Below are 57,671 nucleotides of genomic sequence, written 5' to 3' on the forward strand. Positions count from 1 at the left end.
AACCGACCGCCTCGCTGGACGAAACGAACCGCAAAATTGTCATAAATCTCATCGATGATGCGCGGCAGCGTGGGACAGCCATTGTCGCCATCGTGCATGATGCCGACACCCGCGCGGCGATCACCACGCGTCTGTTGCCGTTGGAAAGTCAGGGAGTTGCGGCATGAGTGCCGATCTGGTCATTACCAATGCCCGCATCATCGGGCGCAAGGATGAAATCGCCGGCGGCAGCCTGGCGGTGCGCGACGGCGTGATCGCCGATATCGGCGCCGGGCCGTCCGCCGTCGGCTCGGCCGAGGATTTCGGCGGCGACTATCTGCTGCCCGGCCTGGTCGAGCTGCACACCGACAATCTGGAAAAGCATTTCGCGCCGCGTCCCGGCGTGCGCTGGCCGGCGAAACTGGCCGTGATCAACCACGACGCCCAGGTGGCGGCGGCCGGCATCACCACGGTGATGGATGCCGTGGCGGTGGGCGATGTGCGCGAAGGTTCGGTGCGGCTGGCGATCCTGCGCGACATGATCGCGGCCATCGAGGAGGCCCAGAAGGGCGGCATGCTGCGCGCCGAACATCTGCTGCATCTGCGCTGCGAAATCTCGTTCAGGGATTTGATGCAGCTGATCGAGCCGATGTCGGATCTGAGCTGGCTCAAGCTGGTCTCGATCATGGATCACACGCCGGGCCAGCGGCAGTTCGTCAATCCGGAGAAGTATCGCCAGTATTACCAGGGCAAGTTCGGCCTCACCGACGAGGAAATGGACAGGTTCATGGCCGAGCAGATCGCCAATGCGCAGGCCTGGGGCGCCGAGAACCGCCGCAAGGTGGTGGCACTGTGCCATGCCAAGGGACTGCCGCTGGCCAGCCATGACGATGCGACTGCCGAGCATGTGGCTGAGGCCGCCGCCGACCGCATGGTGGTGGCGGAATTCCCCACCACGCACGAAGCGGCCAAACTGTCGCGCCAGCATGGCATGAAGGTGATGATGGGCGGGCCCAACGTGGTGCGCGGCGGGTCGCATTCCGGCAACATTTCCGCCAAATCGCTCGCGGAAAAGGGCGAGCTCGACATCATCTCGTCGGATTATGTGCCCAGCAGCATGCTGCAGTCGGTGTTCCTGCTGCCCGAACAGCTGCCCGGGATCAGCCTGCCGCAGGCCGTGGCGATGGCCTCCAGCAATCCGGCCGATGCCGTGGGTCTGACCGATCGCGGCGCCATCGAAACCGGCAAGCGCGCCGACCTGCTGCGCATCAGCCTGATCGACGATACGCCGGTGGTGCGCGCCGTGTGGCGCAGCGGCAAGCGTGTGATGTAGGGAGAGACATCATGACTGTTCTCGACCAGATCATCACCGTGCTGGAAAAAGCCGGCGCCGAGCGCTACGGCATGGAAGCGGTCAGCCAGCTGGAGCATGCGCTGCAATGCGCCATGCATGCCGAGCGCACCGGCTCCTCGCCCGAACTGATCACCGCCTGCCTGCTGCATGACATCGGCCATCTGGTCGGCGAGGGCGACGAAGGCCAGGCCGAGCAGGGCGTCGATGCCGGGCATGAACATCTCGCCGCCGACTGGCTGGAGCACTATTTCCCGCAGGCCGTCACCGAGCCGGTACGCTTGCATGTCGAGGCCAAACGCTATCTCTGCCAGGCCGAGCCGCATTACTGGGCCGGGTTGTCGCAGGCGTCGAAAACCAGCCTGGAAGTCCAGGGCGGCATCTACACTGCGGACGAGGCCGCGGGCTTCATCGCGCAGCCCTATGCGCGCGATGCCGTGCTGCTGCGCCGCTGGGACGACGCGGCCAAGACGCCGGAGCTGAAGACACCTGATCTGGCGCATTATCGCCCGATCATCGCGACGGCAATGAAGGCTGCCAGCTGAGATGACCATGCCAAAAGGCCGCCTCGTCCTGGTGACGGGGCCGAGCGGGGTGGGCAAGGACAGCCTGCTGGATGGCGCGCGCGTGGCGCTGGCCGGCCGCAGCGATATCGTCTTCCCGCGCCGTGTGATCACCCGCGCGGCCGGGCTGGGCGGCGAGGAGTATCAGGCCGTCAGCGAGGCGGAGTTCGCCGCTATGGTGGCGCGCGGTGCCTTCGCACTGTTCTGGACGGCGCATGGCCTGCACTACGGTATTCCGGCAAGTATAGAGTCCGATCTCGCTGCCGGCCGGCAGGTGGTGGTGAATGTCTCGCGCGGCGTGATCGAGGAAGCGCGGGCGAAGTATCCCGGCCTTCTGGTGCTCGCGATCAATGCTTCGCCGGATATGCTGCGCCGCCGGCTGCAGGCGCGCGGGCGTGAATCGGCCGTCGAGATCGAAGAACGGTTACAGCGCGCCGCGGCTTTCCGGCTGGACGGCGACGATGTCGCGGCGCTGAACAATGACGGCCCGCTGGCCGAGGGTGTGGCGGCACTCTCGCTGCTGCTGCAAAAACGCGGCTGATCGGCCATACTGCGCTCCTGGCTTAAGGGAGTCGTCGCCATGGAACATCTGCTTCCGCTCTTCAGCATCGTCGTCGCCATCGCGCTGGGCGCGATCAGCCCCGGCCCGAGTTTCGTGCTGGTGGCGCGCACCGCCATTGCCGGGTCGCGCGGCGCAGGGCTTGGCACTGCGCTTGGCATGGGGCTGGGCGGACTCACCTTCGCGACGCTGGCCCTGCTCGGGCTGATTGCCTTGCTGGCGCAGGTGGCCTGGCTTTATCTCGGGCTCAAGATTCTGGGTGGGCTGTATCTGCTGTATCTTGGCTGGCGGCTGTGGCGCGGCGCGCGCGAACCGTTGGCGGTGGATACCTCCGGCCAGGCTGGCCAAGGGGCGGGGCAGGGTTTCTGGCGTGCGGCGCTGCTCGGGCTGGTCACGCAGCTCAGCAATCCGAAAACCGCCGTGGTCTATGCCGGCATCTTCGCGGCCCTGCTGCCGGCGCAGCCGCTGCCGCTCTGGCTGGCGGTCACGCTGCCGGCGGCGATCTTCACGGTCGAATTCGTCTGGTATGCGCTGGTCGCCACGGCCTTCTCGGCCGGCGGTCCGCGTCGCCTGTATCTCGGTGGCAAGACCTGGATCGACCGGCTGGCTGGCGGCGTGATGGCGGCGCTCGGCCTGCGTCTGGTTTTCGAGGGCGCGCGGGGCTAGCCGCCCAGCCTGTAGCGCCCGGCGATGCGGAAATTCGCCGACGGTTCCCCCTGCACGAACAGGCAGACCTCATCCAGCATGAAATCCTTGCGCAGGGCTGGCGCGGTCAGTTCGGTCAGGTGATCCAGCAGCAGGCCGCGCTCGGTCGCATCCTTGATTCTGCCGGTCAGGGTGAAATGCATGCGGAATTCTTCGAAGATGTAAGGATAGCCCCAGTCGCGCAGGTACTGCTCCTGCCGCGCGCTTAAACCGGCGGCGCGGCGGCGCGCCAGTTCCTGCTCCGATGGCGGCGCGCGGAACCGGTCGAAGGTGCGGATGCAATCGGCGGCCAGCGCATCCAGTTCTGCCGAAGGCACGGCCGGCCGCAGGGCGAGGAAGCTGCCCAGTGCGGCGGGCGTCAGCGTCAGGCGCAGGGGCCGGCGCGTGGCGGCGAATGTCTCCAGCGCCATGATCAGCTGGCCCTCGTCGCAGCCTTCGGCCAGATGGAACGGCGGCTTCAGCGTGCCGTGGAAACCGTATCTGCGTGGATCGGCGGTCAGGCTGGCGATCCGGCCAGCGTCAAGGCCTGCTGCCGGCACGGCCAGATACTGCGCGCCGGTCTCGGGATCCCAGCCGAGCCAGCGGGCTGCAATATCATGCAGCGGGTGGTCGGTGGCCGGAGCGACATAAAGGGCAAAACGCGGCGCCATGGTCTAGACCTGTGTGCAGATGGTCTTGTGGGTAACCCTGACGGCCCGGAGTCGGTCGGGGATTTCACCCTGCCGTCGCCGAACCGCAATCGAACTGTCACACCGCATTGCTATCAGCGTCCCCTACACGGAAACAGCGGGGAATCGCATGCGCGCGGCCATCGAGATCGCCCATCTATCGAAAACTTTCAAGACGGGCAAGCGCGCGCTCGACAATGTCAGCCTTGCGATCCAGCCCGGCGAGATGGTCGCGCTGATCGGGGCCTCGGGGTCGGGCAAATCCACCCTGCTGCGCCATGTCGCCGGCCTGATGCCGGGCGATCGCGACGCCGCGTCGCAGATTTCGGTCGATGGCCGCATGGTGCAGGCGGGTGGCCGCATCGGCAAGGGCATCCGTGAAACCCGCGCCGGCATCGGCTTCATCTTCCAGCAGTTCAACCTGGTCGGCCGCATGCAGGTGCTGACCAACGTGCTCGCCGGCAATCTCGGCCGCATGCCGCTGTGGCGCACGATGTTCAAGCTGTTCACCGACGACCAGCGGCGCATCGCCGTGGCAGCCCTCGACCGCGTCGGTATCGCGTCCTGCGCCTTCCAGCGCGCCTCGACTCTCTCGGGTGGCCAGCAGCAGCGCGCCGCCATTGCCCGCGCCTTGGTGCAGCAGGCCCGCGTCATTCTCGCCGACGAGCCGATTGCCTCGCTCGATCCGGAATCCTCGCGCCGCGTGATGGCGGCGCTGGCCGATATCAACCGCTCGGATCGCGTCACCGTCGTGGTGTCGCTGCATCAGGTGGATTTCGCGCTGAAATACTGCCGCCGCGTCGTGGCATTGCGCGACGGCCGCGTGATGTATGACGGGCCGTCGGCGGCCGTCACCGCTGCCTTGCTGCGCGGCATCTACGGCGAGCAGACCGATCTCGATTTCGGATCTCTGGGCGAACCGGCCGATGTCGATCACGAGGTCGACCAGCCGGTCGACAGCGCGCGCCTCGTGCCGCGCATGCAGGCGCTGCCGGCCTGAATTTCACGCTTACCTCAAGACCACGTCCTTCAGTCAAACCACCGGGAGAAAACCATGCTTCGTCGCACATTCCTCACCACCGCTGCCGTGCTGCTCGCCGGCACTGTCCTGTCGGGCACTGCCCATGCGCAGCTGAAGGAAATCAACTTCGGCATCATCTCGACCGAGTCGAGCTCCAACCTGAAGACCATCTGGGAGCCATTCCTGGCCGATATGGAGAAGCAGACCGGCAAGAAGATCAACGCCTTCTTCGCCCCTGATTATGCCGGCGTGATCGAAGGCATGCGCTTCAACAAGGTGCAGATCGCCTGGTACGGCAACGCTTCGGCCATCCAGGCCGTCGACCGTGCCGAGGGCGAGGTCTTCGTGCAGACCACCGCCAAGGACGGTTCGCCGGGCTACTGGTCGCTGCTGCTGGTCCATAAGGACAGCCCGATCAATTCACTGCAGGACGTGCTGGCCGCTCCGGGCAAGTACACCTTCGGCAATGGCGATCCGAATTCCACTTCGGGCTTCCTGGTGCCGAGCTTCTACGTCTTCGGCCAGAACAATATCGACCCGCGCAAGCATTTCAGCCGCATGGTGACGGGCAGCCATGAAGTGAATGCGCTGGCCGTCGCCAACAAGCAGGTTGATGTCGCCACCAACAATACCGAGAACCTGGAGCGCTTGCAGAAGACCCAGCCGGCCAAGGCCGCCGAGCTCAAGTCGATCTGGAAGTCACCGCTGATCCCGTCGGACCCGATTGTCTGGCGCAAGGACCTGTCGGATGCCGACAAGAAGACGCTCAAGACCTTCTTCATGACCTACGGCACCCAGACGTCGGGCAAGAGCGCCGACCAGCTGGGCAAGGAAACCAAGGTGCTGACCGACCTGCAGTGGGGCGCTTTCAAGGAGTCGAGCAACAGGCAGCTGATCCCGATCCGCCAGCTCGCGCTGTTCCGCGACAAGATCAAGCTGGAAGGCGACGCCAACATGGCCGCCGACGAGAAGGCGAAGAAGATCGCCGAGATCGACGCCAAGCTGGCCGATCTCAACAAGCAGATGGGGTCGTAATCAACCACGCACGGGGCGGCTCCGGCAGAGAAAGCTGGGCCGTCCCGTCTCTGTTTCTTCTGCCTTGAGGTCTGTCATGTCCGCCACTGCCGCCACCGCCATTCGCGAACTGCCGATCCATCCGCCCCGGCCCGGCGCGAAACATTCGCTGGGCAAGCTGGTGCTCTACGGCCTGCTCGCCGCCATCCTGGTCTGGTCGTGGCAGGGCGCGGAAGTCGCGCCGCTCAAGCTGATCGCCGATGCCGGCAATATGGCGACTTTCCTCAGCGATTTTTTCCCGCCGGATTTCAACGACTGGCGTTCCTATCTCTCCGAGCTGATCATCACGCTGCACATCGCCATCTGGGGCACCGTGCTGGCGGTGGTCTGCGCCGTGCCGCTCAGCCTGCTGGCGGCCGCGAATATTGCACCGGCCTGGGTCTACCAGCCGGTGCGCCGCGTGCTCGATGCCATGCGCTCGATCAACGAGATGGTCTTTGCCATGCTGTTCGTCGTCGCGGTCGGCCTCGGGCCTTTCGCCGGCGCGCTGGCGCTCTGGCTGCATACCACGGGCGTACTGGCCAAGCTGTTTTCCGAGGCGGTCGAGGCGATCGATCCGCAGCCGGTCGAAGGCATCCGTGCCACCGGCGCCACTGCGCTGGAAGAAATCGTCTATGGCGTGATCCCGCAGGTGATGCCGCTCTGGGTGTCGTATTCGCTCTACCGCTTCGAATCCAACGTCCGCTCGGCCTCGGTGGTCGGCATGGTTGGCGCCGGCGGCATCGGCGTGGTGCTGTGGGAGGTGATCCGCAGCTTCCGTTTCGATCAGACCTGCGCCGTGATGATCATGATCATTCTGCTGGTCAGCCTGGTCGACCTGATCTCGGCCCGCATCCGCAAGCTGCTGGTCTAGGCGGCAACAAAAACGGCCCGCCGGTCAGGCGAGCCGTTTGTCTTGCATCCTGAAATCAACGATCAGTGGCGCAGCGGTATGCGCAGCTTGGGCGAATTGCGGTTGGCCGCCTGCCAGATCGGTTGCTCGGACACGGCATGCACCTCATCCTTGGCTGCGGCGTCGCCTTTGCGCGCAGTCAGCTTGGCGCGCGCCTTGGCGATGGCTTCCTGGGTCATATACAGCAGCAGGGTATTGGTCAGCATACGTCGCCTCCATAATCTTGGCGAAAACAGTGTTGCATTGGATATTCACGTGCCGCGGCCGGCAATCCTGCGCAGCCCGGTCTGTAGTTGGCTTCAGCCAGCGACCCGCCAGACCCCGTCGGTCATGCGGCAGGCCGTGCCGTAAATCTGCTCATCCTGTCCGCCGACCGTGGCAATCGCCTGGTAGTCGCGGCAGAACTGCCCGTCGCGTTCAAACGTGCGCAGCGGCGTGATGGCAAATGCCGCCCCGCCGTAATCCATCTTGGGTGCGCCATACCAGCGCACCGGCGCCCGATCCGGCGCGAATTCCAGTACGCGCGCCACGCAGGCCTGATCGATCTGGTCCATGCTCGTGCCGACTCTTGCGCCGACGAGGACACTGGAGCCGGGCGTGATGCGGCGGGCGAGCGAGCCGCGGTCACAGGTGCCGCGTTCGATGCCATAGGGGGCCGCGTAGGTGGCGTAGGGCATTGCTGCCAAAGCCGGGGCACTGGCATGCCAGGTGCCGGGAGAAGTCTTTAGCGGATCAGCCATCGTCGCCCCGGATAACACCGAGGCGACGATGGCAGCGGCCAGGCCGAGGGTGGGTCGGCGACCGGGCCGCGGCGCGGCAGTGGAGGGGGTGCTCCACCACGGGGTTGAGGCAGGCATGACGCGCCGCTCCGCTAAACTCAAAACTTACTGGCGACCGTTGCTCTTCTCGTTCGAGTCAACGATCAGGCCGCCGGCCGTACCCGCGGCAGCACCGATCAGTGCGCCTGCGACCGTATGGCCGGTCAATAAACCAATGGCGGCACCGCCCGCGGCACCCATGGCGCCACCGGACACTGCACGCTGCTGCGTGTTGTTCATGTTGCTGCAGCCCATCGCAACGAAACCCGTCAATGCCAGGGCGACGATCGTCGACTTTTTCATCGGATCCTCCGTCTCTAGCTCAGCAGGTGTCCGCGCCGCGCCGGTGAATCCGGCAATTGGTCTGGGGAGGCGGGAGACCTTGCTTCGCTGTTGAGAATTGGGGATATAACGATGTTCGGCAACGAGTATTTGCCCGCGTCCCCGTTTTATTGCGGCCATCACAAGTATACCCCGTTTACATCACATGATTATCACAGGAATTACTTTCCCCTTTACTTCGTTAGTAGTTCTGGTTGTTTTGCAAACACTCAAATATTGAGATTTCGAGATTCGCTGCGTCTTTTCCACGGTCACGGCCTTGCGTATCGTCACGGACATGCCGAATCGCGTTCGTCGACTTACTGCTCTGGCTGTCCTGTTCCTGCCGGTCATGCTGGCGGGCTGCGAGTTGCTGCACCTGCCGCCAGAGCCGGCGCCGCCGCCTGTACAGGCAGCGCCGCCGCCGGCAGCACCTGCTGTCGAGCCGCCGCCCGTGCGCGCTGCGCCGCTGCCGGCGCGCAAACCGCCGCAGCCTGCAGCACCCAGCGCAGCACAGCCGGCGCCAGTCGCGCCGGTGGAAGAAGCTTTGCCGCGCCCGCCTGTGGTGGTCGGCCTCACCCGCGATGGCCTGGTGCAGCAGTTCGGGCCGCCGGTCGCCGAACGCGAAGCCGCACCCGCGCGCGTGCTCGAATTCGGCGGTGCCGACTGCCGCCTCGCGGCGTATCTGTATTTCGATACGACGCGCAATGATTTTTACGCCCTGCAATACGAGGTCAACGGCCTTCCTGCACCGCATGATGCCGTTGATCGCTGCCTCTCAAGGATTGCCCGCGATGCCAGCCGCCGCTGACGCCCTCCTGATTGCCGTCGTCGATGACGACAATCTGTTCCGCGACACCATCTCCGCAAATCTGCGCGAGGCCGGCTATCGCGCCATCACCTTCGACAACGGCCCGGCCCTCGTTGACTGGTTCGCCAAGGGCAATCGTTCGGCCGCGCTCCTGCTGGACTGGCAGATGCCGCTCCAGGATGGTCCGACCACGCTGGAGCAGCTGCGCAGCGCCGGCCATGGCCTGCCGGTGATCTTCCTGACCGGCCTGAACCAGCCGATCTTCGAGGAAAAGGGGCTGAAGCTCGGCGCCGTCGATTTCGTCGACAAGAGCAAGAGCTTTGCCATCATCCTGCAGCGCCTGCGCATCGCACTGGCGGCCAAGGCGCCGGTGGCCGGTGAAGCCAACGCCGTGTCGGTCGAAGGCGGCCTGGTGCTGGATGTCGCCAGCGCGCGCGCCTCCTGGAACAACGCCCAGGTCGATCTCACGCATGGCGAATTCAAGGTGGTGCAGCTGCTGGCGCAGCGCGCCGGCCGCGATGTCGGTTATCGCGAGATCTACGACGCGGTGCGCGGCGTCGGTTTCGAGGCCGGGCAGGGACCGGAAGGCTATCGCGCCAATGTGCGCGCCATGGTGAAACGCATCCGCCAGAAATTCCGCGACCTCGACACCGAATTCGACGCCATCGAGACCTATCCGGGCTTCGGCTATCGCTGGCGTCATGGCTGAAGGCTCCACCCAGCTGCATCGGCTCTGGCGTTCGTTGACGGTGCGCGCGCTGGTCGTGCTCGCGCTGTTCATCGCGCTGCCGGTGGTGCTGTATCTCACGTTTCGCCAAGCGGATATCGACCGCCAGCGCCTGTTGCTGGAAAGCATCCGCGTGAAAGGTCTCACGGTGGGCCGCGTGCTGGAGGAACGGCTGCAGCGCGCCGACATGATTCCGCTGTTCCGGCTGGGCGAGGAACTGGCGCGTTTCCAGACCGAAGGCGTCAGCCTGCGCCTGCTGTTCCGTCCGCATGAAAGCGCGCCCGGCGCCGGCTTCCTCTATGTCGCCTCGGCGCCGCCGGTGCAGCCGGCCGATCTGGAAGACGAGCGCATGCGGCTGGAGGCCAGCGGCGTGCTGGCGCAGCTGGGCGAATCCTGCGCCGGCGACCTGCCGCTGGCGCTGCGTGTCGAACGCGCCGACCGCGTCGCCGAACTGATCACCTCGCTGACCCCTGTGCGCACCGCCCGCGGCTGCTGGGTGCTGGTGATTTCCAGCAACCTGACCGACGAGGCCGAGCAGCGGCTGGGCCAGCCCTACTGGCATGCACCGGAAGTGCAGGTCGCGGCGGCGATCTACCTGATCTTTGCCGCCATCGTGCTGGTGATCGGCTTCGATCTCGCGCATGGCCTGCGTCGTTTCGCCGCCACGGCGCGTGCGGTGGCCGAACGCCGCATCGAGGGGCGGTTCGCGCAGCGCAACCAGATTCCCGAACTCGAACCGGTGGCGAATGCCTTCGACCGCATGGAAGACAGTCTGCGCTCGACCGCCAGCGAGCTGCGCGCGGCAGCGGAAGAAAGCGCGCATGCCTTCAAGACGCCGCTGGGCACGATCCGGCAGGCCATGGTGCCGCTGCGCACGCGCGTCGCCGGCGACGACAAGCGCAGCCAGCAGGCGCTGATGGCCGTGGATGGCGCGCTCGACAAGCTGGATATTCTGGTGCGTGCGTCGCGCAACCTGGATGACTCGGTGGCCGACCGGCTTGATCCGCCGCGCGAGAAGGTCGATCTCGGCGCGCTGGTCGAAGACGTGGTCGATACCTTCGCGGCCGATGCCGCCGCCCGCAATATCAGCCTGCGGCCCTCCATCGAATCCGAGGCCACCGCCCCGCTCGGCGGCCGCCTGATCGCCGATGCGCTCGGCCAGGTGATCGAGAATGCGCTGAGCTATGCGCCGGGCGGCAGCACGGTGACGGTGACCTTGCACCGTGGCACGCGCCGCGTGCTGATCGTGGTGGCCGACAATGGCCCCGGCGTCGAGGCGGCGCTGATGCCGCATATCTTCGACCGCCATGTCTCCTTCCGCGACCGCAGCCGCAGCGATGCAGCCGGTGGCGGCACGTCGGGCAATTTCGGCCTCGGCCTGTGGGTGGCCAAGCGCAACATGGAATCGGTCGGCGGCACGATTGAAGCCGCGAACCGGCGCGGCGGCGGCTTCATCGTGACTCTGGGCCTGCCGCTCGCCTGACTACAACACCATCTTGTCGCGCTGCTGGCGGCGCCAGGCAAAGGCCAGCAATCCGCCGCCGATCAGCAGCGCCAGGATGCCCAGCACCCAGGTGGCGGCCAGCGCCACCGCATCGGGAAACAGCGCGAGCAGAAGCCCGATCACCAGCAGCAGGAGGCCACCGCGGCTCAGCGGCCAGTCGGCGACCTGCTTGCGCATCTGCAGGCTGTGCGTAATCGCGATCAGGCCGAACAGCACCAGCCAGCTGGCGAGCACGTAGATCAGCAGCGTAACAGTGGCCTGCGGCCACAACACGCTGACCAGGCCGACCGCCAGGCCGGCAATGCCGGTGGCCACCAGGATGCCGCGGCCGGGCGCGCCCTGCGGCACCCGCGATGACAGGACGAGTGTGACACCGCCATCCAGCAGCGCATAGACGCCGAACAGCATCACCAATGCTGCCAGGCTGATGCCGGGCCAGAAGATCGCCACCAGGCCGAAGCCCACTGCGGCCATGCCGCGCAGCACGACCAGCCACCAGCTCCGGCGCGGCATCGGCGCGGCGGCGCCGGGCGGCATGCGTTCAATGATCGGTTCCCGGTCCTGAGTCATCCTGTCCTCGTTCATGCCGGGCAGTATAACGGCTGAGTTGCCGATTGTCGCGCCGGGAGCAGCGCGCTACCCTTGGCGCATGACAGACCTCTCCGCTTTCATCGCCGGCCTGCCCAAGGCCGAGCTGCATATGCATATCGAGGGCAGTTTCGAGCCCGAACTGATGTATGCGCTGGCGCAGCGTAACAATGTTGCCTTCGCCTATGACTCGGTCGACGCCCTGCGCGCGGCGTATAAGTTCGGCAACCTGCAGGACTTCCTCGACCTCTATTACCAGGGCATGGGCGTGCTGCTGACCGAGCAGGACTTTTACGACCTCGCCATGGCCTATTTCCGTCGCGCCGCATCGCAGACTGTGCGCCATGCCGAGATCATGTTCGATCCTCAGGGCCATACCGATCGCGGCGTGAAGTTCCAGACCATGATCGACGGGCTGTGGCGCGCCAAGGCAGACGCCGAGCAGCAGTTCGGCATGACCATCGGCATGATCCTGTGCTTCCTGCGGCATCTGGATGAAGCCAGTGCGCTGCGCACGCTGGAAGAGGCGTTGCCGTGGCGCGACCGCTTCATCGCCGTCGGACTCGACTCATCGGAAAAAGGCCATCCGCCGTCGAAATTCAAAAACGTCTTTGCCCGGGCGCGGGCGCTGGGCCTGAAGGCCGTGGCACATGCCGGCGAGGAAGGCCCGCCGGACTACGTGTGGGAAGCGCTCGATCTGCTCAAGGTGCATCGCATCGACCATGGCAATCGCTCATTGGAAGACGACGCGCTGGTGGCGCGGCTGGTGCGCGACAAGATGCCGCTCACCGTCTGCCCGCTGTCCAACCTGCGGCTCTGCGTGGTGGACGACATGACCCAGCATCCGCTGCGCCGCATGCTGCGGGCCGGACTGGTGGCGACGGTGAATTCCGACGATCCGGCCTATTTCGGCGGCTATGTGAACGAGAATTACAATGCCGTGCAGCAGGCGCTGGATTTAAGCCGCGACGAGATTGTGGCGCTGGCCGAAAACGGCTTCCGCGCCGCGTTCATCGATGCGGCGGCGCAGCAGCGACACATCGCGGCGCTGCGGGAATACGCCGTCAGCGACTGATCTCACAGGTTCCTCGGCCGATAGCCGCATCCCAGATTGTCGGGTGAGCGTGTCGACATCGGCGCCCAGTCGTAAGCCAGCAGCCGCTTCGGATCCTCGCGCGCCCAGCGCAGCGCGTCATGCCCGATCCAGAGCCCGAAGGATGGCGGCCCCGGCGGCTCCGGCACCACCTCATAATGCGGATAGCGCACAAGAATCTGCCGTTCGTTTGTGGTGAATCGCGCCAGCAGCCGGTAGATCTGCCGCGCGAAACGGGCATGGCCTTTGTGATGCGGGGCCGTATGAATCTCTATTAATCCCTCTTTGAAACGCTCGGGCCCCTTGTCGTCGGCCGGTGTTGGCTCGGCGCCTTTCCCCAAACCGATCTGCGGCCACGACTGCCCTTCGATGCTGACTGACCAGCGAACACCTTTATGTATGGTGAGCTTTGTCGCCGGATCGAAGTGCATTTCAATCGGATATATGAGATCTGGATCCCAGAGGCTTCGCACAAGATGAAGCTCCGGTTGCTCGGCTCCGATCTCTTCGGCAATGGTCAGATGCCGGTTGTACAGCGCATCCGGGAAAGCTTCTTCCAGGGCTGTCGCGAACAGTTTCCAGTCCAGCGGGCTCCAGCAGACATACCGGCTAAACACGCTGGGCCGCGTCAAACGCTGGATTTTCACAATCTCTGGCTGGTCGATTTTCGCTTTCCGCATGGCCACTCACCGGGCTGGCAGCAGGCCGTCGCGCCGCAGCTTGCTATCCAGATCATCCCACATCGCCCGACAGCGCGAGGCAACATACTTCGCATAGTCCGATTCGCTTTCGCCCGGCTTCATCTTGCGCGCCCAGCCGGCGACGCCGACTTTAATATTACTTTCCAGCTTGTCGAAGCGTCGTCCTTCGTTGGCGGTCAGGCTCAACCGGTCATGTCCGTCGCCGGCCTTCTTGATGTCGACAGTGTTCATGCGTGCGGTATAGGGCGAAGCTTGGTCAACTTTCTTATCTTGATCATCAAGCCTGCCGAAGCTGGCATCCGGACGGCTGAACGTTTTACTTCCATCGGGCCGGATGACTTCTTCCCGCAGGTATTTATCGCTCTCATCGCCATCCTTATATGCACCTGCAACATGCTTCAGTTCGCCCGCGAGGTCCGGATAGGCCTGAAGTTCCTCCAGGCAGGTGCGCACCATGATACGGTTGGCCTTCTCGGTTTCCGGCTTGCCGCGACTGCCATATGGATTGAGTTCCACGATGATGCCGGCCAGCCCTTCGGCGACAGGCTGCTGGGCCGGCGGCAGGCCCGAGATCCACTCCTTCGTCTCGGGCGGGATCAATCGCTCGTCGTCGGGCTGTTTGTCCGCGGCCGGTCGGCCCTGCTGTGGCGGCTTGCTCTCAGATGGTTGCAGCGGCGGCACAGTTGCGCCGGCTTTCTCCGTCTCGCCCATCGGACGTGAGGGCGGTGCATCCGGCATGGTCGGCGGATGGGTGAATGTCTCGCCACGGTTCTTCAGGTACTGCTGCCGCAGGTATTCGCTTGCGCCGATCGCCAGCGGCGCCCCCATGAGCAGCAGAGGCAGCGCCACAGGCAGCATGGTTTCCTGCTGCCCGGGTGCGGGCGGCGAAGCCGGTGCCTCATCTGTCATGCTGGTATTCAGCAATTGAATCTGCGGCTTCTGTTCCGGCCCGCGCCATTCCATGGTCTGTAAGGTTGGCTCCGGATCACCGTCACGCTTCTCCATCGTGCGGTAAGGTGGCAGCGCGTCGGGATCGCGCGCGTAAGACTCGAAGAATCTGTCGACCTGCTGTGGTGTCGGGATCGGCTGGCCGCGCAGGCGTCCGCCCAGCAGGCCCTGCAGGCTCATCAGCGTTTCGCCTTCGCCATTCTCCCCCGCCATGCCGTTGCGCAGCGGCAGCAGCAGTCCGTCGACCGGCAGCCCATTGGCCTTCTGCACCCTTCCGATGGCGCGGAACAGCGGTTCGCCGGCCCAGCCCGTCGGCACGCCCGGTGCCGGCAGTTCGTATTCGCCCAATGAGGACAGCAGCGTCTGCGCCTTGATCACATCGGCGCGATCGTTGTCGCCATTGCGGCCGACCGAGCCGGCGAAGCTGAAGGGATCGGTGTCTTCAGGGAAGGGCAGCAGGCTCATGTTTCGCTCCGGAATATGGAGGACTGAGAATATCTGGACTTTGATCCTATTATAATGTACTATTTATGTTCTTAATGTCAACTGGAGATATATGACCTGGACGAGTGGGGACTTGAATGCGGGTGTATGCATCATCGCCAGGATTTCGGGCGGCGGGTGCGGATGGTTGGCTTGGACAATGACAAGGCGAACGAACCGCTACGAACGCCAACGAAGCGCTACGAACACGCGCGAACACGCGCGAACACCAACGAGCATCAAACGAACCGCTACGAACACCAGCGAAGCGAAACGAACGTAAACGAAGCGCTATGAACCCAAATGAGATCATTTGATACCAATGATATTACTGCCGGTATTCCCGCCTCTCATCCGCAACCCTCGGCCTTGTGTCGAGGGTCCATCTGCACGTTCCGATGCGCGGAGGGTTGGGATGGATCCTCGGCCAAGAAAATGTCCTGGGCCCGAGGATGACGGTTTTGGTCTACCGCTTGCTCGCCTGCTTCACCGCATCGAGCAGCCAATCGCGGAAGGCGCGCAAGGCCGGATCGTTGCGGCGCGCCTCGGGATAAAACAGGCAGTAGGCCTGCTTGCTGCCGATGCTCTGCGTAAACGGCATCACCAGGCTGCCGTCGGCCAGTTCGGGCTCCACCAGGAAGCGTGGCACGATGGCAGCGCCCAGGCCAACGACGGCGGCCTGCACCACCATGGCGAACTGGCCATAGCGCGGGCCCAGCGTCACCTGCGGGGCCGCCATGCCGGCGGCAGTGAACCAGTCGGCCCAGGCCGAAGGCCGTGTCGATTGCTGCAGCAGCGGCAGCTTGAACAGGTCTTCCGGCTTCTTCACGCGGTGTTTCGTCAGCAGCTTTTTCGACGCCACCGGCACCAGCTCTTCCTCGATCAGGCGGTCGACTACTGCGCCAGGCCAGACCGGATCGCCGAACGAGATCGCGGCATCCAGAGGCTCGGCGGCGAAATCGAACGTCTCGATCCTTGTGGGCAGGTTCACCGTGATCTGCGGATGCTTTGCGGCAAACTCAGGCAGGCGCGGGATCAGCCAGCGCGTGCCGAAGGTAGGCAAGGTGGCGACCGTGAGGATGGCATTGCCGCTGCGCGCTGCCATGGTGTTGACGGTGGCGGCGCCGATGCGGCCCAGCGCGTCCTGGAGTTCTCTTGCGTAGCCTGCACCGGCCGGTGTCAGCACCACGCGCTGGCGGATGCGCTCGAACAGCGTGAGGCCGAGCAGTTCTTCCAGCAGCTGCACGCGGCGGCTGACGGCGGCCTGGCTGACATTGAGTTCCGCCGCAGCCGCCGTGAAGCTCTCATGCCGCGCTGCCGCTTCAAAAGCGGTCAGCGCCGAGAGTGGCGGCAGGAAACGGCGGGGCAGGGCCAAGATATGCTCCGGAAAGTTGATAACCGTCAGTCATTAACCAATAGCAAATCATCGTTTGCGCGCCAAGCGCCGCTCGGGCAGCTTGCCGCACCAGTCGAGGGGTATAGTCTCCTCTTAAAAATCGCCACCTGAGGAAATCGCCATGAACGCGCAGCAGCCTGCCACCAAAGCCGCCTTCAAGTGGGAAGACCCCTTCAACCTGGACGCCGAACTGACCGAGGACGAGCGCCTGATCCGCGACACGGCGCGCGACTACTGCCAGAGCAAGCTGCTGCCGCGCGTGAAGGAAGCCTTCCGCGAGGAAAAGACCGATCCGGCGATCTTCCGCGAAATGGGCGAACTCGGCCTGCTCGGCTCGATGATCGACGGCTATGGCTGCGCCGGCGCGTCCTATGTGGCCTATGGCCTGGTGGCGCGCGAGGTCGAGGGCGTCGATTCCGGCTATCGCTCGATGATGAGCGTGCAGTCGAGCCTGGTGATGTATCCGATCTATGCCTATGGCTCGGAAGCCCAGCGCCAGAAGTATCTGCCCAAGCTGGCGACCGGCGAGTGGATCGGCTGCTTCGGCCTGACCGAGCCCGATCACGGCTCGGATCCGGGCGGCATGAAGACGCGCGCCAGGCAGGTGCCCGGCGGCTATGAGCTGACCGGCGCAAAGATGTGGATTTCCAATTCGCCGCTCGCCCAGGTCTTTGTCGTCTGGGCCAAGACCGAGGATGGCATCATCCGCGGCTTCATCCTGGAAAAGGGCATGAAGGGGCTGTCGGCGCCGAAGATCAACGGCAAGCTCTCGCTGCGTGCGTCGATCACCGGCGAAATCGTCATGGACAGCGTGTTCGTGCCGGAAGAAAACATGCTGCCGAATGTGCAGGGCCTGAAGGGTCCGTTCGGCTGCCTGAACAGCGCGCGCTACGGCATCGCCTGGGGCGCCATGGGCGCGGCCGAAGCCTGCTGGCACCAGGCGCGCCAGTATGTGCTGGACCGCAAGCAGTTCAATCGTCCTCTGGCCGCCAACCAGATCATCCAGCTCAAGCTGGCCAATATGCAGACCGAGATCGCGCTGGGGCTGACTGCCGCGTTGCGCGTCGGCCGCCTGCGCGATGCCGGCCAGGAAACCCCGGAGATGATCTCGCTGATCAAGCGCAACAACTGCGGCAAGGCGCTGGATATCGCCCGCATGGCGCGCGACATGCACGGCGGTAACGGCATCCACGAGGATTATCACGTGATGCGCCATCTGGTGAATCTGGAGACGGTGAACACCTACGAGGGCACGCATGACGTTCATGCGCTGATCCTCGGCCGCGCCATGACCGGCATCCAGGCCTTCTACTAAGCCCTCACCTCAAGCAGGCGGAGCTGCCGGCATGCGTGCGCTGGATGATATCGTTGTGCTGGATCTCAGCCGCGTGCTGGCCGGTCCGTGGTGCACCCAGAACCTGGCCGATCTCGGCGCCACCGTGATCAAGGTGGAAAAGCCGGGCGAGGGCGACGATACGCGCAAATGGGGTCCGATCTATCTCAAGGATCCTGCAACAGGCGCGCGCGCCGACTCCGCCTATTACCTTGCTGCCAATCGTGGCAAACGCTCGATCACCGTCGACATGGCCACGCCGGAAGGCCAGCAGATCCTGCGCGACCTCGCTGCAAAAGCAGACGTGGTGGTGGAGAATTACAAGCTCGGCGGGCTGAAGAAATACGGCCTGGATTACGACAGCCTGTCCAAGCTCAATCCGCGACTGGTCTACTGCTCGATCACCGGCTTCGGCCAGACCGGACCTTATGCGCCGCGCGCCGGCTACGACTTCATCATCCAGGGCATGGGCGGGCTGATGAGCGTGACCGGTGAGCGCGACGGCCTGCCGGGCGGCGGTCCGCAGAAGGCCGGCGTCGCACTGGCCGATGTGATGACCGGGCTTTACTCAACGATTGCCATCCTTGGCGCGCTGAACCAGCGCCATCGCTCAGGTCGCGGGCAGTATATCGACATGGCGCTGCTGGATGTGCAGGTGGCCGCGCTCGCCAACCAGGCGACGTACTATCTGGTCGGCAATGAAGTGCCCGAGCGCATGGGCAACGGCCATGCCGCCATCGTGCCCTACCAGAGTTTTCCGACCTCGGACGGCCATGTGATCATCGCGGTCGGCAACGATGGCCAGTTTGCCAAGCTGGCGGATGAACTCGGCCATCCGGAATGGAAGAGCGATCCACGCTTCGCCACCAATATCGAACGGCTGCATCACCGCGCCGAGATTGTGGCCGCGATTTCGGAAGAGACGAAGACGCGCACCATCGACGATCTGATCGCCGCGCTGGAAAAGCGCCAGGTGCCCTGCGGGCCGATTAACACGGTGGATCGCGTGTTCGCCGATCCGCATGTGCAGGCGCGCGGCCTGCAGAAAACCGTGCCGCATACCGGGCAGGGCACGCTGCCCAGCGTCGCCAGCCCGCTGCGTCTGTCGGAGTCTCCGGTCTCGTACGACCGCGGCCCGCCGCTGCTGGGCGAGCATACCGACAAGGTGCTGGCCGAACAGCTCGGCTTCGATGCGGCGAAACTGGCGGAACTCCACAACAAGGGAGTGATCTGACGGCAGGCGGCGAAAAATTCAGTTCGCCGGGAACAGTTGCTGTCGAGCCCGGTTTGACTCGCCAAGCAGACCAGAACCGACCGGAGGACCGCGCCATGCAGAACCAGTCCACCAATTCCGCGTCACCGAAAACAGTTCCGGCCCCGCAGTCGCTGTATCCCGATCTGGCGCCACGCCCCCAGCAGGGCGTCAATCCGAATGCCCAGCGCCAGCAGGAGCAGGCACAACAGCAGGTTCAGCAGTAACGCTGCGCTGGAAGCTTAAGCAGCCGGGAAACGGACCCAGAAGCGGCTGCCGGCGCTTTCGCGGCTCTCGAAGCCGATCTCGCCCTTCATCGCCTGCGCCAGGCGGCTGGCAATCGCCAGGCCCAGGCCCAGGCCGGCCACGGTGCTGCCTTCGCGGCCGAGCCGGTTGAAGCTCTGGAAAGCCTCGCGCTGGCGGTCGGCGGCAATGCCACAGCCGGTGTCCTCCACAAAGAATGTGACGCGGCCGTCTTCGGTGGCGCAACCGAGCGTCACTTCGCCACCCAGCGCAGTGAACTTGAAGGCATTGCTGATGAAGTTGCCCAGGATGCGCAGCAGATGGCTGTGGTCGGCTTTCAGGGTCGCGGCCGAAATGCAGGCGCGACGCATGAAAGCGATGCCGTTCAGCGCCGCGGCAGGCCGGTGCAGCGCATAGACTTCCTCGATCAGGGACTGCGCGCTTACCGTCTCGGTGCCGAACGGCACCACCTCGGCTTCAAGCTGCGCCATGGTCATCATGCTGTCGCTGATCCGCAGCAGGTTTTCGCCGGCGGTCTTCATGGCCGCGACATATTCCAGCTCTTCACGGCCGAGCCGCTTGCCCATGTTCAGTTCGAGAATCTGCGAGAAGCCGAGGATCGCATTCAGTGGCGTGCGGAATTCATGGTTCATCGAGCTCAGCAACTTGCTCTTGAGCAGGTTGGCGGCATTCTGCGCGTTCACGCTGGCTTCGGCCTCCATACGGGCGCGATGCAGTTCAAGCTCGTCCGAGGCAATCGCCGCCAGGCGGCGCAGTCGTGTCACGTCGTCGTCCGAGAAATTGCGCGGCTTGTTGTCGCCGACACATAGCGTGCCGATCCGCTGGCCGTCATCGGCGGTCAGCGCCACGCCGGCATAGAAACGCAGGCCCGGGCCGGCCAGGACCAGAGGGCTGTTGCGGAACTGCGGATGCTCGGTGGCATTCTCGACGATCAGAGGTTCGTCATCCAGGATGGTATGGGCGCAGAAGGAAATGCTGCGCGGGCTTTCGCTGACCGGCAGGCCATAATGCGACTTGAACCACTGCCGATCGGCATCGATCAGGCTGATCAGCGCGACCGGCACATCGAACAGGTCGGCGGCGAAGGCGGTCAGGCGGTCGAAACGCTCGTCCGGCGCGGTGTCCATGATGCGGTAGTCGCGCAGCGTGGCGAGACGCTGGTCTTCGTTGGCGGGCAGGGGAGCTGTGAAGGTCATCTGGGGGTTTCGCGGCCGGGTTGCAGTTGCTGGTCCGGACGCTACATCACGGCGGGCGCGATGCTGCCTTACTTTCCGATAACGCCGTGATCTCCTTACCAAACTTACATATGCTAGGATTGCGGAAGGCTTTCGGGGCCGCGCAACGCAGGGACGAACGCGCCATGAGGATTTTCCGCAGAACAGGCCTGAAAAAGGCGGTGCCGGCCGGTCTGGCGATTCTGTTGGGCCTATCGCTGGCTGTGGGGGCGACGGGCCAACCCCAGGCTCAGCCCCGGGCGAATAATTTCGAAAGCATCGCGCCGGAGGCGGCGACCGGACGCAGCGAAAAGCAGGCGACTCGCGCCGCCAGCTACATGAACGCCGCCGCCAATCCGTATGCGGCCGAGGCCGGCGCCGAAATCATGGCCATGGGGGGCTCGGCGGTGGATGCCGCGATCGCCACCGCCCTGGTGCTCAACCTGGTCGAGCCGCAATCGGCCGGCATCGGTGGCGGCGGCTTCATGCTGGTCTGGGACAATGCGCAACGGAAGCTGCGCGCTTTCGATGGCCGCGAAACCGCGCCGGCTGGTGTCGACCGCCGGCTGTTCTTCGATGCCGCGGGCCGCAAGAAGGGATTCATGGAGGCGGTGGTCGGCGGAGCTTCCGTGGGCGTGCCTGGCATGCTGCGGATGTTCGAACTGGCGCATGCCGGCTACGGCCGGCTGCCCTGGGCGGCCCTGTTCCAGCCCGCCATCCGCTTGGCCGAGGCCGGCTTCCCGGTCTCGCCGCGCCTGCATGCGTTGCTGGAACGCGACCAGCAGCTGCGCCAGATGCCGCAGGCGCGGACGCTGTTCTACACCGAGGCCGGGACGGCAAAGCAGGTCGGCAGCCTGCTGGTCAATGCGCCATTTGCTGCCGTGCTGCGTCGTGTGGCGAGCGAAGGCTCCCAGGCCTTCTACACGGGGCAGGTCGCCGCCGACATCGTGGCGGCGGTACGCAATTCGCCCAATCCCGGCGGGATGGTGCTGGAGGACCTGGCCGGCTATCGCGCCAGGGAGCGCGACCCGGTCTGCGCGCCGTATCGCGTCTATCGCGTCTGCACCATGCCGCCGCCGTCTTCGGCCGTGAACATGCTGCAGACGCTCGGGATTCTTTCGCATTTCGATCTCGCCCGGCTGGCGCCACTCTCACCCGAGGCCGTGCACCTGGTCGCCCAGGCCTCGCGGCTGGCCTATGCCGACCGCGACGTCTATGTCGGCGACCCCGATCATGTTCGCATGCCGCTGGAGGGCATGACCGAGCGCGGCTATCTCGCCAGCCGCGCGAAACTGCTCGATCCCGCGCGCGGCAGCACCGTGCCAGCGACACCCGGCGAACCGCCGAGCAAGCATGGCGCGCTGCCGGCCTATGGCCGCGACAGCGCCATCGAGTTGCCGTCCACCACGCATGTCTCCACCGTGGATGCCGCGCGCAACGCCGTGGCGATGACGGTGACGATCGAGAATGTCTTCGGCTCGAAGCAGATGGTGCATGGTTTTCTGCTCAACAACCAGTTGACCGATTTCTCGGCCGAGGCCGAGGAGAATGGCCGCCCCGTCGCAAATCGCATTGAGCCTGGAAAACGCCCGCGCAGTTCGATGGCGCCGACGGTGGTGTTCAATGCGGACGGCTCGTTGCGACTGGTTGTGGGTTCGCCGGGCGGCAGCCGCATTCTTGGCTATGTGGCGCAGGCAGTGATCGGCGTGCTGGACTGGCGGCTGGATATTCAGCAGGCGATCAGCCTGCCACATTACCTGGATCGCAATACCGGGCTGGAACTCGAAGAGGGCACAGCGGCGGCGGTTCTGGCCGAGACGATGCGCGCGCGCGGCCACAAGGCCAGCGTGATCGAGCTTAACAGCGGATTGCAGGGTATCGAAGTGCGCAGCGACGGCAGCCTGATCGGTGGCGCCGATCCGCGCCGCGAAGGCGTCGCGGCCGGCCGATAAGTCAGGCTGGCGATAACGGGCGTTATGTCGCTACCGCCGTCCGCACCACCTGGCGCTGCGGCAGCAGGATCGTCACGATGGTGCCCGCGCCGCGGCGGCTGTCGATCATCATGCTACCGCCATGCATTTCCACCAATGCCTTGGTGATCGGCAGACCGAGGCCGCTACCGCTGCTGCTGCGCGATTTCATATCACCGACCTGAACGAAGGGTTCGAGGATTTTCGGGATATCCTCGGGCGCGATACCGATGCCGGTGTCGCTGACCCAGATTTTCAGTCGCTCGCCCATGCGCAGCGCACCGATATCGACCGAGCCGCCCGGTGGCGTGAATTTCACTGCATTGGTCAGTAGGTTGACCATGATCTGGCGGAAACGCAGCGGATCGGCGATCAGCAGTTCGTCGGGAAAATTGCAGTTGAGCGCGACATCGCGCTCCATCGCCATCGGTTCGACCAGGCGACGGCATTGCAGTATCGTATCGCTCAGCCGGATCATTTCCAGATTGATGGTCATCTTGCCGGCGTCGATCTTCGACATGTCGAGGATGTCGTTGATCAGTTCGAGCAGATGCCGGCCGCTGTGGTGAATATCGCAGGCATATTCGTGGTATTTCGGCGGAATTGGTCCGAACATGCGGTTCATCGTCAATTCCGAAAAGCCGATGATGGCGTTCAGCGGCGTGCGCAATTCGTGGCTCATCAGCGCCAGAAAGTCGGAGCGCGCCTTGCCGGCGGCCTCGGCGGCCAACTTCGCCGCCATCAGATCCTGCTCGCGTTCCTTCAGTGTGGTGATGTCGGTTTCGAGGTAGACGCAGAGCCCGGACGGGGTTTTCGCCTCGTCGATCTTGATCCAGCGACTGTCCTTGCCGCGTTCTTCCCAGCTGGTCTTCAGCACCGGCTCGCTGAAGATGGTCTCCTGCTCGTCGCTGCGCCGCCGGCGGAAAGCCTTGTTGGCGATCAGCTGCCGACCATTGGTGCCGAAAACGGCAAAGCCGTCACCGATCGCCTCTATGGCCTCGCCGATCTCGATATAGATGCTGTTCTCGGTCTCGAATTTTACGCGGATGAAATTCTGCCGGAAAAAGACGAAGCCAATCACGGTGGAAATCACGAAAAAGGCGATGCCGAAGCCGACCGATTTCTGCCCCAGGCCGAGCAGGAAGTCGTCGATCGTGACCTCGAGCACAAAGGCGCCCATCATTTCACCGATCTGCCAGAGCGGCTGCCCGCGTTCGGCCGCCACCTGGTTGTGGCAGGTCACGCAATCCTGCTGCAGCGCGACCGAGGGATGGATCGAGCGCAGGATCGTGCCTTCCCTGGTCTTGAGGATGCGGACATCGGTGCCGGGGTCGGCTGTTGCGGCGATTTCCAGCAGACGGCGGCCGAGCCGGTCATCTGATGGCGGCGTGGCGATCTCGCGACCCGGAATGCCGATCCAGCTGATGCGGGTCTGGTCGCGGTCGGTATTGGTTTCCAGATAGTTCTTGAGCGCGACATGGGTCAGGGTCGCCGGCGGCACGGCGGGATCGGACGTCAGGCTGGTATAGGCGCGCACGAAACCGTCGGCCAGCCGCAACAGAGCTTCCTTCTCGATCCTCTTGCTCTGCTCGAAATCGCGCTGCGCAAGTGTGTGGTAGGTGATCGCGAGCACGCCCGAGATCACAAAGGAGAACAGCGCGAAGACGACGAAGATCGAGAAGGATCTCGACTGCGTGAATGACTGCGATCGTCCCTTTGACGCTGTTGCGCCCTGTCTGAACCAGTGTTGGATGGGACCCCTCCCGCCTTTACCTCACAGGTCACGGTATTTTCGCCCGTGAAGGGGGGGAATCATCTTTTAGGGTTACTGTTGCATGTACCGTGTACGGCGCACCTGGGTCAGGCGTCGACTTCGACCGAGGTCATCGCCTGCCGCACCGCGTCGACAAGCTGCGAGGGCGTATAGGGCTTGGTCAGCCAGCCAAGCGGCTTGGCATGGGCGCAGCGTCCGGCCGAGACGCTATCGAGGTTGCCGGTGGCGAAAATCGAGCGTGCACCGGTTTCGCGAAAAATCTGCATCGCGGCCTCGATGCCATCGTGCGGGCCCGCCAGCCGGATATCCGTTACGGCCAAGTCTGGGTGATAAAGCCGTGCCAGTTTCACGGCCCGGTCCGCGGTATCGGCGATGCCGACGACGCGGAAGCCTTCCTCGATCAGGGCGGATTCCATCATCTCGGCGATCAGGGGATTGTCCTCGATCAGCAGGATGCGCGGTTTCACGGCAAGCCGCAGATCGGACGGCTCTGTTTCCTCAGGTTCAGTCGGGAAGACAGCGGGCGTGTTAGCGGAGTGAAACATGTGCTTCCCCTTTCCTCAGGGCCGCAGGGCGCCGCATTCTGTGCACCAGCGTAGCCGCATGGCCAGCGGTCTTCTCGCAGGTCACAGTTTTGTTTCGAAGCAAATCCGGTGGTTGAAAACTACTGTGCCGGGCGCGAGCGCCTGACTCACTTGCCACGCTGCTTGCGGGTGGCGGCTGCCTTCTTGGCGGCTTTCTTGCGCGCCGCCTTCGGCCGTGCCGCAGAAGCCGCGCCGCCTTTCTTGCCGCCCTTTTTCGAGGCGCTGCGATTTTCTGTCTTGCCGCGACCCGAACCGCTTTTCTTGCCGCCGCCGCTTTCCTTGTTCACTGTCGCCCTGGCGCGGTGCTCGGCTTCCTCCTTGCCGACGCCGCGTTTCTCATAACCTTCCTCGATATGTTCGGCCTTACGCTTCTGTTTCGACGTGTAGCTGGATTTGTCGCCCCTTGGCATGCCGGTCTCCCTTAACGGCGGAACTACGCTGTTATCAGAAGGCCAACGCGGGGCGTTGCCGCAGGTTCACGCTCCAGCGCAGCCATGAGAAACTTGTCACAGCACGCTCCCGGCCATCGAGGTCCACGAGAGGTGCGACCGTGTCGTCAGTTGCCGGGCCGGGCCCGCTGCTTTTCGCTGATCGTCTGCCGGATCGCGACAGCGAGGTCGGTATTCCGGTAGGGCTTCTGCAGAAACGGCCACTCTGTTGCCGGCTGGGCGCTGTTTGGCACGCCGGCGGCATTCGCCGATGTCAGCAGGATCGGCAGTTGCGGATACTGCGCCGAGACTTCCGCGGCAAGCTGATAGCCGTTGAAGGAGCCGGGCATGGCAATATCGGAGAAGATCAGGGTGATGTCCCTGGCGCCCTGCAAAGTTGCCACGGCCTCATCGCCATTCCTGGCTTCGAGTACGGCATATCCGAGGTCATGCAGGAAAGCTGAAACGGAAACGCGAACGGCTGGGTCATCTTCGACCACCAGAATCCGCTCGCCGGCCTGCGCTTTCGGCATGTCAGCCGGAATCCCAGGCTCGGCCTGCGGTTCAAGCGCGGCGAGAAGGCGAGGCAGCAGGATCTGGATCGTCGTGCCTTTGCCAACAGTGCTGCTGAGCCGGATGTATCCGCCGGACTGGCGCACGAAGCTGTAGATGATGCTGAGGCCGAGGCCGGTGCCCTTGCCGACTTCTTTCGCGGTGAAGAACGGCTCGAACACCTTGTCGATATGGGCGGGCGGAATGCCGATGCCAGTATCGGTCACGCTCAGGGAGACATAATCCCCGGCGGGAACGTCGCTGCCAGTGGCCGTCCTGATCGCGATGTTGCGCGTCTCCACTGTGAGATGGCCGCCTTCCGGCATGGCATCGCGCGAATTGACGGCCAGATTGACGAGGGCGGATTCCAGCTGGATCGGATCGGCATAGACAGGCCAGAGATCCGGCGCGCGCAGGACATCCAGGAAGATCGTGTCGCTGATCAGTCGGCGCAGAATGACCTCGGTGTCGCCCACCAGGGTATTGAGGTCGAGTGGCCGAGGTTCGAGTTGCTGGTGGCGAGCGAAGGACAGCAGGCGCTTGGTCAGGTCGGCGCAGCGCAGCGCGCCAGTCAGGGCCAAGTCTATATTGCGCAGAACGGGGTTGCCGGGATCCGCCGTGCGGCGCATCCGGTCCAGGCTGGAAATTACCACGGTCAGCATATTGTTGAAGTCATGCGCGATGCCGCCGGTCAGGCGGCCCAGCGAATCCATCTTCTGGCCATGCACGGCCTGCTGTTCCAGCATGCGGCGGTCGGAAACGTCCAGCCAGCTGCCGACGATCTCCGGTGCAGTGCCGTCGCCGCGCGCAATGTAAACCGCGTGATTGAGAAAGTAGCGGGAGGCGCCGTCTGCACACAGCCAGCGATATTCCGTGACGGCGCTGCCGGTCTCCGGCAGCCGCTCGAAAAGCTGCCTGACCTGCGTCTGATCGTCGGGGTGAATGCGGTCAAACCAGAAGCCGGGCTCGAGAAAGTGCTCGGCCGCGAAACCGGATGGTCCCCGCACGGTCTCGCCGATTTTCAGCCGGGCCTGGAACGGTGCATCGGCCGGCATGGAATACAAGGCAATCGGCAGCGACCGCAGGATCAGCGCCTGGCCTTCTTCGACGCGCAGCAAGGCCATTTCCGCAGCCAGACGGCTTGCCTGTGCCTGCTGGTTTTCCAGCAGAAGGCGGCGTTCCTGCTCGACCTTGTGGCTGATCTCGCGGGTCTTCTTGTACAGATCGACAAAGACCGCGACTTTCGAGCGCAGGATGAATGGCTCGATCGGTTTAAAAACATAATCGACGGCGCCGGCCGTGTAGCCCTTGAACTCATGCACTTCATTACGGCTGACGGCGGTGAGGAAAATGATCGGAATGTGGCGCGACCGCTCGCGGCTCCGCACCAGGTCAGCCGTTTCGTAGCCGTCCATGCCCGGCATCAGCACGTCCATCAGGATCAGGGCACATTCGTTATGCAGGAGGTAGCGCAGCGCCTCCTCGCCGGACCGGGTGAACACCAGCTCCTCGCCGAGCTCTTCCAGGATCACCTGCAGGGCCGTGAGATTCCGCTCATCGTCATCGACGATCAGGATCTTGGCCTTATCGGGCGCCGCATCCTCGGACGTTACGCCGCCCAGGCCGGTATCCGGCACCGCAGTCTCGGCTTGCATGGAGGCCTGGTCCTGCATCACATCACCGGCTCACTCGCCCGCCATGGCATGAATCTGGCTGCGCAGAACCCAGACGCGGAGCAGGGAGACCAGATGATCGACGTCGACGGGCTTTGAGATGTAGTCCGACGCGCCGGCCTCCATGCATTTCTGGCGGTCCCCTTTCATGGCTTTCGCCGTCACGGCGATCAGCGGCAGGCCGCGCAGTTGCTCCTGCTGGCGGATAACGCCCATGGTCTGGTAGCCGTCCATGTCCGGCATCATGATGTCGATCAGGGCGATGTCGATATCGGGTTCATTCAGCAGGATCTGCACGCCATCGCGGCCGCTCTCGGCATAGATGACCCGTACGTCATGCTGCTCCAGCACGCTGGTGAGCGAGAAGATATTGCGGATGTCGTCGTCGACGATCAGCACCTTCTTGCCGCGCAGGACCGGGTCCTTCTGGCGAATCTGGCCGATCAGGTTGCGCTGATCGTTCGTCATGCCGCTGAGCGCCTGATGCAGGAAGAGTGAGGTTTCCTTCAGCAGCTCGCCCTTGCCCTTGGCTTCCAGCAGCAGGTCGTTCCGCACCGCGCGGGCAATATTGCCAGAGGATGCCATGCTCTGGTCGGAGTAGATGATGACAGGGATATGGTCGCCACCCTGAGCCGCGCGATACTCTCGCACCATGCCGGCCGACTCATCGTCGAAGGAGGCTGCATCGATCACGATGCAGTCTGGCGTCATGGCTTCGAAACAGGCGGCCAGCGCCGCCTTCGAGGAGGCGACAGTGACGTTGATATCCGCCGTCTGCACCATTTTCGCGGTGGCTTCGGCATGTGTGGCACTCTGGTCGAACAGCAGCAGCGACCGTGTGTGGTTCTGCGAATAGTGGCTGATGCCTTCCAGTGCAGCCAGCAATGTGTCGCGGTCGGCCGGCTTGCCGGTAAAGCCGTGGGCCCCCAGCATCAATCCGTCGGCCTGCAGGTCGTCGCCAGAGATCATGTGAACCGGAATATGGCGGGTGGCGGGCTCGCGCTTCAGCAGGTCGAGCAGCGCAAGGCCATCCATGTCGGGCAGGCCGACATCCAGCGTGATGGCGCTGGGCTGATAGCGCTTTGCCAGTGCCAGGACGCCGGCGCCGGTGGTGGCGACAATGCCCTTGGCGCCGCGTCCCCGCACAAGATCAAGCAGGACGGAGGCGAAACCGTGGTCGTCCTCGACAATCAGCACGACCGGATCCCCAGGCTGGAGGCGGTCGCGATCATCGTCGATCTCGATCGGGGCCAGCAGGGCAAGGCCGGCATCGGCACCGCTGTTGATGTAGCGTGCCGGCGACCGGCTGAAATGATGATGTTCGATGGCGGGCTGGAAATCGAGCGGCAGGTACAGGGTAAAGGAACTGCCGCGACCCGGCATGCTGGTGACCTGGATTTCACCTTCCAGCAGACGGGCGATTTCACGGCTGATCGACAGGCCGAGGCCGGTGCCGCCGTATTTGCGGCTGGTGGTGCCGTCGGCCTGCTGGAAGGCCTCGAAGATCAGGCGCTGCTTGTCTTCGGGGATGCCGATGCCGGTATCGGTGACGGAAATCGCCAGCGCGGCGCTGGTCACGTTGCCCAGCCGGTGGGAGGAGGCCCAGTTATGCGGAGCGACGGTTGCGCTCAGGGTGACGCCGCCTTCATGGGTGAACTTGAAGGCATTGGACAGCAGGTTCATCACCACTTGCTGCAACCGCTTCTCGTCGGTGCGGATGGTGGCCGGAACGTTGTCAAACCGGATGTTGAAGCTGAGTTTCCGGTCGTTGGCGATCTGCGTGAAGGTGCGCTCCATATGCATCCGCAGATTCTCGAGCGGCAGGTCACCCACATCCAGGGTGACGGTACCGGACTCGATCTTCGACAGGTCGAGAATGTCGTTGATGAGCGACAGAAGGTCTGAACCGGCCGCGTGGATGGTGCGGCAGAAATCGGTCTGCTTGTCGGTCAGGTTGCCGTCCGGGTTGTCGGACAACAGCTTGCTGAGAATCAGCAGGCTGTTCAGCGGCGTGCGCAGTTCATGCGACATGTTCGCCAGGAACTCGGATTTGTACTTCGAGGTAAGGGCGAGCTGCTCGGCTTTTTCTTCCACGGCGCTGCGCGCCATTTCGATTTCTATATTCTTGGTCTCGACCTGCTTTTTCTCATTCGACAGCAGGATCGCCTTTTCCTGAAGCTCTTCGTTGGTGCGACGCAACTCGTCCTGCTGGTTTTTGAGCAGCTCCTCGGATTCCCGCAGCGACTTGGCCTGCAGTTCCAGTCGGTCATTCGTCGTCTTCAGTTCTTCCTGCTGGCTCTGCAGCTCGCGGGTCAGCAGCTGCGACTGCTGCAGCAGGCCTTCGGTACGCATCGTGGCTGCGATGGTGTTCAGCACGATGCCGATGCCTTCCATCAGCTGATCAAGGAAAAGCTGATGCGCATCGCTGAAGGTGCTGAAGCTGGCCAGCTCGATCACCGCATTGACTTCGCCTTCGAACAGCACCGGCAGTACCAGGATGCTGGCCGGCGGCGCATCGCCGAGCGCCGAGCCGATGCGGAGATACTGTTCGGGCACGGCCGGCAGCAACATGCGGCGCTTGTCGGCCGCGCACTGGCCGATCAGGCCTTCGCGCAGGCGAATCTTCGTTGCCAGTTCGGCCTGTTTCCCGGCCGCGTAGGAAGCGACCAGGTCGAGCGTGACGACATCATCATCGCGATTGGTGACGTAGAAGACCGCATGTTGCGCGTTCACCAGCGGTGCAAGCTCGGACAGGATGAGGTTGGTCACCGTGTTGAGGTCACGTTCGCCCTGCAGCATGCGCGAGAAGCGGGCGAGATTGGTCTTGAGCCAGTCCTGTTCGGTATTCTTGAGGGTGGTGTCCTTCAGGTTGCGGATCATCTCATTGATGTTGTCTTTCAGCACCGCAACTTCGCCCTGGGCTTCCACGGTGATGGACTGAGTCAGGTCGCCCTTGGTCACGGCAGTCGCCACTTCCGCGATGGCGCGCACCTGGGTCGTCAGGTTGGCCGCGAGCTGGTTGACGTTATCCGTCAGATCGCGCCACAGGCCTGCGGCGCCGGGCACCTTGGCCTGGCCGCCCAGCTTGCCGTCGATGCCGACTTCGCGCGCCACGTTGGTGACCTGGTCGGCGAAGGTTGCCAGCGTCTCGATCATGAAGTTGATGGTGTCGGCCAGCGCGGCGATTTCGCCCTTGGTTTCCACCTCCAGCTTGCGGGTCAGATCGCCCTTCGCCACGGCGGTCACCACTTCGGCGATGCCGCGCACCTGATTGGTCAGGTTCTCCGCCATCATGTTGACGTTGTCGGTGAGGTCTTTCCAGGTGCCGTCGACGCCTTCCACGCGGGCCTGGCCGCCCAGCTTGCCTTCGGTGCCGACTTCGCGGGCGACGCGGGTCACTTCCGAGGCAAACGAATTGAGCTGGTCCACCATGGTGTTGATGGTGACCTTGAGCTGAAGGATTTCGCCCTTCACGTCCACGGTGATCTTTTTCGACAAGTCGCCGGTCGCCACGGCGGTGGTGACTTCGGCGATGTTACGCACCTGGCCGGTCAGGTTGGCGGCCATGAGGTTGACGTTGTCGGTGAGGTCTTTCCAGGTGCCGGCGACGCCTTCCACGCGGGCCTGGCCGCCGAGATTGCCTTCGGTGCCGACTTCGCGCGCCACGCGGGTCACTTCCGAGGCAAACGAATTGAGCTGGTCCACCATGGTGTTGATGGTGTTCTTGAGCTCCAGAATCTCGCCCTTCACATCCACGGTGATCTTTTTCGACAAGTCGCCCTGCGCCACGGCGGTGGTGACTTCGGCGATGTTGCGCACCTGGCCGGTCAGGTTGGTGGCCATGGCGTTGACGTTGTCGGTGAGGTCTTTCCAGGTGCCGGCGACGCCTTCCACGCGGGCCTGGCCGCCGAGATTGCCTTCGGTGCCGACTTCGCGCGCCACGCGGGTCACTTCCGAGGCGAACGAATTGAGCTGGTCCACCATGGTGTTGATGGTGTTCTTGAGCTCCAGAATCTCGCCCTTCACATCCACGGTGATTTTCTTGGACAGGTTGCCCTGCGCCACGGCGGTGGTGACTTCGGCGATGTTGCGCACCTGGCCGGTCAGGTTGGTGGCCATGGCGTTGACGTTGTCGGTGAGGTCTTTCCAGGTGCCGGCGACGCCTTCCACGCGGGCCTGGCCGCCGAGATTGCCTTCGGTACCGACTTCGCGCGCCACGCGGGTCACTTCCGAGGCGAACGAATTGAGCTGGTCCACCATGGTGTTGATGGTGTTCTTGAGCTCCAGAATCTCGCCCTTCACATCCACGGTGATCTTTTTCGACAAGTCGCCCTGCGCCACGGCGGTGGTGACTTCGGCGATGTTGCGCACCTGGCCGGTCAGGTTGGTGGCCATGGCGTTGACGTTGTCGGTGAGGTCTTTCCAGGTACCGGCGACGCCTTCCACGCGGGCCTGGCCGCCGAGATTGCCTTCGGTGCCGACTTCGCGCGCCACGCGGGTCACTTCCGAGGCAAACGAATTGAGCTGGTCCACCATGGTGTTGATGGTGTTCTTCAGCTCCAGAATCTCGCCCTTCACGTCCACGGTGATTTTCTTGGACAGGTTGCCCTGCGCCACGGCGGTGGTGACTTCGGCGATGTTGCGCACCTGGCCGGTCAGGTTGGTGGCCATGGCGTTGACGTTGTCGGTGAGGTCTTTCCAGGTACCGGCGACGCCTTCCACGCGGGCCTGGCCGCCCAGCTTGCCTTCGGTGCCGACTTCGCGCGCCACGCGGGTCACTTCCGAGGCAAACGAATTGAGCTGGTCCACCATGGTGTTGATGGTGTTCTTGAGCTGGAGGATTTCGCCCTTCACGTCCACGGTGATCTTTTTCGACAAGTCGCCGGTCGCCACCGCGGTGGTGACTTCGGCGATGTTGCGCACCTGGCCGGTCAGGTTGGTGGCCATGGCGTTGACGTTGTCGGTGAGGTCTTTCCAGGTGCCGGCGACGCCTTCCACGCGGGCCTGGCCGCCCAGCTTGCCTTCGGTACCGACTTCGCGGGCGACGCGGGTCACTTCCGAGGCGAAGGAACCGAGCTGATCCACCATGGTGTTGATGGTGTTCTTGAGCTGAAGAATCTCACCCTTCACATCCACGGTGATCTTTTTCGACAGATCACCTTTCGCCACAGCCGTCGTCACTTCGGCGATGTTACGGACCTGGCCGGTCAGGTTGGCAGCCATCAGGTTGACGTTGTCGGTGAGGTCCTTCCAGGTGCCGGCCACACCGCGCACGCGGGCCTGACCGCCGAGATTGCCTTCGGTGCCGACTTCGCGCGCCACGCGGGTCACTTCCGAGGCGAAGGAACCGAGCTGGCCCACCATGGTGTTCACGGTCTTGCCGATGCGCAGGAATTCGCCGCGCAGAGGCCGGCCGTCGATTTCCAGCTGCATGGTTTGCGACAGGTCGCCGCGCGCCACGCTGCCAATCACGCGCGACACTTCGATGGTCGGCTGCACCAGGTCGCCGATCAGCGAATTGACCGAGGCAACGCACGAATGCCAGCCGCCTGTGGCGCCGGGCAGAGCGCCGCGCTGCCCGATCTTGCCGTCCTTGCCGACCGCAACGCCGAGGCGCTCGAATTCGCTCGCCATCATCGCATTCATCTGCACGACATCGTTGAAGGCGGCGGCGATTTCGCCTTCGATGCCAGTCAGATCGTCGGCGAGCCGCACCGAGAAGTCGCCGCGTCGGAACGCGCGCAGCGCAGCCAGAAGGTTACGGGATTGCGGATCGGGAAGAGTTGCTGTTTGCGACATGTCAGGTCATCCAGGTGAGCCGGGCAGCGGAAAAGCCCAGACAATAGAACCGGGTTGTCGAAGGTGCGGCACACAGTCACAGACGCTGCGGCCCCTGTGCAAGGCCGATTTCTGGTGCATCGGAGGCCGCAACTGGCAATCTACGCCCTTGCGATTCCTGTAAGCGTTCTGCTTGTGCGACAAGCTGTGCGGACCCTGGACCGGCAGGCTGTCCGCACCAAAGTCGAATGCGCGAAAAGGCGCGAAGAAATTCAGTTGCTGGCTGAGAACAATTGGCAGATTATTTCGTTCGAGCACGGTCCTTTTGTGGATCCGCACAGCGAAAGCCTTGCCCATGTCGTTCAAACGCATCCTGTTCGTCGACGATGAAATGCTGCTCCGCATGGCCATGGTGCCAGGGCTGGAAGAGGCCGGGTATGTCGTCGACGAGGCCGGCACGGGGAAACGCGCGCTGGAAATTTTTCGCGCCGCGTATGCCGGGATTTCCTGCGCGGTCATCGACATCGGCCTGCCTGACATGAAGGGCGACAGCCTCGTTGGCGAATTTCGCAAATTGTCGCCGCATCTGGGTATCGTGCTGGCGACGGGATATGGCGATGCCGAGCTCGTAAGGGCGTTCAGCGCCGATCCCGGCGTGCGGGTTGTTGCCAAGCCGTATTTTACCGAAGACCTGTTGGCAGCGATCGCCTCGGTCGGGCTGGTGATACCGCCTGCCGCTGAGACCGAGAGGCCGGCCATCGGACCGGCATGATCGCAACTGCCGGCGGGGTACAGCCTGCCGGTTTCAGGAATTGCGATGCAGCTTTGGGTTTTCCCGCCCCTGGTCGGATATGGCATCCGAACATTCCCCCGAATATTCCTGCTTAAGGGGGAAACGAAGCTTTACAGAAAGAGTTCCGAGCCTGTCGCACTCTTTTATGTAGCTGATTTATATAGATTATCTTAATCATGTCCGGCTGAACCGACTGTGTGGATCGTGCGCTGGGGTGATTACAGACCGGCAAAGCGGCCGCCGATAAATCTGAAACTGCCAATTGCTGGCCCGCGACTGTCTGGCCGTGAAGGTCAGCCCTTGCGGCCGCTGGAATAGCTGAGTCGCTGCGTCTGTACCGCATCGGGTGTGCGGTCGGCCTCGGCATTGAGCCGGAAACCAGCAGTATTATCGCAGCGCGGAACGCCTGGCCGTCTCGAAATTTATCAGAAAACCGGCAAATCAGGCATTCTGGGCGATGCTTTGCCGCAGTGGTCTGTCAACAATTATCCGTAGTTTGTCTACTGTTGACAAGTCTAAGTTCCATATGCTCTTGATCCTCGACTGAGGAAACGCGCGCTGCAACGACAGCGCTGATGAGCAGGAATTGGTATGACGGGTCGGCACGACGTCATTGCGCATACGGTACTGGTCGCCAATCGCGGGGAAATCGCGATCCGCATCTGCCGTGCCGTGGCAGAGCTCGGCTGGCGCAGTGTTGTCGTTTACTCCGAAGATGATGCGGCGGCGCTGCATACGCGGCAGGGCGATGTCGCGATTGCGCTGGGCGCGGCCGGCAGTGCCGCCTATCTCGATATCGCCAGGCTGATTGCGGTGGCGCGCCAGCACGGCTGCACGATGGTGCATCCCGGCTATGGCTTCCTCAGCGAACGCGCCGATTTCGCCCTGCAGTGCGAAGATGCCGGACTTATCTTTGCCGGCCCGAAGCCCGGAACGCTGGCCACCTTCGGCAACAAGGCCGAAGCCCGCAAACTGGCCGCTGATTGCGATGTGCCTCTGCCGCGGGGAACCGGGCTGCTGTCATCGGGTGATGACGCGCTTGCTTTCATGCAGACGCTGGGGCCGCAGGCCGTGATCATGTTGAAGGCGGCTGCCGGTGGCGGTGGCCGAGGTATCCGGATCGTGCGCGATCCGGCCAGTCTGGCGGTGGATTTCGCGCGCTGCAGCTCGGAGGCCACGGCAGCCTTCGGCAATGGCGACGTTTATGCCGAGGAATTCGTCGAGACTGCCCGGCATATCGAAGTTCAGCTGGCCGGCGACGACCATGGCAATGTCGTTGTGCTCGGCGATCGCGAATGCAGTCTGCAGCGCCGGCAGCAGAAGCTGATCGAACTGGCGCCGTCGCCGGGTCTTGGCGTGAAGACACGGCGTGCGCTGTATGCCGCAACGCTCAGGATGGCGAAGCGCGTCAACTATCGCGGTCTTGGCACTTTCGAATTCCTGGTCCGCGTAGCGGACCAGGATGACAAGGCCGACATCCGTTTCATGGAGGTCAATCCGCGGCTGCAGGTCGAGCACACAGTGACCGAACAGGTCACCGGCGTGGATCTGGTGCAGCTGCAACTGCGCATTGCTGCGGGCGACACGCTTGACCGCAGCCGGCTGCCGGACCCTGAACGTCCCGTTGGCATGGCCATGCAGTTGCGCATCAACGCTGAAACCATGCGGCCGGACGGCACGGCGACACCCTCAACCGGGACTATCTCTGCACTTGACCTGCCGGCCGGGCCGGGTCTGCGCGTCGATAGCGCCGCCTATGTCGGTTATCCGCTCGGCGCCAGCTTCGATTCGCTGCTGGCGAAGGTGATCGTGCACACGACGGCGCAGGATTATGCGGCTCTGGTCCGCAAAGCCTACCGCGCGTTGCGCGAAACGCATATTGGCGGCATTGCCAGCAACCTGGATTTTCTGCGCGCCTTGCTGCGCCATCCACAGGTGGCGGCCAATCAGGTGCATACGCGCTTCATTGACGACAATATGGCCGAACTGGCTGGCGATGCCGCGACAGCGCATCCACTGCTGGTCTTCCCGCGCACGGGCGCCAGCCAGGTGCAGCCCCAGGCGGCAACGATGGCGACAGCACTGGCGGGGCCTGCAGGCACGCAGCCTGTCCTGTCGCCGATGACCTGCCGTGTCGTCGATATCCTGGTGCAGGTCGGCGATGAGGTGAAGGTCGGTCAGCCCCTGGTCGTCACCGAAGCCATGAAGATGGAATTCGTGGTTGAGGCGGCCTTCGGCGGCACCGTTGTCGTAGTCGCTGCCGGCAAGGGCGCGCCGCTCGCCGAGGGCAGCGCCGTGCTGCATATCCTGCCAAATGGCAGCGTCGCCAATGATGAAGCGCGGGCGACGACCGAGCAGGATCTCGACCTGATCCGCGACGATCTTGCCACAGTGATGGCCGCCCATGCGCGGCTCGAAGATGCGGCGAGGCCGGATGCGGTCGCCCGTCGGCGCAAGACCGGCCAGCGCACGGCACGCGAGAATGTTGCGGACCTCTGTGATAGTCGCAGCTTCCAGGAATATGGCGGGCTTGCCGTCGCGGCGCAGACCAGCCGCCGCGAAGCTGAGGAATTACAGCGCATCAGCCCGGCAGATGGCCTGATCACCGGCGTGGGCACGGTGAATGCCGATCAGTTCGGCGCCGATCGCACGCGCTGCGCCGTGCTGGCCTACGACTACACGGTGTTTGCCGGCACGCAGGGCGTGATGGCCCATACGAAGAAGCGGCGCATCTTCCGGCTCGCCACGAAATGGCGCCTGCCGGTGATCATGTTTGCCGAAGGCGGTGGTGGCCGGCCTGGCGATACCGACGATAACGGCCATCTCAGGCTCCATAACGCCAGCTTCTGGGCGCTGGCCCGGCTCAGCGGCGAAGTGCCGATCGTATCAATCGTCTCGGGTCGTTGTTTCGCCGGTAATGCGGCGCTGGCCTCCTGCGCCGATGTGATCATTGCCTGCGAGAACGCCTCCATCGGCATGGGCGGTCCCGCCATGATCGAGGGTGGCGGGCTGGGTGTGGTGGCGGCCGAGGATGTCGGTCCGGTGGCGATGCAGTCGCGCAACGGCGTCGTCGATATCGTGGTGAAGGATGAAGCCGCCGCCGTCGTCACGGCCAGGAAATTCATCGGCTACTTCCAGGGTCCGCTGAAGGACTGGACATGTGCCGATCAGCGGCATCTGCGGCATATCGTGCCGGAGGAGCCGCGCCGCGCCTATAACATGCGCACCGTGATCGAGGCGCTGGCCGATACGGACTCGGTGCTGGAACTGCGCCCGACCTTCGGCGTCGGCATCATCACGGCCCTGGTCCGGATCGCCGGGCAGCCCATCGCCATCATCGCCAACAATCCGGCGCATCTTGCCGGTGCCATCGATGCCGAGGCGACCGACAAGGCAGCACGGTTCTCCGATCTGGCGGAAACCCTGCGCCTGCCGCTGCTCACGCTTTGCGACACGCCGGGCTTCATGGTGGGACCTGATGCGGAGAAGGAGGCCCTGGTCCGGCGTGCGGGCCATATGTTCGTCAGCGGTTCCAAACGCACCGTACCGCAATTCATGGTCGTGGTGCGCAAGGCCTATGGGCTTGGCGCGCTGGCCATGGTGGGCGGCAATTCCTTCGAACCGCTGTTCTGCGTTGCCTGGCCGACCGGCCATTTTGGCAAGATGGGCCTCGAGGGTCAGGTCAAGCTGGCCTATCGCAAGGAACTGGATGCGATCCCGGATCCTGTTGCACGCGAGGCGCGGATTCGGCAGATGGTGGCCGACCTGCATGATCGCGGCAGTGCCCTCAACTCCGCGCCATATCTGTCGATTGACGACGTCATCGATCCCGCAGAGACGCGCGACTGGATTCTCGCCGGCCTGCAGATCGCCCGGCAGCGCGGTGATCTCATGGCACGGCAGCGCGCCACCACAGACCCGGAGCCCTTCGGCTCGGCCTGGTTCGGCTGAGGGGGATGACGTGACCGCCATACTGCCGCAGCACCAGCATAAACCGACAGGTAATGCGAATGACGCCGTGCCGGTCGTCAGCATCGAGGATGTGAAGGTTCATTTTCCGGTGGCAAGGCGCAGCACGCTGCGTGCCATCGACGGTGTCAGCCTGCAGGTTTTCGAAGGCGAAGTCCTCGGCATCATCGGCGAATCCGGTTCAGGCAAGTCCACCCTGGGCCGGGCCATCGTCGCGCTGCAGAAGGTCACGGCCGGCCGTATCCTCTGCGACGGCGTCGATCTGGGGCGGCTACGTGGCAAGGCATTGCGTGAGCGCCGTCGCGGCTACCAGATTGTTTTCCAGGATCCCGATGGCGCCCTGAACCCCCGGCTCACCATCCTGCAGAGCGTGCGCGAACCTATCGACATCGAAAGGCAGGGAACACAGGACGAGCGCAATCATAGGGCCATGGCCTGCCTCGACCAGGTCGGCCTCGGGCCGGATTTCGCAAACCGCTATCCGCACCAGCTGTCGGGCGGGCAGAAGCAGCGCGTGATCATCGCCCGCGTGCTCACCATGCGACCGCGCGTCGTGGTCTGCGATGAGGCAGTCGCAGCACTCGATGTCTCAATCCAGGCGGAAATCATCAACCTGTTCGCCGGGCTGCAGCAGAAACTGGGCCTGACCTACGTCTTCATCTCGCATGACCTGAATATCGTGGCGCATCTCAGCTCGCGCATCGCCGTGATGTATCTCGGCGTGGTGGTCGAACTGGCTCCGGTGGAAGATCTGCTCAGCAAACCACTGCATCCCTATACGCTCAGCCTGCTGCAGTCGCGGCCAGATCCGGTGCCCGCCTCGATGCGGACCACGCAGCGCGAGACCCTGAAAGGCGAGATTCCGAGCGCGCTGGCGCCGCCATCGGGTTGCCGGTTCCGCACGCGCTGCCCTCGCGCAGAAAAGATTTGCGAAGACGAGGTTCCGGCCTGGGACAATCCGGAGCCCGGCCGATGGGTTGCCTGCCATTTCGCCGGTGATCACCGGACGAAAGAGTTCAGTTGAAGTCGCGTGAAGAACGACAGGACACGACGGAAAAACAAGGAGAGGGAAGAATGTCGAACGAGAAACAAATGAATATCGGCCAGATGACGGTGAACCGTCGTGAGTGGCTGCAGATTCTTGGCATTTCCGCGGCCGGTTCGATGGCGGCAGGTCTGCCTTTTGGTGCCAGTTCGGCGCAGGCGCAGAAGCGCGGCGGCACCCTGAAGATCGCCTCGCCGCACAACCCGACCAGCATGGATCCCATCGCTGGCCGTCATGGCAGCGATCACATTCTGCTGTTCCCGGTGTTTGAAGCCCTTATCAATATCGACCTTGATACCCTGATGCCCAAGCCGGGCCTGGCGGAGTCCTGGGCGACACCGGATGCGACCACGCTGGTGCTGAATCTCCGGCGCGATGTCAAATTCCACGACGGCACGCCCTTCAATGCCGAAGCAGCCCGCTTCAACCTCGAGCGTGCCCGCACCGACAACAAGTCGCGGGTGAAGATCGACCTGATTTTCGTGAAGTCGATTGACGTCACCGGGGACTATCAGATCACCCTGAGGCTGTCTGAGCCCGACGTGGTGCTGCTGTCCGTGCTGTCGGATCGCGCCGGCATGATGTCGTCGCCGAAGGCGGTGCAGGAGGCCGGCGACCGTTATGACCGTCTCCCGGTCGGCACCGGTCCGTGGCGCATGGACAGCTGGCTGGATGCGGAAAAGATCACCTACAGCCGCTTCGCCAGCTACTGGAACAAGAACACCGCTTACGTCGACAAGCTGGATGTTTCGATTATTACTGAAGTCAACACGGCGCTGCGCACGGTGACGTCGAAGCAGAATGACTTCGTCTTCCAGCTGGCGCCACAGCAGATTCCGATTGTCGAACGCTCGGGCCTGACGCTTGCCAAGGGCCAGACGGTCGCGACCTATCACCTGTACCTGAATTACGCCAAGGCGCCGCTGGACAACGTCAAGGTCCGGCTTGCCATGTGTCATGGCATCGACCGCAACGAATTCAATCAGCTGACCATGGGTGGCTATGCCGAGCCGACCATCCAGACGCTGCCGAAGTCGCATTGGGCCTACAACAAGGAGCTGGAAGGCACCTACCAGTATGACCCGGCGCTGGCACGTCGCCTGCTGGCGGAGGCGGGCTACCCGAACGGCGTCGACATCGAAATGTACATCTACAATGACCAGCGCTCGCAGCAGCGTGGAGAAGTTCTGGTCGAGCAGTACAAGCGGTCGAATATCCGGATCCAGCTTCGCGCCGTCCCGGGCAACGAACTGGGCGCCAAGTATATGGGCGAGCAGCTCGGCAATGCGGCCTTCTCGGTTTACACCGGCCGCACCGATCCGAGTCAGTTCTTCAGCATCATGTTCGACCCCAAGTCGTTCATCAATGCGTCGCGCATGTGGGGTGTTCCGGAACTGGAGAAGGCGATGACGGAATGCCGCACCACCTTCGACCAGGAGGAGCGGCGCAAGGCCATCGGCCGTGCCCTCAAGATCATCCATGAGAACGCGCTCTATGTGCCGGTCATCCTGCAGGTCGACATTGCAGCGATGCAGCCGAAGGTGAAGGGCTACAAGCCCAACATCCTGGGTAAGCCGCGCTTCGAAGATGTCTATCTCGAAGGTTGACCGGACCACGGGAGACTAAGCATGAGGGCGAAGCGGATTGGACGATTGGTCGGACACAGCCTGCTGCAGGCCGGGCCGGTGCTTGTCGTGGCCACATTCATGGTCTTCGCCCTCATGCAGCTCGTCCCCGGCGACGTGGCGATCGCGCTGGCCGGTGAAAACGCCACCCGCGACCGCGTGGAAGAAATCCGCGTTCTCTACGGACTCGACAAACCGATCCTGGAACAATACGGCAGCTGGCTCTGGAAGATGGCGCAGGGCGACATGTCGGTCTCCATGCTCTCGGCTGAGCCAGTCTTCGACTCGATCCAGCGCCGCCTGCCCGTGACACTGCTAATTGTCGGGCTGGCCATGCTGGTTTCCCTTGCGATCGGCATTCCGCTCGGCATCACGGCCGCGGTACGTCCACGTTCTCTGATCGACTCTTTCGTGACCGCATTTGCATCACTGGGTATTGCGCTGCCCAGTTTCTGGCTGGGAATGATCCTGGTCTCGATCTTCGCCATGAGCCTGAACTGGTTCCCGGTCTCCGGCATGGTGAAGATGGCGACGAATCCCTGGGGCGCAGTCTGGCATTCCATCCTGCCGGCCGTTGCACTGGCCGCCAGCGGTGTCGCCGAAGTGGCTCGGCAAACGCGTAGTGCCTTGCTCGAGGTCCAGTCCTCGCAATACATGCGCACACTGCTGGCAAAGGGTCTGCCACAGTCGAGGATTTTCTGGAAACACGGCTTGAAAAATATCAGCGTCACGCTGCTCACGGTCATCGGGCTGCTGTTCAACCGGCTGCTGGGCGGCACAGTCGTGATCGAAGCGGTCTTCGCGATTTCCGGGATGGGCAGCCTCGTTGTCTCCGCCGCCACCGGCAAGGACTATCCCGTGATCCAGGGCGTGATGCTGACCATGGTGGTGATCGTGGTGGCCGTGAATCTTGCCATCGAAATTCTCTACGCCGTGTTTGATCCCAGGGTTATGAAACGATGAGCCAGTTGAAAATCGCCTCATTCGCGGGCGCTGCCGTGCTGCCCAAGGCGACGCCGGGCATCTACCTGTTTTTGCGCAAGCTGGGTTTCTATCTCAGCCTCGGCTACCTGGTGTTCCTGGTGCTGCTGGCGATCTTTGCCCCCTGGATCGCGCCGCATACGCCCACCCTGCAGAATCCGTCGGATGTGCTGCTGCCGGCCGACGGCAATTATCTGCTCGGCACCGACGACCTGGGCCGCGATGTATTCAGCCGGCTGATCTGGGGCGCGCCACTTACACTCTACGGCAGCATCCTGGCCGTGCTGGTTGCCTGCTGCATCGGGCTGCCTTTTGGTCTGATTGCCGGTTTCAGCGGCGGCTGGATCGATGCCGCGATCAGCCGCACCGTTGATACCATGCTCTCCTTCCCGGCTATCGTGCTGGCCATCGGCGTGACAGGCGTGCTGGGCGTCGGGCAGACCAACAGCATGATCGCGATCGGCATTGTCTTCTCACCGACCATCGCACGTCTGGTGCGCGGACAGACGCTGATCGGCCGCGAGGCACTCTATGTCGATGCCGCACGCTGCTTCGGCGCCAGCAGCACGCGCCTGATCGTCCGGCACATTCTGCCCAATGCGATCCAGCCGGTGATTGTGCAGGTCACGCTGCTGCTCGCCACTGCGCTTCTGGCTGAGGCAAGCCTGAGCTTCCTGGGTCTGGGTGTGCAGCCGCCACAGCCGAGCTGGGGCGCTATGCTGGCGCGTGCCTATCATTACATGGAGATCGCCCCGTCGCAGATGTATGCGCCCGGCATCGCGATCCTGGTGACGGCGCTCAGCTTCAACACGCTCGGTGAAAATCTCCGGGTCATCCTCGATCCGACGAGACGGCGCTGAGATGGCCATGAGCAGTCCCATGCAGCAAGCGCACAGTGACAGCCAGACCAAGCCGCTCCTGGACGTACGGAATCTCAACATCTTCTTCGAGATGCCCTACGGCATGGTGCCAGCAGCCAGCGAGATCAGCTTCTCGGTCAATCCTGGCGAACGTGTCGGCATCGTCGGCGAAAGCGGCTGCGGCAAGACCATCACGGGGCTTTCGCTGCTCGGCCTGCTGCCGCCGCAGATCGCCCGGGTCTCCGGCAGCGCCATCTTCGAGAACCAGAATCTGCTGACTATGCAGCGGTCGCAGTTGCGCCGGATATCCGGCGCGGGCATCGGCATGATCTTCCAGGAGCCGATGCGGGCACTCGACCCGGTCTTCACCATCGGGGAGCAGATTTCAGAGACGTTACAGGCGCATGCCAATGTGAGCCGCCGTGAGGCGCGCCTGCGTACCATCGACGCGCTGGCCGAAGTCGGCATCCCGTCGCCTGAACGGCGTTACGACGATTATCCGCATGCCTTGTCTGGCGGCATGCAGCAGCGTGTGATGATTGCGATGGCTCTGATCTGCCAGCCCAAGCTGCTGATCGCTGACGAACCGACCACGGCGCTCGATGTCACGGTGCAGGCCCAGATCATCGACCTGCTGCACAAGATCAGCGATGAGCGCGGTACGGCGCTGCTGTTCATCACCCACGATCTTGGCGTGGTGGCCGAGCTTTGCACCCGCGTGCTGATCCTCTATGCGGGCCAGATCGTCGAGGATGCATCGATCGAGAGTGTATACCGTTCGCCCAGGCATCCCTATACCTCGGCACTGTTCCAGTCGATGCCGCGTCTGAGTCTGCGCGGCAAGCCGCTGCCGTCCATCGGGGGCCGTGTTCCCAGCTTCGCGAATATGCCGGATGGCTGCCGTTTCCGGGAGCGCTGCGCGCATGCGCAGCCTGGCTGCATGCTGAAACCGGAAATCGAAACTTTCGACGAGCGTCGGGTGCGCTGTTTCCGCGCACGCGAACTCACCCTGCCTGGCGCCGTAGCCTGATCAACGAGAGGAGCTGAACTGATATGGGTCCGTTGAAGGGGCTTAAAGTGATCGAGATGGCCGGGATCGGCCCGGGGCCGTTCTGCGCGATGATGCTGTCGGATATGGGCGCGGATGTCATCCGTATCGACCGCGCCGATGCCGTCGGGGCCAAGGGCGAGCGCGATCCGCGTTTTGAAATACTCAATCGCGGGCGCCCCTCTATCGCTCTCGATCTCAAGAAGCCGCAGGCCATCGAGCTCGTACTAAAGTTGGTGAAGGATGCCGATGTCCTGATGGAAGGCTTCCGGCCCGGCGTCATGGAGCGTCTGGGCCTCGGGCCGGCGGAGTGCGCCAAGGTGAACCCGAAGCTGGTCTACGGCCGCATTACGGGTTGGGGCCAGGACGGGCCGCTGGCCCAGGCCGCAGGCCACGACATCAATTACATCGCTATCACCGGTGCGCTGAACGCCATCGGTCGTGGCGGCGAGGCGCCGGTGCCACCGCTCAACCTGGTCGGCGATTTCGGCGGTGGCTCGATGTACATGCTGTTCGGCATTCTGTGTGCCCTGTGGGAGCGCGAGCGATCAGGGACCGGGCAGGTGGTCGATGCCGCCATCGTCGATGGCGTCAATTCGCTGTCCAGCTTCCTGTTCGGTGCACTTGCCCGCAACGGGTGGGTCAACGAGCGCGGCGCCAATGTGCTCGACGGCGGCCGGCCCTGGTATGACAGCTACCAGACCAAAGACGGCGGCTATATCTGTATCGGCCCGATTGAAGCGCGCTTCTACCAGCTGTTCCTCGAACGTGTTGGCTTGGCCGGTGAAGGCCTGCCCGACCAGAACGATCCCGCCGGCTGGCCTTTGCTGCGCGAACGTTTCACCGCGCTGTTTAAAACCAAAACGCGCGACGAGTGGTCCAGCCTGCTCGAAGGGACGGACGCCTGCTTTGCACCAGTGCTCAGCATCACCGAGGCGCCGAATCATCCGCACAATGCCGCGCGCGGCAATTTCACCGAGATAGACGGCGTGACGCAGCCGGTGCCGGCACCGCGCTTCAGTCGTACGAAAGCAGAGATTGCCGGCCCGGCCTCGCGCGCGGGTCAGAAGACGCGCGTCGGCCTTGCCGGCTGGGGGATTTCAGACACCGACATCCAGACACTGCTGGATGAAAAAGTGGCCGTGCAGGCGGCGGGTTGAGGTTCAGTCATGGCGATTTCCTACGACGTGTTGAAGAACCGGTATTTCGAGCCCATCACGCAGGACTACGGCACGCGCGACACCATGCTCTACGCACTCGGCGTGTGCTGTGGCGACGATCCGACGGATGCGAAGGACCTGCGGTTTGTTTACGAGGAGAACCTGCAGGCATTGCCGACGATGGCGACGGTGCTGTGCTTCCCCGGGTTCTGGCTAAAACAGCCGGATACCGGTGTAAACTGGCAGCATGTGCTGCATGGCGAGCAGTTTCTCACCATGCATCGCCCGCTGCCGCCGAGCGGCAAGCTGGTCGGCAAGCAGCATATCGAGGAAATTGTCGATAAAGGCCCAGGCCGGGGTGCGCTGATCTATGTCAAGCGCGAGCTGAGCGACGCCGTGACCGGCGAGCCGGTCTGCACCGTGGGCCTGTCGAGCTTTGCGCGCGCTGATGGCGGTTTTGGCGGCCCATCGGGTCCGGCGAGGCCGGCGCACCAGATTCCGGAGGGTGCGCCGGATATGGTATGCGACCTGCGCACCTGGAAGCATTCCGGGCTGATCTATCGTCTGAATGGCGATTATAATCCGTTGCATGCCGATCCTGCGGTGGCGACAGCGGCTGGCTTCGAGCGGCCGATCCTGCATGGCCTGTGCACCTATGGCGTTGCCGGCCGCGCCCTGATCCGCAGCCTCTGCGACAATGACGCTTCGCGGCTGAAGCAGCTCAATGTGCGCTTCTCCGCTCCGGTCTATCCCGGTGAGACGATCCGTACCGAAATCTGGCAGCAGGGCCCGGGACTGGCCGCATTCCGCAGCCGTGCGGTCGAGCGCGACAAGGTCGTCCTCGATAACGGGATGCTGGTCTACGCATGAGCCCTGTGCAGACAAACACGCGCGCTATCGTGTCCGGCGATATGGTGCGCCCGATCGGCGAAGTCTCGCGTCGGGCCGGTCATATTGCCTTCGGCCTGAACCGTCTCGGCATCGGCCCCGGCACCGCTGTGGCGATCCTGATGCGCAACGAGATTTCATTTGTCGAAGTCAGCCAGGGCATCACCATGCTGGGCGCATATGCCGTGCCGCTGAACTGGCATCTGGCGCCGCCGGAAATCGAATACGTGCTGGGCGACTGTGCCGCGCAGGTGTTGTTCGTCCATGCCGATCTGCTTGATCTGGTGCCCCCGTCGGTTCTGGTCGACAACAAATTGACCGTGATCGTGGTCCGCACGCCAGAAGACGTCTGCAAGGCCTACCAGGTTTCACCTGCCAGGGCGGCGGTCCCGTCCGGGATGCTCGAACTGGAAAGCTGGATCGGCCTGCAGCAGGCCTGGACGGTGCCGCCCGTTCCGGCACCCGAAAGCATCATCTACACTTCCGGCACGACCGGAAAACCGAAAGGCGTGCGGCGCAATCCGCCCACGGCCGAACAGCGCCGCCGCCTCGACACCATGCGCGAGCAGGTCTATGGCCTGCGCGCCGGTATCCGGTTGCTGGTGCCGGCACCGATGTATCACGCCGCGCCGAATGTCTTCGCCATGGCTGGCGCCAAGGTTGCCGAGCATCTGGTGCTGATGCCGAAGTTCGACGCTGAGGATTTTTTGCGGCTGGTCGAACAGCACCGCATCACCAATATCGTGACGGTGCCGACCATGTTCGTGCGCCTGCTGCGGCTGCCCGAAGCGGTGCGCCGGCGCTATGACCTGAGATCGCTGCGGATGGTGCACCATGCCGCCGCACCATGCCCGCCGGACGTGAAGCGAGCCATGATCGAATGGTTCGGCCCGATCATCCATGAATGGTATGGCACGACGGAATCGAGCGTCGTCACCGCCTGTAACAGCGAGGAATGGCTGTCGCATCCGGGCACGGTGGGGCGTGCGATACCGGGAGCGCGCATCGAAGTGGTCGGGGAAGATGGTGCAGTGTTGCCGCCGGGCAGTCCGGGCGAGCTCTATGTCGGCCTCGATTTCCTGCCTGACTTCACCTACCACAATCGCAGTGAGGACCGGCAGCAGATCGGGCGCAACGGCCTGATCACCGGTGGCGATATCGGCTACCTGGATGCCGAGGGCTTCCTGTTCCTGTGCGACCGCAAGAAAGACATGGTCATTTCAGGCGGCGTGAACATCTACCCTTCGGAGGTGGAAGCCGCGCTGCTGTCGATGCCCGCGGTGCTGGACTGCGCGGTGATCGGCATTCCCGATGCGGAATTCGGCGAAGCCGTGTTGGCCCTGGTGGTACAGGACGGCAGCACCGACGAGGCCGCGATCCGCAAAGAGCTTGGCCAGAGACTGGCGCGATTCAAGTTACCCAAAGCGATCGAGTTTCGTGACAGCCTGCCGCGCGACGACGCCGGCAAGCTGCTCAAGCGCCGGCTGCGTGAGCCCTACTGGGAGAATGCCCCGCGGGTGATCTAGCGGCCGGTATTGCAATTGATAGTTCACAAAAATAGAGCAGTCAGGAGAAAGAAAATGACAACCGCAGAATGCCTGAAAGACAAGGTGATCGTCATAACCGGCGCTGGCCGTGGCATCGGCCGCGCCATTGCGTTGCTGGCAGCCGAACAGGGCGCCAAGGTGGTGGTCAACGATCTGGGCGGTGCGTCCGATGGTGAGGGCGGCGCCGATGCCTCGCCGGCCGAATCTGTTGTCGAGGAAATCCGCAAGGCGGGCGGCAAGGCCGTCGCGAATACCGACAGCGTCGCGGAAGCCTCCGGTGCCAACAACATCATCAAGACTGCGATCGACAGCTTCGGCCAGATCGACTGCGTGGTGAACAACGCCGGCATCCTGCGCGACCGTATCTTCCACCGCATGTCGGTGGTCGATTTCGAGATGGTGATCAAGGTCCATCTGCTCGGCAGCTTCTACGTCGCGCGCGCGGCGGCGCCATATTTCAAGGAGCAGAACAGCGGCTCCTATGTGCATTTCACCTCGACCTCGGGCCTGATCGGCAATTTCGGGCAGAGCAACTACGCGGCGGCCAAGCTCGGCGTCGTCGGCCTGTCCAAGGGCATCGCGATGGACATGCAGCGCTACAATGTGCGCTCCAACTGCATCGCACCATTTGCCTGGAGCCGGCTGATCGGCACCATTCCGACCGAGGGCGATCCGGAAAAGGAACGTCGTGTGCAGCGGTTGCAGGAAATGGGTCCGGAAAAGATCGCGCCGCTGGCGGTCTATCTCGCCAGCGACCTGTCCGAGAATGTGAGCGGGCAGATCTTCGGCTCGCGTATGAACGAAATCTTCCTGTTCAGCCAGCATCGGCCTATCCGCTCGACGCATCGCAGCGAAGGCTGGACGCCGCAGAGCATCGCCGAGCATGGTATGCCGGCGATGGAGAGCAACTTCCTGCCGCTCAGCCGCACGGCCGATATCATCGGCTGGGATCCGATCTGAGGAAGGCCGCCGGGCATGAGCACGCATAGCAGATCGTATATCGTCGGCGTCTACGAGCATCCGACGCGGAAAGCCACAGACAAATCGGTGGTGCAGCTCCACGCGGAATCCGCGCTCGGCGCCCTGCGTGACGCCGGGCTTACCGCGGCGGATGTTGATGGTTACTTCTGTGGTGGCGATGCGCCCGGCGGAATCCAGACTGTCGAGTATCTTGGCCTGAAACTGCGGCATTTCGATGCCACCGAGGCTGGCGGCGCCAGTTATGTACTGGATGTCGGTCATGCGGCACAGGCGATTGCGGCGGGTAAATGCAGCGTCGCGCTGATCACGCTGGGTGGCCGGCCGCGTTCCGAAGGTGTCGCCACGGGCACCACGCCGCGGATTTACAATGCGGCCTCGCCGGATGTGCCCTTCGAAGCCCCGTTCGGCGCCACGGTCGTCAACATGTATGCCATGTCGGCGGCGCGGCACATGTATGAATATGGCACCACGGGCGAGCAGTTGGCCTGGATCAAGGTCGCGGCCTCACATCATGCCCAGCACAATCCGAATGCGCTGCTGCGCGATGTGGTCACGGTGGAGGAGGTGATGGCCTCGCCGGTGATTGCCGATCCGCTGCGTCGGCTGGATTGCTGTGTCATCACCGATGGCGGCGGCGCCATCATTGTGGCGCGGGAAGATATCGCCCACCGGCTGAAACGGCCGCTGGTGAAAGTGCGGGGCACTGGCGAAGCGATCAAGCATAGTGCGGGCGGTCGCGTGGTCACGACCGTCTCTGCCGCTGCGGTTTCCGGTGCAACCGCCTTTGCCGAAGCCGGTATTACGCCCGCGGATATCGATTATGTCTCGCTCTACGACAGCTTCACCATTACGACGCTGATCCAGATCGAGGATCTCGGTTTCTGTGCCAAAGGCGAGGGCGGGCGGTTCGTCGCTGATGGCAACCTGATTTCCGGTGTTGGCAAGCTGCCATTCAATACGGACGGCGGCGGGTTGTGCAACAACCATCCGGCCAATCGCGGCGGCATCACCAAGGTGATCGAAGCCGTGCGCCAGTTGCGTGGCGAGGCGCATCCGAAGGTTCAGGTCAAGGATTGCCGCCTGGCCCTGGCCAATGCGATCGGCGGCGCGGCGCTGGCCAACCGGCATTGCAGCGCAACCCTGATTATGGAACGGGAGTGACCACGCCATGACTCAAGTCCAGCGCGAGGTGATGCCTCCCACAATCAGCCCGGAAACAGCACATTTCTGGGAAGCAGCACGCAACGGCAAGCTCGCCCTGCGTTACTGTCGCAGCTGCAAGCAGCATCATTACTATCCGCGTTCGATCTGTCCGCTGTGTTTCAGCGACGAGACCGAATGGCGCGACAGCCCGGGCCGCGGCGTGATCCACTCCTTTTCGGTCATGCGCAAAGCACCGGTTCCCTATGCGATTGCCTATATCGAGCTTGCCGAGGGCACGATGATGCTGAGCAACGTGATCAACTGCGATCTGGACGCTTTGGCGATCGGGCAACGCGTCAGGTTGCAGTTCCTGCCATTCGACGGCGGTGCGCTGCCGGTTTTCGAACCCGACGACGCAAAATAAAGCCGGCGCGCCGCATGGCCTATTTCCCGGAGTCTTACAATCCGTTTGAAGGCATGAACCTGGAATGGCTGCTGGCCGCGCAGGCGCAGCGGCGTGGCGGCCATCCCTTCATCGTCTTCGAGCCGTTCGACCGGCCCGCGCAGACACTGACTTACGCGGAATTCCACGACACGGCTGTTCGTCTCGCCAATGGCCTGCGACAGCGCGGTATCAAACGCGGCAGCCGCATCATCATCCATCTCGACAACTGCCCGGAGTTCCTGTTGGCCTGGTGTGCCTGCGGAATCGTCGGTGCCATCGCGGTCACCACCAACACACGCTGTTCGGAAGATGAGCTGCGCTATTTCTCGGATCATTGCGACGCCGAGGCAGTGATTACGCAGCCCCAGTATGCCGGCATGGTGCAGAGCGCCTGCCGGACCGCGCGGTGGATTGCCGTCACCGATCACAATGCCGGCGAGCCGGCGACGGGATCGGAGCGTCCGGCCGAATCAGAACGCTTCATGCGTTTGCTTTCCGCAGTTGGAAACAGCGATATCGTCCCACCTGGCCCGGACACACCGCTGGGTGTGCAGTATACCTCCGGCACGACGTCGCGGCCCAAGGCTGTGCTGTGGACCCATGCCAACGCCTTGTGGGCGGCTCGCGTTGGTGCCAGCCATGAAGGCCTGGTGCCTTCCGACGTGCATCATTGCGTACTGCCGCTGTTTCATACGAATGCGCTGTCTTATTCGTGGCTGTCCTGCTTCTGGGCCGGCGCGACCTTCGTGCTGCAGCCGCGCTTCAGTTCCAGCCGGTTCTGGGAGGTGGCGGTCAGGAATCGCAGCACCTGGAGTTCGATCACCGGCTTCTGCTATCGCGCCCTGGCCAATGTCGAGATGCCGCAGAAGCACTATTTCCGCTGCTGGGGCGTGGCGCTGACCGATCCGCTGGTGCGCGACACCTTCGGTATTCCTCCGCTGAGCTGGTGGGGCATGACCGAAACGCTGACGCAGGGCATCATCGGCTATCCGCATTTGCCGGTGGCGGATGGCGCCATCGGGCGACCGGCGCCGGAATACACCATCCGGATCTGCGATGCCGATGGCCGTCCGGTTCGCCGTGGCGAGACCGGAACAATTCATATCGGCGGCCAGCGTGGCGTCTCGCTGTTCAGGGAATATCTTGGCGATGAGACGGCTACTGCGGCCGCTTTCGACGAGGACGGCTTCTTCAATACCGGTGACCAGGTCACGGTCCTGCAGGATGGCAGTGTACGCTTCGCCGACCGGCTCAAGGACATGCTCAAGGTTGGCGGCGAGAATGTCGCCTCCTCCGAAATAGAGCGGGTGCTGAATGCCTTGGACGGCATCGAGGAGTCGGCCGTGGTTGGCAAGGCACATCCGATGCTGGACGAGGTGCCCGTGGCTTTTATCCGGCTTGGTCCAGCCCTGGCAGGACAAGCCCCGGACGCCATTGAAAGCCTGGTCAAGGCCGCCTGTAAAAAGCTGCTTGCCGACTTCAAGATTCCCCGGGAGGTTCACATCGTCGAGGATTTCCCACGGGTCAGCGTCGGTAAAATCTCCAAGCCGCAATTACGGGCGATCTTGAAAGCGATTCCGCAACATTGGTAACTTGAAAACTGTTGACAATTTACGATTCCTCGGCAAATATGCAGATTAAGTAGGGATTTCCGGGGTTTGCCGTGTGGTGCCCCGATTGAGCAAAGGGAAGGAAGCGGACGCGATGGCGTATGATGTTGTGGTGGCGGGTGCGGGAAATGCGGCGCTGTGTGCGGCGTTGTCGGCCCGGGAGAATGGCGCGAAGGTCCTGGTGTTGGAACGCGCCCCGGAATCCGAGCGTGGCGGCAACTCCTACTTCACCGCCGGCGGTTTCCGTTTTGCCCATGATGGCCTGGACGATGTCTGCCAGGACATTCTGACCGATCTTTCCGACGCCGAGCGCAACCAGATCGTGCTGCCCAAGCATACCCGGCAGTTCTTCTACGACCAGCTGATGGAAATCACCCATCACCAGTCCGACGAGTCGCTGGCAAATCTTCTGGTCGACCGTTCGCGCCCCACCATGGCCTGGCTGCGCTCGCATGGCATCCGCTTCGTGCCGATGTTCGGCCGCCAGTCCTACCTCGTGGACGGCAAGCATCACTTCTACGGCGGCGTGAATATCGAGGCAGTGGGCGGCGGTGCCGGCCTGGTCGAAGCCGAGATCGCCCGCGCCGAGAAGCTCGGCATCGAAATCCGCTACGACACGGCGGCCATCGGCCTGGTCCAGGAAAAGAATCGCGTAGTCACGGGCGTGAAGGTGCGCACCAAGGGCGGCTATGACGAGATCGAGACCAAGGCGGTCATTCTCGCCTGCGGCGGCTTCGAGTCAAATCCGGAAATGCGCGTGCGCTACCTCGGCCCGGGCTGGGATCTGTGCCGCGTTCGTGGCACGCGCCACAATATGGGCGAGGGCATCAACATGGCCCTGGCGATCGGTGCGCGGCCCTACGGCAACTGGTCGAGCTGCCATGCCTGTGAATGGGATATTTCGGCGCCGCCCTATGGCGACCGCTGGGTGCTGGACAACTTCCAGAAACATTCCTATCCGCTCGGCATCATGGTCAATCTGGATTGCGATCGCTTCGTCGATGAAGGCGAGAACTACCGCAACCTGACCTACGCCAAGTTCGGCCGCGAAATCATGAAGCAGCCGCGCCGCACGGCGATCCAGATCTTCGACCAGCAGACGGTCAAGATGCTGCGTGACGAATACCGCATCAAGGAAGTGACCAAGGCTGAGGCGAATACCATTGCCGAACTGGCCGAGCAGCTCGAAGTCGATCCCGCCGCTCTGGAAAAGACAGTTAACGAATATAATGCCGCCTGCGGTCCGGAGCCATACAATCCGGCGATCCTGGATGGCAAGAAGACCACCGGCTTGCGCGTGCCGAAGTCGAATTGGGCGCTGCCGATCAACAAGCCGCCTTACGTGGCCTATGTCACCACCACCGGTATTACTTTCACCTTCGGTGGCCTACAGGTGAATACCAGCGGCGAAGTGCAGGATATGACCGACCAGTCCATCCCAGGTCTGTATGCTGCGGGCGAGCTGGTGGGTGGTCTGTTCTTCGAAAACTATCCGGGCGGCACCGGCCTGATGTCCGGCTCCGTCTTCGGCAAGCTGGCCGGCGAAAGCGCAGCCAGCTATTCGAAGGGCAAGAACTGAACATGCAGTCTCAGGAGTCCATGCGATGGCCGAGCTGAAGCAGTATCAGCTGTATATCGACGGCGCATGGCGCGACGGCGCGAAGAGCCGGCGTTTCCCGACGATCAATCCCTTCACCCGCCAGGCCTGGGCATCCATCCCCCAGGCCGAGGCGGGTGATGTCGCCGATGCCGTCGCAGCGGCGCGCCGTGCTTTTCCCGACTGGAGCGCCCGCCCCGGCATTGAACGTCAGAAACTGATGCTCAGACTCGCGGAACTGCTGGAGGCCGAAGCCGACCGCATGTCGCGGCTGGAAACGACCGACAACGGCAAGGTGATCCGCGAAACCAAGCCGCAGATGATGTTTGCCGCGCGGCAGTACCGCTTCTTTGCTGGCTATGCGGACAAGATTTACGGCAGCGTGATCCCGCTTGATCAGCCGGATGTCTTTGATTTTGTCATGCGCGTGCCGATCGGCGTGGTGGCGCTGATCACCGCCTGGAATTCGCCGATCACCCTGCTGGCCAACAAGCTGGCGCCGGCACTGGCCGCGGGCAACTGTGCAGTGATCAAACCGTCAGAGCATGCTTCGGCCACCACACTCGAATTCGCCGCGCTGGTCGAGAAGGCCGGTTTCCCGAAGGGCGTGGTCAATGTGGTCACCGGCGATGCCGAGGTCGGCCGCGCGCTCAGCGAGACGCCGGGTCTCAACCGGATCAGCTTCACCGGCAGCGCCCAGGTGGGCCGCCACATCGCGGCGGCGGCCGGACGTAACCTGGTGCCGGTGACGCTCGAACTGGGCGGCAAATCGCCAAACATCATTTTCGACGACGCTGACCTGAACAAGGCTGTAGCCGGTGCGCTGGCCGGCATCTTCGGCGCCAGCGGACAGACCTGCATCGCCGGCTCGCGCCTGCTCGTGCATGAAACCGTGCATGACGAGGTGGTCGAGCGGCTGGCAAAGCGTGCGGCGGCGATCAAGATGGGCGATCCGCTCGATCCCGCCACCGAAATGGGCACTGCCGCCAACGAGCAGCAGTTCAATCGCATCCTGGATTTCATCGCCTCGGCCAAGCAGGCGGGCATGCAGCTGGTGACTGGCGGCGATGCTGCACGCGACGGCGACCTGGCGCAGGGTTTCTTCGTACAGCCGACCATTTTCAGCGGCGTCACGCCGGATGCCCATCTGGCACAAGAAGAAATCTTCGGCCCCGTTCTGGCCATCCTGAAGTTCAAGGATGAAGCAGAGGCCATCCAGATCGCCAATTCGACGTCTTATGGCCTGGCCGCCGGCGTGTGGACCCGCGATGTCGGCCGCGTGCACCGCATGGTGCGGGCGATCGAAAGCGGTGTTGTCTGGGTCAATACCTACAGGGCCGTGGCTGCCCAGGCGCCGTTCGGCGGCATGAAGGAAAGCGGCTTCGGTCGCGAGCGCGGCGAGCAGGCCCTGCAGGAATACACCACAACCAAGAATGTCATGATCGATTACTCGTCGCAGGACCGCGACCCGTTCGTCATGCGAACCTGATTTCGACTGAAAGCAGACGCTGTATGCCCTATCTGATTGGCGCTGACCGCCCTGATACCCCGCCCGGCCTGGCTTTCCGCCAGCTGCTGCAACGACCGCAGATTCTGCAGATCCCGGGCGCGCATAGCGGGCTTGCCGCTTTGCAGGCCAAGGCCGCCGGTTTCGAGGCCCTGTATCTGTCGGGTGCCGCGATGACGGCCTCGATGGGCCTGCCTGATCTTGGCATCATTTCGATCAACGATGTCTGCTTCTTCCTGCGGCAGATTGCGCGCGCGTCCGGTCTTCCAGTGCTGGTCGATGGCGATACGGGCTATGGCGAAGCCCTGAACGTCATGCACATGGTGCTGAATTTTGAAGAAGCTGGCGCTGCGGCCGTGCAGATGGAAGATCAGTTGTTGCCCAAGAAATGCGGCCATCTGAACGACAAGAAACTCGCCAGCGCCTATGACATGGCCGCCAAGGTGGCCGCTGCGGCCAAGGCCCGCAAGCATATGGTCATTGTCGCCCGTACCGATGCCGTGGCCAGCGAAGGTCTGGATGGTGCCGTGGCGCGCGCCAAATTGTATTTGGAGGCCGGTGCCGACGCGATTTTCTGCGAGGCGCTGACGTCAGCAGAGATGTTCCGCGAGTTCTCCCGCCAGGTCAAAGCGCCACTGCTCGCCAACATGACCGAGTTCGGCCGCACGCCTTTCTTCACCGCGAAGGAATTCGAAGAGATGGGCTACAAGATGGTGATCTGGCCGGTCAGTTCGCTGCGTGTCGCCGCCAAGGCACAGGAGCGTCTGTATGCCTCGATCCGCAGCGAAGGCGGGACGCACAAGATGTTCGATGCGATGCAGACCCGCGCCGAACTCTACGACGCCATCGGCTATCACGATTACGAAGCGCTCGACGCCAATATTGTGAAAACCATCACCCCACAGGGTATGCCCCAGAACGACGACCAGGATTGAGCCGGGAGAGAATGACGATGGGTTACAGTATCAAGGATGCCGTCTATGTGATTACGGGAGGCGCAAGCCTGATCGGTTCGCATATCGCCGATCTCCTGCTGGAAGGCGGCGCGAAGGAAATTCGGCTGCTGGATAATTTCTCCCTCGGCACGCCGGAGACCATAGCACATCTGCTCGACAATCCGCGTATCAAACTGATCCGCGGCGATATTCTGCGCCTGAACGAACTCATCGACGTCATGCAGGGCGTCGACGGCGTCTTTTCGCTGGCCGGGTTCCTGACTCTGCCGATGTCGCAGAATCCCTCTCTGGGCATCGCTGTGAACACCATCGGTATGGTGAACACGCTGGAAGCCTGCCGCATCGCCAAGGTGCGCCGGATCATTTTCTCGTCCTCTGTCTCGACCTACGGCAATTCCACTGCCGACGTGATCACCGAGGATGTTCCGTTCTCCGCCGCGGGCCTGCAGCCGGCGTCGATTCTGTATAGTACCAGCAAGCTGATGGGCGAGGGGCTTTGTGCCCAGTATGCCCGCACTTATGGCATCCAGTTCAATGCGTTGCGATTCTCGTCCGTCTATGGGGAGCGGCAGCACTGGCGCGCGGTGAACGCTGTCTTCATTGCCCAGACCTGCGAAAAGGTTCGGGCTGGTGAAGCACCGGTCATCATCGGCGACGGTAGCGAAGTGCATGACTATGTCTACGTCACCGACGTGGCTGCGGCTTGCATCGACGCCATGACCAGCGACTCGCATGGCCACGTGCTGAACATCTGCACGGGCGTTGACACGACACTGAAGCAGGTTGTCGAGATCGTGCTTGATGCCTACGGCGCCGAGCAACTGAAGCCGGTCTATCAGGAAGACAAGCGCGCGGTGAAGTCCGCCGCGACCGACAAGCTGAATTTCAGTCGCGCCAAAGCGGAGACCGAAATCGGCTGGACGCCCAAGGTCAGCGCGGATGCCGGTATTCGCCGTTACATTGCATGGGCTAACGCACGGGCCTGAAAACGTATGGGCTGAACGGAGATCATCATGCAGCGTCGCTTGCGAGCGGTTTTCATGCGCGGGGGGACGTCCAAGGCCCTGATCTTCCGCCAGGAGGACCTTCCGGCGGCGCGCGATGACTGGGCGCCGATTTTTCTCGGGGCGCTCGGGTCGCCCGATCCGAACGGGCGTCAGCTCGACGGTATGGGTGGAGGCGTCTCATCGCTGTCGAAGATCTGCATCATTGGTCCGTCAAGCCGCACCGATGCCGATATCGACTATACATTCGCGCAGGTCTCGGTCTCGGATGCGGTGGTGGACTATGCCGGCAACTGCGGCAACATGTCCTCCGCCGTCGGCCCCTTTGCCATCGACGAGGGCCTGATCCCGGTGCCGGCGAATGGCATGACCAGCGTCCGGATCCACAACACCAATACCCGCAAGATCATCGTCGCCACCTTCGCGGTGCATAACGGCATTGCCGTGGTCGACGGTGACTGCGAGATCGACGGCGTGGCCGGCAGCGGTGCGCCGATCAAGCTGGATTTTCTGGCGCCTGGTGGATCGAAAACCGGCAAGCTGCTGCCGACCGGCCAGGCGGTGGATCGTCTGACGCTGGCCGATGGGTCGGTGATCGAGGCCACCCTCGTCGATGCGGCAAATCCGGGGATTTTCGTCCGCGCCAGCGACCTTGGCCTGACTGGCCTCGAATCGCCACAGGCGATGGAGCGCGATGCGGATCTGATGCAGCGTATGGAAGCCGTGCGGCTGGCCGGCTCCGTTGCGATGGGGCTGACGGCCGATCTTGCGGCAGCAGCGCGAATGCCGAGTATTCCCAAAATCGCTGCAATTGCGCCGAGCCAGACTTTCACCGCGTTGTCTGGCCGAGTTTACCAAGCGTCGGAAGCCGACATCCTCGTCCGGATGATTTCTGTGGGCCAGCCACATCGGGCCGTTCCGATCACCGGGGGGTTATGTCTGGCGGCGGCCTGTCGCGTGCCGGGGAGCCTGGCGCAGCAGATGCTGCGTCCGGATCAGTCCGGGGCGATCCGGGTGGGTCATCCTTCAGGTATGCTGATGGTGGATGCAACTGCTGAAGTCACAGCTGGCTCTGCAGTCATTGCGCAGGCGAGTCTCTACCGCACGGCGCGGCGCCTGTTTCAGGGCGAAGTCTTTTACAAATAGAAAACCTCCCAGAAATCAGGGGTTACGTGAGTATCGACCGAAAACAGGGTGCAAACTGCTGACAATAATACTATAAACGGCCAAAGAATCGGCGCGGATAGGTTGTCCCAATCCTTACTCAGCGCGACGACCAGATGGTGAACCGGGTATGAGCGGCCTTCTAACGAACCAGGTGCAGCGGCAATCGCTGGTCGATACCGTAACCGAGCGGTTGGAAGCTGCCATCGTCGCCGGCGAACTTGAACCGGGTCACCGCATCAGCGAAAACGCTCTGGCGGCCGCATTGGGCGTGAGCCGCGGCCCGTTGCGGGAAGCGATCCGCCGCCTGGAAGGGCGGAAGTT

General features: G+C 63.3%; 50 protein-coding genes (2 of these 50 only partly in view). 36 read left to right on the forward strand and 14 right to left on the reverse strand.

What is annotated here, in order from left to right; translation table 11 throughout:
* The 5 genes in view from phnL to FNB15_RS09590 are tightly spaced (at most 39 nt apart) and all read left to right on the forward strand, a layout consistent with a single transcriptional unit that may run on beyond the window.
* On the forward strand, positions 1-167 hold the end of the coding sequence (phnL, locus tag FNB15_RS09570; protein WP_144068479.1) for a phosphonate C-P lyase system protein PhnL. It extends 532 nt beyond the left edge of the window; only the last 167 of its 699 coding nucleotides appear in the window; the start codon falls outside the window, past its left edge; it ends in the stop codon at positions 165-167.
* Positions 164-1,312, forward strand: a complete 1,149-nt coding sequence (locus FNB15_RS09575; RefSeq protein WP_144068480.1) for an alpha-D-ribose 1-methylphosphonate 5-triphosphate diphosphatase — start codon at positions 164-166, stop codon at positions 1,310-1,312. The genes phnL and FNB15_RS09575 overlap by 4 nt, the downstream gene beginning before the upstream one ends.
* 11 nt (positions 1,313-1,323) lie before the next feature.
* Complete coding sequence (locus tag FNB15_RS09580) at positions 1,324-1,875, forward strand: phosphonate degradation HD-domain oxygenase (RefSeq protein WP_144068481.1); 552 nt, start codon at positions 1,324-1,326, stop codon at positions 1,873-1,875.
* A gap of 1 nt (position 1,876) precedes the next feature.
* Positions 1,877-2,434 carry a phosphonate metabolism protein/1,5-bisphosphokinase (PRPP-forming) PhnN gene (gene phnN, locus FNB15_RS09585; protein ID WP_246068834.1) on the forward strand — a complete coding sequence of 186 codons (558 nt, stop codon included), beginning with the start codon at positions 1,877-1,879 and terminating at the stop codon, positions 2,432-2,434.
* Positions 2,435-2,473: 39 nt separating this feature from the next.
* The gene (locus FNB15_RS09590) at positions 2,474-3,118 is read left to right on the forward strand and encodes a LysE family translocator (RefSeq protein ID WP_144068482.1); all 645 of its coding nucleotides are present in this window, start codon (positions 2,474-2,476) and stop codon (positions 3,116-3,118) included.
* Here the strand turns inward: FNB15_RS09590 and FNB15_RS09595 are convergent.
* Positions 3,115-3,807, reverse strand: coding sequence for a DUF1045 domain-containing protein (locus FNB15_RS09595; RefSeq protein WP_144068483.1), 693 nt, complete (start codon positions 3,805-3,807; stop codon positions 3,115-3,117). The genes FNB15_RS09590 and FNB15_RS09595 overlap by 4 nt on opposite strands.
* A gap of 148 nt (positions 3,808-3,955) precedes the next feature.
* Between FNB15_RS09595 and phnC the strand changes: the two genes are divergently transcribed.
* The 3 genes from phnC (at position 3,956) to phnE (ending at position 6,773) form a co-directional block, all read left to right on the forward strand.
* Positions 3,956-4,825, forward strand: a complete 870-nt coding sequence (gene phnC, locus FNB15_RS09600; protein ID WP_144068484.1) for a phosphonate ABC transporter ATP-binding protein — start codon at positions 3,956-3,958, stop codon at positions 4,823-4,825.
* A gap of 54 nt (positions 4,826-4,879) precedes the next feature.
* Positions 4,880-5,881 (forward strand): phosphonate ABC transporter substrate-binding protein, encoded by a 1,002-nt coding sequence (gene phnD / locus FNB15_RS09605; RefSeq protein WP_144068485.1) that lies wholly within the window; start codon positions 4,880-4,882, stop codon positions 5,879-5,881.
* A gap of 76 nt (positions 5,882-5,957) precedes the next feature.
* Entirely contained in the window at positions 5,958-6,773 is an 816-nt protein-coding gene (gene phnE / locus FNB15_RS09610) for a phosphonate ABC transporter, permease protein PhnE (protein WP_144068486.1), read from the forward strand.
* A 62-nt stretch (positions 6,774-6,835) separates the two neighbouring features.
* Here the strand turns inward: phnE and FNB15_RS09615 are convergent, their stop codons facing one another.
* From FNB15_RS09615 to FNB15_RS09625, 3 genes are all read right to left on the reverse strand, one after another.
* Positions 6,836-7,018, reverse strand: coding sequence for a hypothetical protein (locus FNB15_RS09615; RefSeq protein ID WP_144068487.1), 183 nt, complete (start codon positions 7,016-7,018; stop codon positions 6,836-6,838).
* A 93-nt stretch (positions 7,019-7,111) separates the two neighbouring features.
* The gene (locus FNB15_RS09620) at positions 7,112-7,669 is read right to left on the reverse strand and encodes a hypothetical protein (RefSeq protein ID WP_144068488.1); all 558 of its coding nucleotides are present in this window, start codon (positions 7,667-7,669) and stop codon (positions 7,112-7,114) included.
* Between the two features lie 27 nt (positions 7,670-7,696).
* Positions 7,697-7,933, reverse strand: a complete 237-nt coding sequence (locus tag FNB15_RS09625) for a YMGG-like glycine zipper-containing protein (protein WP_144068489.1) — start codon at positions 7,931-7,933, stop codon at positions 7,697-7,699.
* A gap of 316 nt (positions 7,934-8,249) precedes the next feature.
* Between FNB15_RS09625 and FNB15_RS09630 the strand changes: the two genes are divergently transcribed.
* From FNB15_RS09630 to FNB15_RS09640, 3 genes are read left to right on the forward strand one after another with little or no spacing between them, the layout of a single operon-like run.
* Positions 8,250-8,762: a hypothetical protein gene (locus FNB15_RS09630; protein WP_185973795.1), complete on the forward strand. Its 513-nt coding sequence runs from the start codon at positions 8,250-8,252 to the stop codon at positions 8,760-8,762.
* Positions 8,746-9,471, forward strand: a complete 726-nt coding sequence (locus FNB15_RS09635) for a response regulator transcription factor (RefSeq protein ID WP_144068491.1) — start codon at positions 8,746-8,748, stop codon at positions 9,469-9,471. The genes FNB15_RS09630 and FNB15_RS09635 overlap by 17 nt, the downstream gene beginning before the upstream one ends.
* The gene (locus tag FNB15_RS09640; RefSeq protein ID WP_144068492.1) at positions 9,464-10,972 is read left to right on the forward strand and encodes a sensor histidine kinase; all 1,509 of its coding nucleotides are present in this window, start codon (positions 9,464-9,466) and stop codon (positions 10,970-10,972) included. The genes FNB15_RS09635 and FNB15_RS09640 overlap by 8 nt, the downstream gene beginning before the upstream one ends.
* Here FNB15_RS09640 and FNB15_RS09645 read toward each other — a convergent pair whose 3' ends face one another.
* Positions 10,973-11,563 carry an HdeD family acid-resistance protein gene (locus FNB15_RS09645; protein ID WP_185973796.1) on the reverse strand — a complete coding sequence of 197 codons (591 nt, stop codon included), beginning with the start codon at positions 11,561-11,563 and terminating at the stop codon, positions 10,973-10,975.
* Between the two features lie 79 nt (positions 11,564-11,642).
* Here FNB15_RS09645 and FNB15_RS09650 point away from each other — a divergent pair, with 79 nt between their 5' ends.
* Complete coding sequence (locus tag FNB15_RS09650) at positions 11,643-12,656, forward strand: adenosine deaminase (protein WP_144068494.1); 1,014 nt, start codon at positions 11,643-11,645, stop codon at positions 12,654-12,656.
* A gap of 2 nt (positions 12,657-12,658) precedes the next feature.
* On the opposite strand, the gene FNB15_RS09655 is transcribed toward FNB15_RS09650, so the two are convergent.
* From FNB15_RS09655 to gcvA, 3 genes are all read right to left on the reverse strand, one after another.
* A complete protein-coding gene (locus FNB15_RS09655; protein ID WP_144068495.1) occupies positions 12,659-13,354 on the reverse strand; it encodes a hypothetical protein in 696 nt (231 codons plus the stop codon).
* Positions 13,355-13,360: 6 nt separating this feature from the next.
* Positions 13,361-14,701 (reverse strand): peptidoglycan-binding domain-containing protein, encoded by a 1,341-nt coding sequence (locus FNB15_RS09660; protein WP_185973797.1) that lies wholly within the window; start codon positions 14,699-14,701, stop codon positions 13,361-13,363.
* A gap of 571 nt (positions 14,702-15,272) precedes the next feature.
* Positions 15,273-16,181 carry a transcriptional regulator GcvA gene (gcvA, locus tag FNB15_RS09665; RefSeq protein WP_221932784.1) on the reverse strand — a complete coding sequence of 303 codons (909 nt, stop codon included), beginning with the start codon at positions 16,179-16,181 and terminating at the stop codon, positions 15,273-15,275.
* A gap of 142 nt (positions 16,182-16,323) precedes the next feature.
* Between gcvA and FNB15_RS09670 the strand changes: the two genes are divergently transcribed.
* The 3 genes from FNB15_RS09670 (at position 16,324) to FNB15_RS20950 (ending at position 19,014) form a co-directional block, all read left to right on the forward strand.
* A complete protein-coding gene (locus FNB15_RS09670; protein WP_144068498.1) occupies positions 16,324-17,517 on the forward strand; it encodes an acyl-CoA dehydrogenase in 1,194 nt (397 codons plus the stop codon).
* A 31-nt stretch (positions 17,518-17,548) separates the two neighbouring features.
* Positions 17,549-18,769 carry a CaiB/BaiF CoA transferase family protein gene (locus FNB15_RS09675; RefSeq protein WP_144068499.1) on the forward strand — a complete coding sequence of 407 codons (1,221 nt, stop codon included), beginning with the start codon at positions 17,549-17,551 and terminating at the stop codon, positions 18,767-18,769.
* A gap of 95 nt (positions 18,770-18,864) precedes the next feature.
* Positions 18,865-19,014, forward strand: a complete 150-nt coding sequence (locus FNB15_RS20950) for a hypothetical protein (RefSeq protein ID WP_185973798.1) — start codon at positions 18,865-18,867, stop codon at positions 19,012-19,014.
* 15 nt (positions 19,015-19,029) lie between these two features.
* Here FNB15_RS20950 and FNB15_RS09680 read toward each other — a convergent pair whose 3' ends face one another.
* Positions 19,030-20,247 (reverse strand): GAF domain-containing sensor histidine kinase, encoded by a 1,218-nt coding sequence (locus FNB15_RS09680; protein WP_144068500.1) that lies wholly within the window; start codon positions 20,245-20,247, stop codon positions 19,030-19,032.
* A gap of 164 nt (positions 20,248-20,411) precedes the next feature.
* On the opposite strand from FNB15_RS09680, the gene ggt reads away from it, so the two are divergent.
* Entirely contained in the window at positions 20,412-22,217 is a 1,806-nt protein-coding gene (gene ggt / locus FNB15_RS09685) for a gamma-glutamyltransferase (RefSeq protein ID WP_144068501.1), read from the forward strand.
* Positions 22,218-22,239: 22 nt separating this feature from the next.
* On the opposite strand, the gene FNB15_RS09690 is transcribed toward ggt, so the two are convergent.
* The 5 genes from FNB15_RS09690 to FNB15_RS09710 form a co-directional block, all read right to left on the reverse strand.
* Positions 22,240-23,868: a sensor histidine kinase gene (locus FNB15_RS09690; protein WP_144068502.1), complete on the reverse strand. Its 1,629-nt coding sequence runs from the start codon at positions 23,866-23,868 to the stop codon at positions 22,240-22,242.
* A gap of 227 nt (positions 23,869-24,095) precedes the next feature.
* Positions 24,096-24,554: a response regulator gene (locus FNB15_RS09695; RefSeq protein ID WP_144068503.1), complete on the reverse strand. Its 459-nt coding sequence runs from the start codon at positions 24,552-24,554 to the stop codon at positions 24,096-24,098.
* A 146-nt stretch (positions 24,555-24,700) separates the two neighbouring features.
* Positions 24,701-25,003: a plasmid stabilization protein gene (locus tag FNB15_RS09700; protein WP_144068504.1), complete on the reverse strand. Its 303-nt coding sequence runs from the start codon at positions 25,001-25,003 to the stop codon at positions 24,701-24,703.
* A 146-nt stretch (positions 25,004-25,149) separates the two neighbouring features.
* Positions 25,150-27,228, reverse strand: a complete 2,079-nt coding sequence (locus FNB15_RS09705; protein WP_144068505.1) for a response regulator — start codon at positions 27,226-27,228, stop codon at positions 25,150-25,152.
* A gap of 30 nt (positions 27,229-27,258) precedes the next feature.
* The gene (locus FNB15_RS09710; RefSeq protein ID WP_144068506.1) at positions 27,259-33,045 is read right to left on the reverse strand and encodes a hybrid sensor histidine kinase/response regulator; all 5,787 of its coding nucleotides are present in this window, start codon (positions 33,043-33,045) and stop codon (positions 27,259-27,261) included.
* Between the two features lie 334 nt (positions 33,046-33,379).
* Between FNB15_RS09710 and FNB15_RS09715 the strand changes: the two genes are divergently transcribed.
* The 20 genes from FNB15_RS09715 to FNB15_RS09810 all read left to right on the forward strand — a co-directional run.
* Entirely contained in the window at positions 33,380-33,796 is a 417-nt protein-coding gene (locus FNB15_RS09715; RefSeq protein WP_144068507.1) for a response regulator, read from the forward strand.
* Positions 33,797-34,408: 612 nt separating this feature from the next.
* A complete protein-coding gene (locus FNB15_RS09720) occupies positions 34,409-37,768 on the forward strand; it encodes an acetyl-CoA carboxylase family protein (RefSeq protein ID WP_144068508.1) in 3,360 nt (1,119 codons plus the stop codon).
* 10 nt (positions 37,769-37,778) lie between these two features.
* On the forward strand, positions 37,779-38,810 hold the full coding sequence (locus tag FNB15_RS09725; protein ID WP_185973841.1) for an ABC transporter ATP-binding protein: 1,032 nt from the start codon (positions 37,779-37,781) through the stop codon (positions 38,808-38,810).
* Positions 38,811-38,860: 50 nt separating this feature from the next.
* Complete coding sequence (locus FNB15_RS09730; RefSeq protein WP_144068510.1) at positions 38,861-40,438, forward strand: ABC transporter substrate-binding protein; 1,578 nt, start codon at positions 38,861-38,863, stop codon at positions 40,436-40,438.
* A 21-nt stretch (positions 40,439-40,459) separates the two neighbouring features.
* Positions 40,460-41,419, forward strand: coding sequence for an ABC transporter permease (locus FNB15_RS09735; protein WP_144068511.1), 960 nt, complete (start codon positions 40,460-40,462; stop codon positions 41,417-41,419).
* On the forward strand, positions 41,416-42,297 hold the full coding sequence (locus FNB15_RS09740; protein ID WP_144068512.1) for an ABC transporter permease: 882 nt from the start codon (positions 41,416-41,418) through the stop codon (positions 42,295-42,297). Before FNB15_RS09735 ends, FNB15_RS09740 begins: the two co-directional genes overlap by 4 nt.
* 7 nt (positions 42,298-42,304) lie before the next feature.
* A complete protein-coding gene (locus FNB15_RS09745) occupies positions 42,305-43,327 on the forward strand; it encodes an ABC transporter ATP-binding protein (protein ID WP_246068835.1) in 1,023 nt (340 codons plus the stop codon).
* A gap of 23 nt (positions 43,328-43,350) precedes the next feature.
* A complete protein-coding gene (locus FNB15_RS09750) occupies positions 43,351-44,505 on the forward strand; it encodes a CaiB/BaiF CoA transferase family protein (RefSeq protein ID WP_144068514.1) in 1,155 nt (384 codons plus the stop codon).
* A 9-nt stretch (positions 44,506-44,514) separates the two neighbouring features.
* Positions 44,515-45,375, forward strand: coding sequence for a MaoC/PaaZ C-terminal domain-containing protein (locus FNB15_RS09755; RefSeq protein ID WP_144068515.1), 861 nt, complete (start codon positions 44,515-44,517; stop codon positions 45,373-45,375).
* The gene (locus FNB15_RS09760) at positions 45,372-46,919 is read left to right on the forward strand and encodes an acyl-CoA synthetase (protein WP_144068516.1); all 1,548 of its coding nucleotides are present in this window, start codon (positions 45,372-45,374) and stop codon (positions 46,917-46,919) included. The genes FNB15_RS09755 and FNB15_RS09760 overlap by 4 nt, the downstream gene beginning before the upstream one ends.
* 54 nt (positions 46,920-46,973) lie before the next feature.
* Positions 46,974-47,900: an SDR family NAD(P)-dependent oxidoreductase gene (locus FNB15_RS09765; protein ID WP_144068517.1), complete on the forward strand. Its 927-nt coding sequence runs from the start codon at positions 46,974-46,976 to the stop codon at positions 47,898-47,900.
* Positions 47,901-47,915: 15 nt separating this feature from the next.
* Complete coding sequence (locus FNB15_RS09770) at positions 47,916-49,082, forward strand: thiolase domain-containing protein (RefSeq protein ID WP_144068518.1); 1,167 nt, start codon at positions 47,916-47,918, stop codon at positions 49,080-49,082.
* A 7-nt stretch (positions 49,083-49,089) separates the two neighbouring features.
* Positions 49,090-49,488, forward strand: coding sequence for a Zn-ribbon domain-containing OB-fold protein (locus FNB15_RS09775; RefSeq protein WP_144068519.1), 399 nt, complete (start codon positions 49,090-49,092; stop codon positions 49,486-49,488).
* A 14-nt stretch (positions 49,489-49,502) separates the two neighbouring features.
* Positions 49,503-51,101, forward strand: a complete 1,599-nt coding sequence (locus FNB15_RS09780) for an AMP-binding protein (protein WP_144068520.1) — start codon at positions 49,503-49,505, stop codon at positions 51,099-51,101.
* Between the two features lie 112 nt (positions 51,102-51,213).
* A complete protein-coding gene (tcuA, locus tag FNB15_RS09785) occupies positions 51,214-52,698 on the forward strand; it encodes an FAD-dependent tricarballylate dehydrogenase TcuA (protein ID WP_144068521.1) in 1,485 nt (494 codons plus the stop codon).
* Between the two features lie 25 nt (positions 52,699-52,723).
* Complete coding sequence (locus FNB15_RS09790) at positions 52,724-54,205, forward strand: aldehyde dehydrogenase (protein WP_144068522.1); 1,482 nt, start codon at positions 52,724-52,726, stop codon at positions 54,203-54,205.
* Between the two features lie 23 nt (positions 54,206-54,228).
* Positions 54,229-55,158, forward strand: coding sequence for a methylisocitrate lyase (prpB, locus tag FNB15_RS09795; RefSeq protein WP_144068523.1), 930 nt, complete (start codon positions 54,229-54,231; stop codon positions 55,156-55,158).
* A gap of 17 nt (positions 55,159-55,175) precedes the next feature.
* Positions 55,176-56,165, forward strand: a complete 990-nt coding sequence (locus FNB15_RS09800) for an NAD-dependent epimerase/dehydratase family protein (protein ID WP_185973799.1) — start codon at positions 55,176-55,178, stop codon at positions 56,163-56,165.
* 27 nt (positions 56,166-56,192) lie between these two features.
* Complete coding sequence (locus FNB15_RS09805) at positions 56,193-57,329, forward strand: 2-methylaconitate cis-trans isomerase PrpF family protein (RefSeq protein ID WP_246068836.1); 1,137 nt, start codon at positions 56,193-56,195, stop codon at positions 57,327-57,329.
* A gap of 148 nt (positions 57,330-57,477) precedes the next feature.
* Positions 57,478-57,671, forward strand: the 5' end (the start) of a protein-coding gene (locus tag FNB15_RS09810) for a GntR family transcriptional regulator (RefSeq protein ID WP_144068526.1). Its footprint extends 547 nt past the window's final position; only the first 194 of its 741 coding nucleotides appear in the window; the start codon lies at positions 57,478-57,480; the stop codon falls past the right edge of the window.

The sequence above is a fragment of the Ferrovibrio terrae genome (genome assembly GCF_007197755.1).
Classification (GTDB): Bacteria; Pseudomonadota; Alphaproteobacteria; order Ferrovibrionales; family Ferrovibrionaceae; genus Ferrovibrio; species Ferrovibrio terrae.

What these genes read in the sequence shown, in the direction of transcription:
- FNB15_RS09575 (WP_144068480.1), top strand. Translation starts at nt 164, where the DNA reads ATGAGTGCCGATCTGGTCATTACCAATGCCCGCATCATCGGGCGCAAG.
- FNB15_RS09580 (WP_144068481.1), top strand. Translation starts at nt 1,324, where the DNA reads ATGACTGTTCTCGACCAGATCATCACCGTGCTGGAAAAAGCCGGCGCC.
- phnN (WP_246068834.1), top strand. Translation starts at nt 1,877, where the DNA reads ATGACCATGCCAAAAGGCCGCCTCGTCCTGGTGACGGGGCCGAGCGGG.
- FNB15_RS09590 (WP_144068482.1), top strand. Translation starts at nt 2,474, where the DNA reads ATGGAACATCTGCTTCCGCTCTTCAGCATCGTCGTCGCCATCGCGCTG.
- FNB15_RS09595 (WP_144068483.1), bottom strand. Translation starts at nt 3,807, where the DNA reads ATGGCGCCGCGTTTTGCCCTTTATGTCGCTCCGGCCACCGACCACCCG.
- phnC (WP_144068484.1), top strand. Translation starts at nt 3,956, where the DNA reads ATGCGCGCGGCCATCGAGATCGCCCATCTATCGAAAACTTTCAAGACG.
- phnD (WP_144068485.1), top strand. Translation starts at nt 4,880, where the DNA reads ATGCTTCGTCGCACATTCCTCACCACCGCTGCCGTGCTGCTCGCCGGC.
- phnE (WP_144068486.1), top strand. Translation starts at nt 5,958, where the DNA reads ATGTCCGCCACTGCCGCCACCGCCATTCGCGAACTGCCGATCCATCCG.
- FNB15_RS09615 (WP_144068487.1), bottom strand. Translation starts at nt 7,018, where the DNA reads ATGCTGACCAATACCCTGCTGCTGTATATGACCCAGGAAGCCATCGCC.
- FNB15_RS09620 (WP_144068488.1), bottom strand. Translation starts at nt 7,669, where the DNA reads ATGCCTGCCTCAACCCCGTGGTGGAGCACCCCCTCCACTGCCGCGCCG.
- FNB15_RS09625 (WP_144068489.1), bottom strand. Translation starts at nt 7,933, where the DNA reads ATGAAAAAGTCGACGATCGTCGCCCTGGCATTGACGGGTTTCGTTGCG.
- FNB15_RS09630 (WP_185973795.1), top strand. Translation starts at nt 8,250, where the DNA reads ATGCCGAATCGCGTTCGTCGACTTACTGCTCTGGCTGTCCTGTTCCTG.
- FNB15_RS09635 (WP_144068491.1), top strand. Translation starts at nt 8,746, where the DNA reads ATGCCAGCCGCCGCTGACGCCCTCCTGATTGCCGTCGTCGATGACGAC.
- FNB15_RS09640 (WP_144068492.1), top strand. Translation starts at nt 9,464, where the DNA reads ATGGCTGAAGGCTCCACCCAGCTGCATCGGCTCTGGCGTTCGTTGACG.
- FNB15_RS09645 (WP_185973796.1), bottom strand. Translation starts at nt 11,563, where the DNA reads ATGACTCAGGACCGGGAACCGATCATTGAACGCATGCCGCCCGGCGCC.
- FNB15_RS09650 (WP_144068494.1), top strand. Translation starts at nt 11,643, where the DNA reads ATGACAGACCTCTCCGCTTTCATCGCCGGCCTGCCCAAGGCCGAGCTG.
- FNB15_RS09655 (WP_144068495.1), bottom strand. Translation starts at nt 13,354, where the DNA reads ATGCGGAAAGCGAAAATCGACCAGCCAGAGATTGTGAAAATCCAGCGT.
- FNB15_RS09670 (WP_144068498.1), top strand. Translation starts at nt 16,324, where the DNA reads ATGAACGCGCAGCAGCCTGCCACCAAAGCCGCCTTCAAGTGGGAAGAC.
- FNB15_RS09675 (WP_144068499.1), top strand. Translation starts at nt 17,549, where the DNA reads ATGCGTGCGCTGGATGATATCGTTGTGCTGGATCTCAGCCGCGTGCTG.
- FNB15_RS20950 (WP_185973798.1), top strand. Translation starts at nt 18,865, where the DNA reads ATGCAGAACCAGTCCACCAATTCCGCGTCACCGAAAACAGTTCCGGCC.
- FNB15_RS09680 (WP_144068500.1), bottom strand. Translation starts at nt 20,247, where the DNA reads ATGACCTTCACAGCTCCCCTGCCCGCCAACGAAGACCAGCGTCTCGCC.
- ggt (WP_144068501.1), top strand. Translation starts at nt 20,412, where the DNA reads ATGAGGATTTTCCGCAGAACAGGCCTGAAAAAGGCGGTGCCGGCCGGT.
- FNB15_RS09695 (WP_144068503.1), bottom strand. Translation starts at nt 24,554, where the DNA reads ATGTTTCACTCCGCTAACACGCCCGCTGTCTTCCCGACTGAACCTGAG.
- FNB15_RS09700 (WP_144068504.1), bottom strand. Translation starts at nt 25,003, where the DNA reads ATGCCAAGGGGCGACAAATCCAGCTACACGTCGAAACAGAAGCGTAAG.
- FNB15_RS09705 (WP_144068505.1), bottom strand. Translation starts at nt 27,228, where the DNA reads ATGCAAGCCGAGACTGCGGTGCCGGATACCGGCCTGGGCGGCGTAACG.
- FNB15_RS09710 (WP_144068506.1), bottom strand. Translation starts at nt 33,045, where the DNA reads ATGTCGCAAACAGCAACTCTTCCCGATCCGCAATCCCGTAACCTTCTG.
- FNB15_RS09715 (WP_144068507.1), top strand. Translation starts at nt 33,380, where the DNA reads ATGTCGTTCAAACGCATCCTGTTCGTCGACGATGAAATGCTGCTCCGC.
- FNB15_RS09720 (WP_144068508.1), top strand. Translation starts at nt 34,409, where the DNA reads ATGACGGGTCGGCACGACGTCATTGCGCATACGGTACTGGTCGCCAAT.
- FNB15_RS09730 (WP_144068510.1), top strand. Translation starts at nt 38,861, where the DNA reads ATGTCGAACGAGAAACAAATGAATATCGGCCAGATGACGGTGAACCGT.
- FNB15_RS09735 (WP_144068511.1), top strand. Translation starts at nt 40,460, where the DNA reads ATGAGGGCGAAGCGGATTGGACGATTGGTCGGACACAGCCTGCTGCAG.
- FNB15_RS09740 (WP_144068512.1), top strand. Translation starts at nt 41,416, where the DNA reads ATGAGCCAGTTGAAAATCGCCTCATTCGCGGGCGCTGCCGTGCTGCCC.
- FNB15_RS09745 (WP_246068835.1), top strand. Translation starts at nt 42,305, where the DNA reads ATGAGCAGTCCCATGCAGCAAGCGCACAGTGACAGCCAGACCAAGCCG.
- FNB15_RS09750 (WP_144068514.1), top strand. Translation starts at nt 43,351, where the DNA reads ATGGGTCCGTTGAAGGGGCTTAAAGTGATCGAGATGGCCGGGATCGGC.
- FNB15_RS09755 (WP_144068515.1), top strand. Translation starts at nt 44,515, where the DNA reads ATGGCGATTTCCTACGACGTGTTGAAGAACCGGTATTTCGAGCCCATC.
- FNB15_RS09760 (WP_144068516.1), top strand. Translation starts at nt 45,372, where the DNA reads ATGAGCCCTGTGCAGACAAACACGCGCGCTATCGTGTCCGGCGATATG.
- FNB15_RS09765 (WP_144068517.1), top strand. Translation starts at nt 46,974, where the DNA reads ATGACAACCGCAGAATGCCTGAAAGACAAGGTGATCGTCATAACCGGC.
- FNB15_RS09770 (WP_144068518.1), top strand. Translation starts at nt 47,916, where the DNA reads ATGAGCACGCATAGCAGATCGTATATCGTCGGCGTCTACGAGCATCCG.
- FNB15_RS09775 (WP_144068519.1), top strand. Translation starts at nt 49,090, where the DNA reads ATGACTCAAGTCCAGCGCGAGGTGATGCCTCCCACAATCAGCCCGGAA.
- FNB15_RS09780 (WP_144068520.1), top strand. Translation starts at nt 49,503, where the DNA reads ATGGCCTATTTCCCGGAGTCTTACAATCCGTTTGAAGGCATGAACCTG.
- tcuA (WP_144068521.1), top strand. Translation starts at nt 51,214, where the DNA reads ATGGCGTATGATGTTGTGGTGGCGGGTGCGGGAAATGCGGCGCTGTGT.
- FNB15_RS09790 (WP_144068522.1), top strand. Translation starts at nt 52,724, where the DNA reads ATGGCCGAGCTGAAGCAGTATCAGCTGTATATCGACGGCGCATGGCGC.
- prpB (WP_144068523.1), top strand. Translation starts at nt 54,229, where the DNA reads ATGCCCTATCTGATTGGCGCTGACCGCCCTGATACCCCGCCCGGCCTG.
- FNB15_RS09800 (WP_185973799.1), top strand. Translation starts at nt 55,176, where the DNA reads ATGGGTTACAGTATCAAGGATGCCGTCTATGTGATTACGGGAGGCGCA.
- FNB15_RS09805 (WP_246068836.1), top strand. Translation starts at nt 56,193, where the DNA reads ATGCAGCGTCGCTTGCGAGCGGTTTTCATGCGCGGGGGGACGTCCAAG.